The 53,946-nt window shown below is 63.0% G+C and carries 48 protein-coding genes and 1 tRNA gene; 11 read left to right on the forward strand and 38 right to left on the reverse strand.

What is annotated here, in order from left to right; genetic code table 11:
* The first annotated feature begins 33 nt into the window (after positions 1-33).
* Positions 34-110, forward strand: a tRNA-Met gene (locus HLH28_RS16565).
* Between the two features lie 94 nt (positions 111-204).
* On the opposite strand, the gene HLH28_RS16570 is transcribed toward HLH28_RS16565, so the two are convergent.
* Positions 205-861 (reverse strand): GntR family transcriptional regulator, encoded by a 657-nt coding sequence (locus HLH28_RS16570; protein ID WP_182961265.1) that lies wholly within the window; start codon positions 859-861, stop codon positions 205-207.
* A 157-nt stretch (positions 862-1,018) separates the two neighbouring features.
* Here HLH28_RS16570 and HLH28_RS16575 point away from each other — a divergent pair, with 157 nt between their 5' ends.
* The 3 genes from HLH28_RS16575 to HLH28_RS16585 are packed head-to-tail and all read left to right on the forward strand — an operon-like array spanning position 1,019 to position 4,141.
* On the forward strand, positions 1,019-2,083 hold the full coding sequence (locus HLH28_RS16575; RefSeq protein ID WP_182961267.1) for a phosphotransferase: 1,065 nt from the start codon (positions 1,019-1,021) through the stop codon (positions 2,081-2,083).
* On the forward strand, positions 2,080-3,348 hold the full coding sequence (locus HLH28_RS16580) for an aspartate aminotransferase family protein (RefSeq protein WP_182961358.1): 1,269 nt from the start codon (positions 2,080-2,082) through the stop codon (positions 3,346-3,348). The genes HLH28_RS16575 and HLH28_RS16580 overlap by 4 nt, the downstream gene beginning before the upstream one ends.
* Before the next feature lie 34 nt (positions 3,349-3,382).
* Positions 3,383-4,141: an SDR family NAD(P)-dependent oxidoreductase gene (locus HLH28_RS16585; protein ID WP_220790148.1), complete on the forward strand. Its 759-nt coding sequence runs from the start codon at positions 3,383-3,385 to the stop codon at positions 4,139-4,141.
* A gap of 26 nt (positions 4,142-4,167) precedes the next feature.
* Here HLH28_RS16585 and HLH28_RS16590 read toward each other — a convergent pair whose 3' ends face one another.
* From HLH28_RS16590 to HLH28_RS16605, 4 genes are read right to left on the reverse strand one after another with little or no spacing between them, the layout of a single operon-like run.
* Positions 4,168-5,202: a zinc-dependent alcohol dehydrogenase gene (locus tag HLH28_RS16590; RefSeq protein ID WP_182961269.1), complete on the reverse strand. Its 1,035-nt coding sequence runs from the start codon at positions 5,200-5,202 to the stop codon at positions 4,168-4,170.
* Between the two features lie 19 nt (positions 5,203-5,221).
* On the reverse strand, positions 5,222-6,148 hold the full coding sequence (locus HLH28_RS16595; RefSeq protein WP_220790149.1) for an ABC transporter permease: 927 nt from the start codon (positions 6,146-6,148) through the stop codon (positions 5,222-5,224).
* A 26-nt stretch (positions 6,149-6,174) separates the two neighbouring features.
* Positions 6,175-7,680, reverse strand: coding sequence for a sugar ABC transporter ATP-binding protein (locus HLH28_RS16600; protein ID WP_182961273.1), 1,506 nt, complete (start codon positions 7,678-7,680; stop codon positions 6,175-6,177).
* Between the two features lie 6 nt (positions 7,681-7,686).
* Positions 7,687-8,493: an ABC transporter permease gene (locus tag HLH28_RS16605; protein WP_338029758.1), complete on the reverse strand. Its 807-nt coding sequence runs from the start codon at positions 8,491-8,493 to the stop codon at positions 7,687-7,689.
* On the opposite strand from HLH28_RS16605, the gene HLH28_RS17915 reads away from it, so the two are divergent.
* On the forward strand, positions 8,483-8,647 hold the full coding sequence (locus tag HLH28_RS17915; protein WP_220790157.1) for a hypothetical protein: 165 nt from the start codon (positions 8,483-8,485) through the stop codon (positions 8,645-8,647). The two genes, HLH28_RS16605 and HLH28_RS17915, sit on opposite strands and share 11 nt — an antisense overlap.
* Positions 8,648-8,738: 91 nt before the next feature.
* Here HLH28_RS17915 and HLH28_RS16610 read toward each other — a convergent pair whose 3' ends face one another.
* The 5 genes from HLH28_RS16610 to HLH28_RS16630 form a co-directional block, all read right to left on the reverse strand.
* Positions 8,739-9,851 carry a sugar ABC transporter substrate-binding protein gene (locus HLH28_RS16610; protein ID WP_182961277.1) on the reverse strand — a complete coding sequence of 371 codons (1,113 nt, stop codon included), beginning with the start codon at positions 9,849-9,851 and terminating at the stop codon, positions 8,739-8,741.
* A gap of 263 nt (positions 9,852-10,114) precedes the next feature.
* Complete coding sequence (locus HLH28_RS16615) at positions 10,115-11,167, reverse strand: aldo/keto reductase (RefSeq protein ID WP_182961279.1); 1,053 nt, start codon at positions 11,165-11,167, stop codon at positions 10,115-10,117.
* Between the two features lie 408 nt (positions 11,168-11,575).
* Positions 11,576-12,433 (reverse strand): sugar phosphate isomerase/epimerase family protein, encoded by an 858-nt coding sequence (locus tag HLH28_RS16620; protein ID WP_182961281.1) that lies wholly within the window; start codon positions 12,431-12,433, stop codon positions 11,576-11,578.
* Between the two features lies 1 nt (position 12,434).
* Positions 12,435-13,583 (reverse strand): dihydrodipicolinate synthase family protein, encoded by a 1,149-nt coding sequence (locus HLH28_RS16625; protein WP_182961284.1) that lies wholly within the window; start codon positions 13,581-13,583, stop codon positions 12,435-12,437.
* Positions 13,584-13,591: 8 nt separating this feature from the next.
* Positions 13,592-14,359 (reverse strand): 3-ketoacyl-ACP reductase, encoded by a 768-nt coding sequence (locus HLH28_RS16630; protein ID WP_182961286.1) that lies wholly within the window; start codon positions 14,357-14,359, stop codon positions 13,592-13,594.
* A 1,123-nt stretch (positions 14,360-15,482) separates the two neighbouring features.
* Between HLH28_RS16630 and HLH28_RS16635 the strand changes: the two genes are divergently transcribed.
* The 3 genes from HLH28_RS16635 (at position 15,483) to HLH28_RS16645 (ending at position 20,452) form a co-directional block, all read left to right on the forward strand.
* A complete protein-coding gene (locus HLH28_RS16635; protein ID WP_182961288.1) occupies positions 15,483-16,982 on the forward strand; it encodes an aldehyde dehydrogenase family protein in 1,500 nt (499 codons plus the stop codon).
* The gene (locus tag HLH28_RS16640) at positions 16,979-18,574 is read left to right on the forward strand and encodes a GMC family oxidoreductase (RefSeq protein WP_182961290.1); all 1,596 of its coding nucleotides are present in this window, start codon (positions 16,979-16,981) and stop codon (positions 18,572-18,574) included. Before HLH28_RS16635 ends, HLH28_RS16640 begins: the two co-directional genes overlap by 4 nt.
* A gap of 333 nt (positions 18,575-18,907) precedes the next feature.
* Entirely contained in the window at positions 18,908-20,452 is a 1,545-nt protein-coding gene (locus HLH28_RS16645; RefSeq protein WP_246396323.1) for a carbohydrate porin, read from the forward strand.
* 46 nt (positions 20,453-20,498) lie between these two features.
* Here HLH28_RS16645 and HLH28_RS16650 read toward each other — a convergent pair whose 3' ends face one another.
* The 10 genes from HLH28_RS16650 to HLH28_RS16695 form a co-directional block, all read right to left on the reverse strand.
* Positions 20,499-21,743, reverse strand: a complete 1,245-nt coding sequence (locus HLH28_RS16650; RefSeq protein WP_182961292.1) for an alpha-hydroxy acid oxidase — start codon at positions 21,741-21,743, stop codon at positions 20,499-20,501.
* 30 nt (positions 21,744-21,773) lie between these two features.
* Positions 21,774-23,102, reverse strand: coding sequence for an MFS transporter (locus HLH28_RS16655; RefSeq protein WP_182961294.1), 1,329 nt, complete (start codon positions 23,100-23,102; stop codon positions 21,774-21,776).
* A gap of 45 nt (positions 23,103-23,147) precedes the next feature.
* Positions 23,148-23,963: a triose-phosphate isomerase gene (locus tag HLH28_RS16660; protein ID WP_182961296.1), complete on the reverse strand. Its 816-nt coding sequence runs from the start codon at positions 23,961-23,963 to the stop codon at positions 23,148-23,150.
* 5 nt (positions 23,964-23,968) lie between these two features.
* Positions 23,969-24,940, reverse strand: coding sequence for a 3-hydroxyacyl-CoA dehydrogenase family protein (locus HLH28_RS16665; protein WP_182961310.1), 972 nt, complete (start codon positions 24,938-24,940; stop codon positions 23,969-23,971).
* A 137-nt stretch (positions 24,941-25,077) separates the two neighbouring features.
* The gene (locus tag HLH28_RS16670) at positions 25,078-25,563 is read right to left on the reverse strand and encodes a ribose-5-phosphate isomerase (protein ID WP_182961312.1); all 486 of its coding nucleotides are present in this window, start codon (positions 25,561-25,563) and stop codon (positions 25,078-25,080) included.
* Positions 25,556-27,268, reverse strand: a complete 1,713-nt coding sequence (locus tag HLH28_RS16675) for a dihydroxyacetone kinase family protein (protein WP_182961314.1) — start codon at positions 27,266-27,268, stop codon at positions 25,556-25,558. Before HLH28_RS16675 ends, HLH28_RS16670 begins: the two co-directional genes overlap by 8 nt.
* Positions 27,269-27,304: 36 nt before the next feature.
* A complete protein-coding gene (locus tag HLH28_RS16680) occupies positions 27,305-28,243 on the reverse strand; it encodes a sugar phosphate isomerase/epimerase family protein (protein WP_220790151.1) in 939 nt (312 codons plus the stop codon).
* A gap of 41 nt (positions 28,244-28,284) precedes the next feature.
* The gene (locus HLH28_RS16685; RefSeq protein WP_182961316.1) at positions 28,285-29,733 is read right to left on the reverse strand and encodes an MFS transporter; all 1,449 of its coding nucleotides are present in this window, start codon (positions 29,731-29,733) and stop codon (positions 28,285-28,287) included.
* A 66-nt stretch (positions 29,734-29,799) separates the two neighbouring features.
* Positions 29,800-30,801, reverse strand: coding sequence for a D-erythronate dehydrogenase (gene denD / locus HLH28_RS16690; RefSeq protein WP_182961318.1), 1,002 nt, complete (start codon positions 30,799-30,801; stop codon positions 29,800-29,802).
* Positions 30,802-31,026: 225 nt separating this feature from the next.
* Positions 31,027-31,959: a LysR family transcriptional regulator gene (locus tag HLH28_RS16695; RefSeq protein WP_182961320.1), complete on the reverse strand. Its 933-nt coding sequence runs from the start codon at positions 31,957-31,959 to the stop codon at positions 31,027-31,029.
* Positions 31,960-32,412: 453 nt separating this feature from the next.
* Here HLH28_RS16695 and HLH28_RS16700 point away from each other — a divergent pair, with 453 nt between their 5' ends.
* Positions 32,413-33,756: an MFS transporter gene (locus HLH28_RS16700; protein WP_220790152.1), complete on the forward strand. Its 1,344-nt coding sequence runs from the start codon at positions 32,413-32,415 to the stop codon at positions 33,754-33,756.
* 100 nt (positions 33,757-33,856) lie between these two features.
* On the opposite strand, the gene HLH28_RS18420 is transcribed toward HLH28_RS16700, so the two are convergent.
* From HLH28_RS18420 to HLH28_RS16735, 7 genes are all read right to left on the reverse strand, one after another.
* On the reverse strand, positions 33,857-34,351 hold the full coding sequence (locus HLH28_RS18420; protein WP_338029759.1) for a DUF1272 domain-containing protein: 495 nt from the start codon (positions 34,349-34,351) through the stop codon (positions 33,857-33,859).
* On the reverse strand, positions 34,255-35,064 hold the full coding sequence (gene otnI / locus HLH28_RS16710) for a 2-oxo-tetronate isomerase (RefSeq protein ID WP_182961324.1): 810 nt from the start codon (positions 35,062-35,064) through the stop codon (positions 34,255-34,257). The genes HLH28_RS18420 and otnI overlap by 97 nt, the downstream gene beginning before the upstream one ends.
* Before the next feature lie 36 nt (positions 35,065-35,100).
* On the reverse strand, positions 35,101-35,727 hold the full coding sequence (gene otnC, locus HLH28_RS16715; protein WP_408869864.1) for a 3-oxo-tetronate 4-phosphate decarboxylase: 627 nt from the start codon (positions 35,725-35,727) through the stop codon (positions 35,101-35,103).
* 14 nt (positions 35,728-35,741) lie between these two features.
* Entirely contained in the window at positions 35,742-37,052 is a 1,311-nt protein-coding gene (gene otnK / locus HLH28_RS16720; protein WP_182961326.1) for a 3-oxo-tetronate kinase, read from the reverse strand.
* On the reverse strand, positions 37,049-38,002 hold the full coding sequence (ltnD, locus tag HLH28_RS18425) for an L-threonate dehydrogenase (protein ID WP_338029760.1): 954 nt from the start codon (positions 38,000-38,002) through the stop codon (positions 37,049-37,051). The genes otnK and ltnD overlap by 4 nt, the downstream gene beginning before the upstream one ends.
* Before the next feature lie 25 nt (positions 38,003-38,027).
* Positions 38,028-39,386 carry an MFS transporter gene (locus HLH28_RS16730; protein WP_182961330.1) on the reverse strand — a complete coding sequence of 453 codons (1,359 nt, stop codon included), beginning with the start codon at positions 39,384-39,386 and terminating at the stop codon, positions 38,028-38,030.
* A 153-nt stretch (positions 39,387-39,539) separates the two neighbouring features.
* Positions 39,540-40,484, reverse strand: a complete 945-nt coding sequence (locus HLH28_RS16735; RefSeq protein ID WP_182961332.1) for a 3-hydroxyacyl-CoA dehydrogenase — start codon at positions 40,482-40,484, stop codon at positions 39,540-39,542.
* A 153-nt stretch (positions 40,485-40,637) separates the two neighbouring features.
* Between HLH28_RS16735 and HLH28_RS16740 the strand changes: the two genes are divergently transcribed.
* A complete protein-coding gene (locus tag HLH28_RS16740; RefSeq protein ID WP_220790153.1) occupies positions 40,638-41,345 on the forward strand; it encodes a GntR family transcriptional regulator in 708 nt (235 codons plus the stop codon).
* A 132-nt stretch (positions 41,346-41,477) separates the two neighbouring features.
* Here HLH28_RS16740 and HLH28_RS16745 read toward each other — a convergent pair whose 3' ends face one another.
* Positions 41,478-42,269 carry a phosphate/phosphite/phosphonate ABC transporter substrate-binding protein gene (locus tag HLH28_RS16745; protein ID WP_220790154.1) on the reverse strand — a complete coding sequence of 264 codons (792 nt, stop codon included), beginning with the start codon at positions 42,267-42,269 and terminating at the stop codon, positions 41,478-41,480.
* Positions 42,263-43,240 carry a fatty acid desaturase gene (locus HLH28_RS16750; RefSeq protein WP_182961336.1) on the reverse strand — a complete coding sequence of 326 codons (978 nt, stop codon included), beginning with the start codon at positions 43,238-43,240 and terminating at the stop codon, positions 42,263-42,265. The genes HLH28_RS16745 and HLH28_RS16750 overlap by 7 nt, the downstream gene beginning before the upstream one ends.
* Positions 43,241-43,370: 130 nt before the next feature.
* On the opposite strand from HLH28_RS16750, the gene HLH28_RS16755 reads away from it, so the two are divergent.
* Entirely contained in the window at positions 43,371-44,273 is a 903-nt protein-coding gene (locus HLH28_RS16755; RefSeq protein WP_182961338.1) for a helix-turn-helix domain-containing protein, read from the forward strand.
* Positions 44,274-44,355: 82 nt separating this feature from the next.
* Here the strand turns inward: HLH28_RS16755 and HLH28_RS16760 are convergent, their stop codons facing one another.
* From HLH28_RS16760 to HLH28_RS16800, 9 genes are all read right to left on the reverse strand, one after another.
* Positions 44,356-45,888 carry a hypothetical protein gene (locus HLH28_RS16760; protein ID WP_182961340.1) on the reverse strand — a complete coding sequence of 511 codons (1,533 nt, stop codon included), beginning with the start codon at positions 45,886-45,888 and terminating at the stop codon, positions 44,356-44,358.
* Positions 45,889-46,076: 188 nt separating this feature from the next.
* The gene (locus HLH28_RS16765) at positions 46,077-47,534 is read right to left on the reverse strand and encodes a methyltransferase domain-containing protein (protein ID WP_182961342.1); all 1,458 of its coding nucleotides are present in this window, start codon (positions 47,532-47,534) and stop codon (positions 46,077-46,079) included.
* Positions 47,527-48,564 carry a glycosyltransferase family 2 protein gene (locus HLH28_RS16770; protein WP_182961344.1) on the reverse strand — a complete coding sequence of 346 codons (1,038 nt, stop codon included), beginning with the start codon at positions 48,562-48,564 and terminating at the stop codon, positions 47,527-47,529. Before HLH28_RS16770 ends, HLH28_RS16765 begins: the two co-directional genes overlap by 8 nt.
* A complete protein-coding gene (locus HLH28_RS16775; RefSeq protein ID WP_246396325.1) occupies positions 48,561-49,112 on the reverse strand; it encodes a hypothetical protein in 552 nt (183 codons plus the stop codon). Before HLH28_RS16775 ends, HLH28_RS16770 begins: the two co-directional genes overlap by 4 nt.
* 145 nt (positions 49,113-49,257) lie before the next feature.
* Entirely contained in the window at positions 49,258-50,751 is a 1,494-nt protein-coding gene (locus tag HLH28_RS16780) for a glycosyltransferase (RefSeq protein WP_182961348.1), read from the reverse strand.
* Between the two features lie 381 nt (positions 50,752-51,132).
* Positions 51,133-51,906 carry a glycosyltransferase family 2 protein gene (locus HLH28_RS16785; RefSeq protein WP_182961350.1) on the reverse strand — a complete coding sequence of 258 codons (774 nt, stop codon included), beginning with the start codon at positions 51,904-51,906 and terminating at the stop codon, positions 51,133-51,135.
* A complete protein-coding gene (locus HLH28_RS16790) occupies positions 51,906-53,216 on the reverse strand; it encodes a CgeB family protein (protein ID WP_182961352.1) in 1,311 nt (436 codons plus the stop codon). Before HLH28_RS16790 ends, HLH28_RS16785 begins: the two co-directional genes overlap by 1 nt.
* Positions 53,213-53,644, reverse strand: a complete 432-nt coding sequence (locus tag HLH28_RS16795; RefSeq protein WP_182961354.1) for a hypothetical protein — start codon at positions 53,642-53,644, stop codon at positions 53,213-53,215. Before HLH28_RS16795 ends, HLH28_RS16790 begins: the two co-directional genes overlap by 4 nt.
* Positions 53,645-53,804: 160 nt before the next feature.
* On the reverse strand, positions 53,805-53,946 hold a 142-nt coding region (locus HLH28_RS16800; protein ID WP_182961356.1), incomplete at its 5' end, for a sugar nucleotide-binding protein.

Raw genomic sequence — 53,946 nt, forward strand, 5'->3', positions numbered from 1 at the left:
GTCGCCGCCAGGTCTTCCAGTCCACCTAACCACCGCGGGGTGGAGCAGCCCGGTAGCTCGTCAGGCTCATAACCTGAAGGCCGCAGGTTCAAATCCTGCCCCCGCAACCATACGAATTAAGTCTTTGATAAGACAGGATAAAACCCGCCCCAACAGGCGGGTTTTCTGCGTTCCGGCGCCAATCCCCCAACAGATCGAACGCCCCTATCCCAGGCGCGCTATATAGGCTTCAATCTCGGCACCCCCAGTCAGAAGGTCGGCGACGATCGCCTCGCGGGCGGCAGGCCCGTCGTGCCGTTCAAGCGCGTCCAGCGCCGCGCGGTGGGAATCGAAGCCGCCATAATCGGGGCCGACAGTTTCGTGAAACAGCTTGAGGATCGGCCCCATGGACAGCCAGAGATTCTCAATCTGACGAACCAGCATCGGCAGACGCGATAGCTCGTACAGCCCGAAATGGAAGGCGCGGTTGAGGCGCGCCACGCCCTCATCGCGCGATCGGCTCCAAGCATCTTCATAAGCCCTTTGCGTCGCGCGAAGGCGGGCGATCTCGTCCTCCTGCGCGGTTGCGGCCGCGTGCTCGGCCGCGAGTCCTTCCAGGGCGATCCGGATGACGCGCAGTTCGCGATACCGTTCCAGTGTGACGTCGGGCACCACGACGAATCGACCGGCGCGAAGCTCGAGCCCATGTTCACTGGTCAGGCGCTGGCAGGCCTCGCGTACGGGGGTGATGCTGGTGCCCAGGCGTTCCGCCAGATCGCGCATCAGCAGCCGGGTCCCAGGCCGGAAACCGCCCGCGATCAGTTCCTCGCGCAGGGCGAGATACGCCTGGTTGGAAAGACTGCCCTGGTCGAGACGCCGCATGGGCCGTTCCTGCCTGTTTCCGTCGCGCCCGGCAAGCGCCGGGAAAAACCCGTTGCGATGATCAAATTATAATTTATAAGATGATCAAATTATAATTTATAAATTGTAACCCGTCACCCCGGATCCTGACGATCGCCAGAGAACGAGCCTCCCGCCCATGAATCGCGACGACGTATTTTCTATTGCCGTTGCACAACTGAACTCCGTGCCGCCCGCGGTCCCGCCGGACATCGTGCGGCGTGCCATTGCCGACCAGTATGGACTCGACGTCTCGCTCTCGCCCCTGCCGGGCGAGAGGGACCTGAATTTCCAAGCCACGACGCCGGATGGCACCCGCTTCGCGCTCAAGATCGTCAATGCGCACGAGACGGCGGAGGAAACCGCGCTCCTGACCGCGATCATGACGCATGTCGATACGGGGGATCTTCCGGTCGCGGTCGTGAAGCGTGACCGGAACGGGCACGCCGATACGGTGCTGGCGCATGCGGGCGCGACATGGCGAATGCGGCTGGTGGGATGGCTGGACGGCACGCCGCTGGCCGAAGCACCACCCGCCCTCGCCCTGTGCCGCGATACGGGTCGTCAGATCGCACGCGTGGCACTGCGTTTGCGCTCGCTCGACGCAGGCGCATCTGCGGCACGGCGTCGTATCCTGTGGGATTCAAGCCGTATCGACGAACTCGCCGATTTTGCCGCCCACATCGCCGATCCGCAGCGCAGAACCCATGTCCTGGCGTTCCTCGATCAGTTCACGTCCCTGCGCCGAACCACGATCGACGGGCTGCGCCGTCAGATCATCCATAACGACTACAATGCCTCCAACATAACGGTCATGACGACCGATCCCGCGCGCGTCGCGGGGCTGGTGGATTTCGGGGACGCCTGCGAAGCCCCTCTGGTCAACGAACTGGCCGTAGCGGCATCGTATCAGATGCGCGCACCTGAAGGACCAATCGCCTCGCTGGCCGCCATGACCGCCGCTTTTCACGCGGTCATTGCGTTGACGGAAACCGAGATCGAGATGCTGGTACCGCTTGTGCGGGCCCGGCTTGCGACCCGCATCATCCTCAGCGAATGGCGCGCGTCGCTGTTCCCTGGCAATGCCGTCTATATTCGGCGCAATCTCGACAAGGCGGTCGCCCTGTTCGATCACCTTCACACCTTGTCCGACGGCCCGGCGCAACTGCACGCGGCCCTGGCAACGGAGCACGCCCATCCATGACGTCCAACGCCACCCTCCTCGCCCGTCGTCGTCGCCTGCTCGGGGCCGCCTACCGCCTGTTCTATGAGGAGCCGGTGCATCTCGTTTCGGGCTCCGGCGTGTGGCTGCGCGACGCCGACGGCCGGGACTATCTCGACGCCTATAACAATGTCGCCTCGGTCGGGCATTGTCATCCGTTGGTGGTCGAGGCACTGTCGACGCAGGCGGCCACGCTGAACACTCACACACGCTACCTGCACGAAGCCGTCCTGATGTATGCGGAGCGTCTTCTGGAACTGATGCCGGATGCGTTGGGCAACGTGATGTTCACCTGCACCGGCAGCGAGGCGAACGACCTGGCGTTGCGGGCCGCAAAGGTCTTCACCGGCGGCACGGGCATCATCGTCACGAAACACGCCTATCACGGCGTCACCGAACTGACCGCCGGCCTGTCTCCCTCCCTCGGCGCGGGGGCTCCGCCGGCACGCGATGTGTATTACGTCGCCGCCCCCGATCCCCTGCATGACGGCAGCACCGACGGCACTATGTTCGCTGCGGACGTCCGTGCCGCGCTGGAACGGATGCGTGCCGACGATGTTGCGCCCTGTGCGCTGCTGGCCGACACCATTTTCTCTTCCGACGGCATCCAGCCCTTTCCGTTGGGGGCTCTGCGTCTGGCGGCTGAAGAAATCCGGGCCGCAGGTGGCCTGTTCATCGCCGACGAAGTGCAGGCTGGCGTCGGCCGCACGGGCACACATATGTGGGGTTTCGCCCGCCATGGCGTGGTCCCGGATCTTGTGACCATGGGCAAGCCTCTGGGAGACGGACACCCGATCGGCGCCGTTGCCGCGCGCCCGCCCATTTTTGATATGTTCGGGGAAAGAGCGCGTTATTTCAATACCTTCGGCGGCAACCCGGTTTCGGCGCGCGTGGGACTCGCGGTGCTGGACGTGATCCGGGACGAAGGACTGACGGCCAATGCGGCGCAGGTCGGCGCGGCCCTGGAGCAGGCGGTACGGGCCATCCAGTCGCGCACGGCCTGTATTGCCGATGTGCGGGCCGCCGGCCTCTATCTGGGCGCGGAAATCGTCGATCCGGCAACCGAAGCGCCCGACGCCGCCCGGGCTGCAGCGATCGTCAACACGATGCGCGCAAAAGGCGTTCTGATCAGCAACAGCGGGCCGGCGGGCAACGTCCTCAAGATCAGGCCGCCGCTTTGCTTCTCCCCGCAAAATGTCGATATGCTGGCATCGCGTCTTGAAGACAGCATTGCCGCGTCCGCCTGATCCCCGATTCACCGCCTGACCCGGAACCTGCATCATGTCTGATTCATCGTCTTCTGCGACGCATCGTCCCGTGATGCTGCTGACGGGTGCCAGCCGGGGCATCGGGCATGCCACCGTCAAGCGTTTCCAGGCCGAGGGCTGGCGGATCCTCACCGTCTCCCGGCAGCCCTTTTCTGAAGAATGCCGCTGGCCCGACGCGCGCGAAAGCCATCTTCAGGCCAACCTGGACGAGCCCGGGGACGTCGAACGGCTGATCGAAGAGGTCAAGCGGCGCCTGCCCGAGGGCAAGCTCCACGCATTGGTGAACAATGCGGGCATTTCTCCGAAACTTCCCGGTGGCGGCCGGATGGGCGTCCTGGACACGACACCCGAGACATGGCTCAGCGTGTTCAACGTCAATCTGTTCGCCATCGCTGCGCTGGGACGGGGACTTTTCCAGGAATTGAAGGCAGCACAGGGTACGATCGTGAATGTCACCTCGATCGTCGGCAGCCGCGTGCATCCTTTCGCCGGCCCGGCCTATGCCTGCTCAAAGGCGGCTCTGGCGGCACTCACCCGCGAAATGGCCCATGAATTCGGTGCCCACGGCGTGCGCGTCAACGCCATCGCGCCGGGTGAAATCGCAACCGCGATGCTTTCGCCCGGCACCGATGCCATCATCAACCAGCAGATCCCCATGCGCCGTCTCGGCCTGCCGGCCGAAGTGGGCGAGACGATCCTGTTCCTCTGCTCGCCGCAATCCTCCTACATCAACGGAGCGGAAATCCACATCAATGGCGGCCAGCATGTCTGAAAAATGTCACATCCGAGCGGGAAGCATCACGTAAACGGAGAGATCTGCACCTTCAGAACCCCAGGCTTATCCTTCAACGCATCAAATGCTAACTGGATGTTGTCGAGGGAAACGATACTGCGGGTAAATGGCTCGACCAGAAACCGATCGTGGGTCAGCAGCGTCAGCGCGTCATGCATGTCCTCTCCCATTCCTGCAACCGAGCCCTTGATCGAATTTTCCCTGAGGACCATGTCAAGTATCCGGAGCGGTATGCTGTCGTCGGGGCCGGTGATACCGAAGGCGGCGATGTGGCCGCCCGGCCGTATCAGATCGAACGCCTTGGCATAGAGGGCAGGCGCCCCGATGCTCTCGATGACGATGTCGGCCCCCCGGCCGCCTGTCCTGGCCCGCACGATGTCCAGAACCCGCGCGGGATCCGTGATGACGATGTCCGCGCCGGACCGGGCTGCCAGTTCCGCACGTTCGGGCGAGAGTTCAACCGCGATGATCGGCGCAGCGCCGACCAGGCGCATCATCTGGATGTGCAGGTTTCCGATCGGACCGGCGCCCAGAACGACAACGGACTGCCCGAAGCTGACACCGGCCTTGCGCGCTGCCCGAACCACGCAGGCCACGGGTTCGGTCAGCGCCAGCACCTCCGGCGCAACGTCCTCCGGCGCCGGGATGATCTGACGCGCCGGCACGGAAACATATTGAGCAAATGCGCCGTCCCGATGAATGCCAATCTGACGCATCTCGCGACAATTCAGGATTTCGTTCCTGCGGCAGAAATAGCAATGCCCACAGCCGATGTTGATGTCGGCCACGACTCTCTGCCCGACCGTCAGGCCACTTACCCTCTCACCCATTCGGTCCAGCGTTCCGGTGAACTCATGTCCCGGAATGAATGGCAGCCTGTCCGCCGCATAATGCCCGTGAAAGATATGGACGTCCGTTCCGCAAATCCCGCAACGATCCACCCTGACCAGCACGTCGTCCGGGTCGATCTGCGGTATCGGAACCTCCCTGACTTCAAAACGTCCGGGTTCGAGGAGTACGGCTGCCTGCATGGTCTCCATCTTCGTTCTCCCTGGTCGTTTATTTGACAATGCGCAGCTTTGAACGGTCGATTGTCGTCGCGATGGCGACGATCAGAACAAGGCCAAAGAAAATCTGCTGTCCTGTCGCAGGAATGTTCAGATAGAGCATGCTCGATCTGACGACGGCGACGATCATCGTTCCGATCAGCGTATTGGTCACCCCGCCGACACCGCCCGTCAGCGGCGTGCCGCCGACGAGGACGGCGACGATCGCCGGCAGCAGAAATCCTTCCGCCAGGGTGGGAGAGCCTCCGGACAGTCTGACGGAGAACATCAGCCCGGCAATGGCCGCAAACATGCCCGAGAGCGCGAAGGCGAGGATCTTGTACCGTTCCACGCGGATACCAGATGCGACGACCACCGGTTCCGCGGCGCCGATTGCCTTGAATGTCCGTCCGGCTGTCATCCGGTTCTGGATAAACCATGCCACTGCAACAATCGCGAGCGCCACGATCAATTCGTGCGGTATGCCTGCGGTCGTGCCCATTATCCATCCGAACGCGTGCTTTCTCTGTTCGGCATCCATGTGCAGCGCCTGCTGTCCCGAGGCGAACTGTCCCACCGACAGCGCAATCCCGCCCACAGCGAGTGTCGAGATGAAGGAAGGGACCTTGAGGCGTGCGGTGACCACTCCTGAAATCGCGCCGAACAGAAGACCGGCGGCGATGACAAGAAGTCCCGAACCGACGCCAAGCGCAGGAAGAGAAATCGTTGTCAGCACCGTCGCCATGTTGGCGATCGACTGGGAGGAAAGATCGATGCTACCGATATAGATTACGAGAGTCATTCCGACGGCCATGACAAGCAATGGAACGATGTCGGTGGCCAGGTTCAGGAGATTTTCAGGACTGAGAAAATTGATATCGGTCATTCCGACCAGCAGAAGCGCGCTGACGAGCGTGATCCACGGGAAATGACGCCTCATCCTTTCGGTGTAGGTCAGTCCGCCGTTCAAACCATGTGCTGGATGAGGTCGTAGAGGGAAGGCTTTGCGCCGGGCTGACAGTTGAACCATTTCCTGATCTCTCCGTCCTTGATGACAGCAATGGTGTGACTGAGGCCAATGGCCTCCTCCAGGGTATCTGCGACCAGAATGATCCCTACGCCGTCGACCGACATGTCCCGGACCATTTCGTAGACGTCTTCCTTCGCCCCGATGTCGAGGCCACGCGTCGGGTGATCGAGAAGGATGATCTCCGAACCGCCGCTCCGCCATTTTGCCAGTACGACTTTCTGCTGGTTGCCTCCCGAGAGGTTTCCACAATCGACATTCTCGGACGCGACCTTGATCGACAGGCGCCTGATCCAGTCGCGCGCCAGTTCGCGCTCGGCCGCGATGTCGAGCATTCCCCCTTTCGAATAGTTTTTCATCTGGGAAAGCGTCATGTTTTCAAAGACGTTCATGCCGCTTGCGATGCCTTCGATCTTGCGTTCCCGTGGAATATATCCCACGCCGTGCGATACACTCTGCGACGCGCTGAATGACCGGACAGTCATGCCCCGAATGCTGACGGTGCCTTTCTCGGGCTTCCGCATGCCGAAAATCGTGCGCAGGATGGGCTCCCTTCCCGACCCTTCGACACCGACAAGCGCCAAGACCTCCCCTGCGTGAAGTTTCAGGGAAACATCATTTTCCCGCCCGGCGACGGTGACATGGTCAAGTTCGAGAAGAACATCGTCTTTATTGTAGGGAATCTGCCTGTTTTCGCGATAATATTCCCGGTTTATCTCTCTTCCGACCATTTTCTTCTGTATGGTCTCGATCTGGGCCTCGTCGGCGCTGATGACGTCAACGACGGCACCGTCCTTGAGCACGTAAATGCGATCGGACAGATCGATGATTTCATCCAGACGGTGAGAGACAAAGATGAACGACGCGCGCCTGCGTAATTCCCTTACCAGACTGAAAAGCAGTTCGATCTCGTCTTTCGACAGAACGGAAGTGGGCTCGTCCAGCAGGATGACGAGCTTTCCGTCGACTCTCTCTTCCAGGGCCAGAACCTTGGCAAGCTCGACAAGCTGGCGTTGGGAAAAGGTCAGCCTGGATGTAATCGTCGCCGGATTTATATCAAGTTTCACCTTCCTGAGCTGCTTTCGCGCCGCCTCACTCATCCTTTTCCAGTTGATCGCGCCGAAGCGGATAAACGGTTTTTCAAATCCCAGAAAGATGTTTTCCATGACAGTCAGGTTGGAAATCAGCGACTGCTCCTGATACACCATGCCGACGCCCATCTGCATGGCGTCGCGCGGGGTGCGGAAGTGCACCGGCACCCCATCAACCAGCACATTGCCGGCGTCGTGCTGGACGGCGCCGTAAATGATTTTCATCAAAGTAGATTTTCCGGCACCGTTCTCACCGACAAGTCCGATGATTTCCCCGTCCCCGATTTTCAAATCCACGCCCTTGAGAACGTGAACGCCCGGATAGCGTTTTTCGACATTCTGCAATTCGAACATGGCACCCTACTTTACAAAAGAGAGAGACCGGCGATCGGTGGACAGATAGACGGCGGCAATAACGAGCAGGCCGAGGACACCGTCCTGAAAGTAATCAGGAAGACCGATGACCACCATTCCGTTGCCAATGACGTTTACAATCAGGACGCCCACAAGCGTGTTCCATACGCCGCCCGAGCCCCCGCGCAAGGCCGTTCCCCCCACGACGACGGACGTGACGGACACAAACATGAAGTTGCGTCCCGTTTCGGTCTCGGCGATGCCAAGCCGGGCGACGGCGAAAATCGCACCAAGCGCAAAGAATATGCCAGCCACGACAAAGCCTGTGATGCGCAATTTCCCGACATTTAGCCCGGACGACCGCGCGAGATCCTCGCCCCCACCGATGGCGTAGAAATTGCGTCCGATCGTCGTATTGTCCTGGATGAACCAGGCGATCAGAAGGGCGGCCAGTGCCGCATAGGACATCAGCGCGAAGCCCCCGATCCGCAGTGTCAGCAGGGAGCGGAAGATCGGGTCCTCGATCTGTATCCGATTGCCCCCGGTAATCAGAAGCGACAGGCCTATGCCGACAAATCCAAGGGAAAGGCTCGCCATGAACGACGGAATTTTGAGTTGCACATGGATAAGTCCGTTGATTGCGCCCAGGATCGCGCCGACGAAAAGCGTTCCCGGTATCGCCATCCATCCCCAACCGGCGATCGATCCGCCGAGCGCATTCAGCATGAGGGCGAAGAGGACGGCGCACACGGCGACGGTCCCCTCCATCGACAGGTCAATCGACCCCATCAGGATGACGAAGGTGACGCCCACCGCAACCATCAGGGCCGGCGAGGCCGAGATGGCGATTCGGGCGAAATTGCGAAATGACAGGAAATTCGGGTTGACCGCCGTGAAGAACAGCGCAAGCCCGATCAGCACCAGGAGGGGGATCCATTTCCTGAAGTTTTCCATGGCCAGAAACTGATTCATGATCCAGCCTCGTTATGAAAACGAAACGCAGGGAAGGCCTGACGATACGGGTTGTCCTTCAGGAAGAAATCCCGTACCCGCGAACGTTATGATCTGTACTTGATCTGCCCTTTGCCCAAGGACCAGAAGTCCTTCCAATCGTATGTCGGATTGGTATCTATGTATTTCGTTTTGAAAACCTGGGCGTCTTTTGTCGTGACCAGTGTCGTTGGACCGTAGAATTCACGATGTTCTTTCGGCTCGGCCGAAGGCTTGAAGAAGCCCGTTGCGGCATAATAGGCCAGCGCTGCGGTGATTCCGCCGGCCCAATGGGGATTGGTGAACACCGTCGCGAGTATTTTCCCCTTGGTGACCAGTTCAACCGCCTGCGGGTTGCCGTCATACGATACGATCGGCATGTCCTCTATGCCTTCGGCCCGTAATGCCTCGATCACGCCGTAGGCCATGGTGTCGCTGGCGCAATGTACGCCCTTGATCGCGTCCCCATAGCGCGTCAGAAAGCCCGACATGACCTGGTTGGCCTTCTGCGTGTCCCAGTCGGCCGCCTGGACCGCAAGGAATTCTATGTTCGGATAGGCCTTCAGGGCGTTCTTGAAGCCTTCCAGGCGTTCGATCGCCGGGTTGTTCGAGGCGATGCCGCCGAGATGTACGACCCCACCTTTCCCACCCATGGCGTCAAACAGCAGGCGCGCCGTCTGCTCGGATGGCCCGACATCGGACCATGTCATGTGCGAGACGTAATTGTCACCGAAATCCCATGGATGAAGGTCGTCGGTCTTGTTCCAGATTGTGGAGACATAAGCGCCAGCCCTGCTGACGGCCTCGACTACGGGACGGCAATTGGGCATATCGTTCGGATCGGCGGCCAGCGCGACCTCGCTGCCATAGCGGGAGAGCAGGGACTTGATGTCGGAGAGCGATTTCTCGCTGGAGCCCTCATTGATCAGGTTGATCAAATCGCTGGTGCTCTTCCCGAGACTCCGGACGAAGGCCTCGCCTCCGGAAACGATCGAGTTCCAATATGGGTTTGTCCGGTCCCGATAACTCCATGCGATCTTCGGATTCTGTGCGGCCGCGCGCGCGACGCCCGATCCGAGAGTCGCGGCCGTCGTCATCCCGCAGAGACCGTAGGCCGAGAGTAAAAGCAGGCTACGACGATTGAGCGTCTGCTGCTCGATATAATTTTTGATGAACGACATGTCTGTCTCCGGGACGCCTGTTGTGTGGAATGTCGTGATATTCCGGTTTTCCTTGCGACATTCCCGGCGCTCTTATTATTGAACTGGATAGTTACTATACTGTGTCTGAAAAGTCAATGATGGAGCAAGTGGCTTCGCCGAGAACTCCAGTTGCCCCAGGATGGATCAGGCCCCCATCAGAAAGGCGTATCGCGCCCGATACAGCCTGTTCCCCCTGCCGGGTCAGCCCTTTCTCGGCCTCGTCTTCGACGTGATGCCCATGCCTATGCGGGGAGAGATTGCGGGCAAGCCTGTCTGGCCTGGCCTGGAACGGGCGCGTTTTTCCGCAGCAGTCCGCGATCCTTCAGGTCATGCCAGAATTCAGCAGGAATGGGATGACTGAACCATCTCAGGTTCTGTTCAAGCTGTTCAACGTTTCGCGTTCCGGCGCAGAATGCGGGTATTGCCGGATGAGCGACGACGAACTGAAGGGCCGCTGCCGGAAGCGGGACGTCGTGCGCGCGGCAGACCGCTTCGATTCGGGCCACGCGTTCCATGACTCCGTCAGGGGCAGGAGAATAATTATACTTGGCACCCGGGATGGCGCCGGTCGCCAGGATGCCGGAATTGAAGCCGCCACCGACGACCACCGCCGCGCCGCGTTCCTCGCAAAGCGGCAGGAACGTGTCCAGCGCGTCCTGCTCCAGCAATGTATAGCGTCCGGCCAGAAGGAAGCAGTCGAAGTCCCTCTGCCTGAGGGCTTCATAACAGACTTCCCATTCATTGACGCCGACGCCGATCGCTTTCACGACCCCTTCGGATCGCAATCTTTCCAAGGCACGCCAGCACCCATCCATTGCTTGCCGGAAGATTTCAGGCTGATTTTCGCCTTGCGTAAATCTGTCGATGTCGTGGATGAAAAGAATATCGATCCTCTCGAGCGCTAGGCGCTGCAGGGAGTCCTCGAAAGCGCGCAGCGTTCCGTCGAAGCTGTAGTCAAAATCCATCACGTTGGGGGCGGCATTATTCCAAGGCGAGAAATCGATGTCCTCCCGCCTGCCGGCGCGTAGGACGCGTCCGACTTTTGAGGCAATCACGAATTCGTCGCGGTTTTTCCAGCGAAGCGACTGGCCGAGGCGGAGTTCCGCAAGGCCATGACCATACATGGGCGCGGTGTCGTAAAATCGGATACCGGCATTCCACGCATGCTGGATCATGTCGTCGGCCGTTTTTTCGTCGACTTCCCGAAGAAAATTTCCAAGCGGGGCAGTTCCAAAGGCAAATGCGGTCACATCGAGACCGCTTCGGCCGAACTTACGTTTTTCGTCGGGGGTCATAGCCTGTCATCCTTTTCTTCCTGCCAGGTCATGTTTGTGCGCTGGCTTGTTTTTCCGGACGGCCGTCATTCCCGAATGAGTCCCTGTTCGATTTTTTGCCGTCTTGCACATCGGCCGGCTATCGGGGAGGGGCGCTTGTCCTGTGCGTTTTCGCTCTTTCAGGATATTTCAATTGATAGGCTTCGCATAATTTCTCTGTCAGTTCTGGAGCAACTGAAAGAAGGTTTCGGGCCTGCAGGACACGCGCAGGCATCAAAATGTCTCCTGTCCCTTCGATCCGTTTTGAACGTTGTCTCGGATCGACCGTTCAGTGGCGCTTTGACATCGGCCTCCCGTTTTCCAGTTCCGCGAGGGTGCGCGGCGCTGCCCCCAATAGTCGAACAGCGCTTTCCCGTGCGCTGATCGGGTTCAGCACACCGAACGGAAGCGTTCCGTCATCACGTCGAGGACTTCGCCGGGGTCACGCTTCCACCAGTTATTGGCCGAAAAGATTTCCACTTCGCAGAAGCCGGCATATCCCGCATCTTCCACGGCTGAACGGAGTGCCCGGAGATCGGCAACGCCGTCGCCCATCATGCCGCGGTCGAGCAGGACATCCGACGTGCGCGCAAGCCAGTCGCACAGGTGAAACCCGAAGATGCGGTTGCCGGCGCGGCCCAGCTGACGCGGAAGGTCCGTGTCCCACCAGACATGATAGACGTCGATTGCGACGCCCAGATTATCCGCGTCGATCAGGTCGCACAGGTCCAGCGCGTCCCGCGTCGTGGTCAGGCAGGACCGATCACCACCGTATACCGGGTGCAACGGCTCCAACGCCAGCCTGACGTCGACCGCCGCCGCAAAGGGGACGGCGTTCGCCACATATTCCGCGACGATTTTCAGGCTGTCCTTGACCCCTTTCGTGCCGGGTTGAACGCCGCCGGTGACGATCGTCAGAACGTCGGCCCCGAGTTCGGCCGTCTGGTCGATCGCCCGGCGAAAATCGTCGGCGATGTCGTCATGCCGTTGCGGCGCAAGCGGGCCGACCAGGAACGGCGATCGGCATAAGCCGACGACGCTGAGCCCGGCTGCCCGTGCACGGGCGCCGATGGCGCATGCCCGCCCTTCAATTTCCCGCCGCCAGAAGACGATGCCTGTAATTCCGCGTTCTGCGCACGCATCAATGGTCCGTTCGGGCGACCATCCGGCGCCCGCCCCTGGAACATTGTGGCCAAGCGTCGCGGTGTTCAGGGCCAGGGCCGAATGATCGTGGCGAAAATCACGCATCTCATGCCCCGTAGAGCGCGAGGAGGATATTCATGCGACTGACGGCCAGGTCCGGGTCCCGCAGCAGTCCGCAGCCGTCGGCCAGCCGGAATATTCCGGTGAAATAGGGCAGCGGGCGCATGGCCTGCGCGCCGTTCAGCATAACGAAATGGTCCTGGAAGCCGTTCAGCCATGCCAGGAACACCACGCCTGTCTTGTAATACTGGGTGGGGGCCCTGAAGATCAGGCGGGCCAGGGGAACCGTGGGGTCGAGCGTGGCACGGAACGCAGCGACGTCTCCTTCGCCGAGCTTGTTGACCGCGTGCGCGGCGGCAACCGCCAGCGGATCGAAAATCCCGAGGAGCGCGTGGCTGAATCCCCTGTCGTCACCCTGGATAAGCTCGGGATAATTGAAATCGTCACCGGTATACATCCGTACGCCTGCCGGCAGGCGGCGACGCAGGACGATCTCCTTGTCCTTGTCCAGGAGGGAGATCTTGATGCCATCGATTTTGGACAGGTTTTCCTCAATGATCGCCAGGACGGTCTCCAGGGCGGCATCGAAATCCCTGCTCCCCCAATAACCGGCCAGCGCGGGGTCGAACATCTCGCCCAGCCAGTGCAGAATGACCGGCTGGTCGCAACGCGACAGAACGGTCCGGTAGACTTTGCGGTATTCCCCGGGTGTTTTTGCGACCTGGACAAGGGCGCGGCTGGCCATGAGAATGAGCCGTCCGCCAACAGCCTGGATGGCCTCGGCCTGCTCGAGATAGGCGCCGGTGACCTGATCGATCGAACTGGCGTCGCGCGGGTCGAGCTGGTCCGTCCCGCAGCCGTTGCCGATCAGCGCATCGGGCAATTCGGCCCGGGTCCTTCGGATCAGCTCGAGGGACCGGGGCCAGTCGAGCCCCATGCCACGCTGCGCCGTGTCCATGGCCTCGGCAATTCCCAGCCCAAGCCCTGCCAGATACCGGCGAAACGCAAGTGTCCTGTCCCAGTCAACGGCAGCCTGGCCGGACGGGTCCGTCGCGGTGAACGGGTCCGCGACGACATGTGCCGCGGAATAGACGACGCGCGCGGGATTGGGGGGAAGAACCGTCAGGGGAAGCGGGATTCCGGTCAGAAGGTAATCCACCTTCCGTCCTGTCTGGTCGGGCAGCTTGATTTTCATGGCTGTTCTCAGAAACGGGGGACCAGCATCCCGGCGTCGGCCGAGATAACCTGTCCCGTCGTGTAGGGCAGTTTTCCAGATGCGAGTGTCGCGATGATGTTGCCCATGTCATCAGGTTCCCCGACGCGGGGTATCAGGGTCAAACCCTCGGCGGCACGCTGGCGATACATTTCGATCACCGGCGCCGTCATGTCCGTGGCGATGAGGCCGGGCTGCACGTCATAGACGGCGATATTCTCGGGACCGAGGCGCACGGCGAGGGCTTTTGACACCATGGCGGCGGCCGCCTTGGACGCGCAATATTCCGCGCGCTGGACAGCCACGGCAACCGCGTTCGAGGAGGTGACGTTCACGATGGAATGAAACAGGCCGGCCGGGCGTTCCCTGGCCAGAAGGCAGCGCGCAAAGGCCTGGGACAGAAAGAACAGCGCCCGGGCATTGATGGCCAGGCAGCGATCCCAGCTTGCCTCCGTGACCTCCAGAAGGTCGCCTCGCTGCAGGACACCCACGCCGGCATTGTTGACCAGCGTCGTCAGCGGCCCAAGCGTGTCCTCGATCCGGGCCAGGACCGTGGAATGCAGGCGGACATCGCCGACATCGAAGGGCACGGCCGTGACGGCCCCCCCCAGTGCCTCCACGCGCCGAACGGCGCCGCGGAGCTCTTCATCCTCGACGGGTCCGTTGATCGCCACAGCGAACCCCGCCCGCGCAAGAGCTTCCGCAGTCGCAAGACCGATCCCACGGGAGGAGCCGGTAATGAGCGCGACCTGCTTCATGTCCAGGTGCCTTTTTCATAAGAACCCGCACGACGATCATGTGCTGGATCTGGGTTTTATTTGTCGGATTCGCATAGTTCGACGTCTTGCCGCGGCCACTCGACCTCGAATTCACGAATATGAGCCGAATTATGGCGGACTTGCCGCCGTGTCTGCCGTCCGCGGCAAACCTCAACTGCCGCAGAATGCACCCGCGGTTGCGCGACATGGACGTCCTTCGCCCTGTCCGCCCGAGGCGCGGCGATCCCGATACGGGGCTTGTCCGGCACGCGCTTTCTTATGTTGAAGCGATGTCCGGTTTCCCGGGACGCGACCGTCACCATCCTTGTCGCGGGTCGGAACCTCGGTTTCGGGATGGATGACCTTGCTGCTGAAAGCCCGGGCGGTGTCCCGCGCGGGTTCCCGTGCCTCATTCAGATACATGCCGGCAGTTCCTGCTCTCGTATGCACTAACTGGTTACATATATTTTTCGTCAGGCGCGATCAAGGACAAAGAGAGCCTTTTTTGAAGCGCGGCGGGTGTTTCGGAAATTGTGATCAAAGGCGGGCGTGCGCGTGACCCGACTTCCGCAGGGCGCGTCGTCATCGGCTTCAGCGGAACGGGTTATCCGTTGATATGAAAATCTATTATCGGATTGCCGCGAGATGCGGGCGATCAGGCAGTCTTTGCCGCAGGTCCGGATATATCACGGGAACGTGTATTACCGCCCCCGGTGGGACGCTCTATGAAATAGGTAACCAGATGGTGCGTCTGGAGATGTCGCTCTAAAAGCAAGTGCCGTCAAAAAAGACAAACAAGGCACAAATCAAAAATGCAAGGCATCGACATATGGAAAAATTTCAAGGCTTGCGACAGGCGATGCGTGTACGACGGCGCATCGGTGCCTCTGTCCTGCAATCGGGGAACCGCGTGGTGAAGCCGCAGGCACAAGTCGGTATTCGCGCCTGACCAGGCGCACGCCATTCGTTGCATCCCACGTGAAATTCCACGAAATGACCGCCTGTTCATTCGTTTTCCGAGTGCGGATGCCAGAGCATTTGCATCGACCACGTCGATTCAATCACCTGATCACATATTCCCCACGTGGGTAACGCGCGGGTAGAAATCACGGAGAAGCTGCCAATGGACGAGATGGCACATGGTGTAGCGTTACCGGAAACCCCTCGCGAATTCGGGTTTTTTATCGATGGGGAGTGGCGCAAGGGCCGGGACATGTTCGAACGGAACTCTCCCAGCCACGACGTGACGGTCACGCGAACGGCCCGTTGCACGCCGGACGATCTCGATCAGGCCGTCGCGGCGGCTCGCCGTGCCTTTGACGATCGTCGCTGGGCGGGCCTGCCCGGCGCGGAGCGGGCGGGTGTCCTGCTGCGAACCGCCGAGGGATTGCGGTGGCATCGGGAAGAGATCGCCCGTTGGGAAGTTCTTGAAAACGGCAAGCCGATTTCCCAGGCAAGGGGAGAAATCGATCATTGCATCGCATGTTTCGAAACGGCCGCCGGTGCCGCCAGACTTCTTCATGGCGACAGCTTCAACAATCTGGGCGACGGCCTGTTCGGCATGACGCTGCGCGAACCCGTCGGCGTCGTCGGCCTGATCACGCCGTGGAATTTTCCGTTCCTCATTCTCTGTGAACGGGTCCCTTTCATTCTGGCGTCCGGTTGCACCCTGGTGGTCAAACCGGCGGAAGTGACAAGCGCAACAACGCTGATCCTTGCGGACATTCTCGCGGAGGCAGGCCTGCCGGCGGGTGTCTATAACGTCGTGACAGGATCCGGGCGCAGCATCGGTCAGGCGCTGACGGAGCATGCTGGCATCGACATGCTGTCATTCACCGGATCGACGGCGGTCGGGCGTTCATGCGTTCACGCGTCAGCCGACAGTAATCTGAAGAAGCTCGGTCTTGAACTGGGTGGCAAGAATCCGATCATTGTCTTCGCAGATGCCGATCTCGAAGACGCAGCTGATGGCGCGGCGTTCGGCATCAGCTTCAACACGGGGCAATGTTGCGTTTCATCAAGCCGCCTGATTGTCGAACGATCGGTCGCCGCCGAATTCGAGCGCATTCTTGCCGAAAAGATGAAGAAAATCCGTGTTGGCGACCCCTTTGACCCGGAAACCCAGGTCGGTGCGATCACCACGGCATCGCAGAACGAGACCATTCTGGGCTATATCGCCAAGGGAAAGGCCGAAGGTGCCACGCTCCTGGTCGGTGGCGAGCCCCTGGAAAGCGATTGCGGGCGATATATCCAGCCGACGCTGTTCTCGGGCGTGACGCCCTCCATGTCCATCGCGCGCGAGGAAATCTTCGGACCTGTCCTGTCGTCGTTCCACTTCGATACGCAGGACGAGGCGATCGTGCTGGCCAATGACACGGTCTACGGGCTGGCGGCTTCCGTCTGGTCAAAGAATATCGACAAGGCCCTGACCGTCACACGCCGTGTCCAGGCCGGTCGCTTCTGGGTCAACACCATCATGGCAGGGGGGCCGGAAACCCCGACGGGTGGCTTCAGGCAGTCCGGCTGGGGAAGGGAAACGGGCCTCCTCGGGGTGGAGGAATACACGCAGGTGAAATCCGTCCATATCGAAATCGGCAGACGTTCGCATTGGATCTCGTCATGAAGGCGGCCTTCGACTATATCATCGTCGGCGGTGGCTCGGCCGGCTGCGTCCTGGCGGCCCATCTGTCCGAGAACCCGTCTGCGCGCGTCTGCCTGATCGAGGCCGGCAGGCGCGACACCAACCCCCTTATCCACATGCCGATCGGCTTTGCCAAGATGACGACCGGTCCGTTGACATGGGGGTTGACGACCACGCCACAGAAGCATGCCAACAACCGGCAGATTCCCTACGTCCAGGCCAAGGTCCTCGGCGGAGGATCCTCGATCAACGCAGAGGTTTTCACCCGCGGTCACCCGTCCGACTACGACCGCTGGGCCGAGGAAGGCGCCGAGGGCTGGAGTTTCCAGGAAGTTCAGAAATACATGCTGCGTTCGGAGGGAAACACCATTCTTTCCGGGGCCTGGCACGGGACCGATGGACCGCTGGGCGTGTCCAGCCTTTGCGCGCCCAATGCCGTCACCCGCGCATTCGTGCAGAGCTGCCAGGAACTCGGGATGCCGTACAACCCCGACTTCAATGGCGCTTCCCAGGAGGGCACGGGTATCTACCAGATGACCATCAGGGACAACCGTCGCTGCTCCGCCGCCGTTGCCTATCTACGTCCTGCCCTGAAGCGCAGCAACCTTCATGTCATCACGGGCGCGCAGGTTCTGCGGATCGTATTTAACGGCTCCCGCGCCACCGGTGTGGAATATGCCGCCCGGGGTTCCGTGCAGACCGCCCGTGCGGGTCAGGAAATCATCGTCAGCTCGGGCGCCATCGGCACACCGAAGCTGCTCATGCTGTCCGGCGTCGGTCCCGCCGCCCATCTCCGGCAGCATGATATTCCCGTTGTGCGGGACCTGCCGGGTGTAGGACAGAATCTGCAGGACCATTTCGGCGTCGACATCGTAGCGGAACTGAAGAGCCATGACAGTTTCGATAAATATAACAAGATGCATTGGATGTTCTGGGCCGGGCTTCAGTATGCCATGTTCAAGACGGGGCCCGTGACTTCCAACGTGGTTGAAGGCGGCGCGTTCTGGCATGCTGACAAGCGGACGTCGCGCCCCGACCTGCAATTCCATTTTCTCGCCGGGGCCGGGGCCGAGGCCGGCGTCGCCTCCGTCCCCCGCGGAGTGTCCGGCGTGACGTTGAACAGCTATACCCTGCGTCCCAGGTCACGGGGATCGGTGACCTTGCAGTCGTCCGATCCGCGCAAGGCGCCTCTTGTGGACCCGAATTTTCTGGCGGACCCCGACGACCTCCGGACTTCTGCCGATGGCGTCAAGATCAGTCTCGATATATTCACTCAGCATTCTCTGAGCAAATATATAAGGAAAATCAACTTTTTTGACGGTAGTGCCCCGACTTCTGCGACGTTCGAGGCCTATGCGCGGCAACATGGTCGGACATCGTATCATCCGACCTGCACCTGCAAGATGGGACAGGACACAATGTCCGTGGTCGATCCGCAATTGCGCGTCTACGGTCTGGACGGCATACGCATCTGCGACAGTTCCGTGATGCCGTCGATTATCGGATCCAATACGAATGCGCCCACCATCATGATCGCGGAGCGTGCAGCCGATCTCATTCGGGGCAACGCATGAACGTGGAAAGAAGATCTCGCGGATTCGCGAAAAAGTCAGGAAAAAAAGACTTTGTCGAAAGATAAGGAAAGTCGGTTATTTGCGTTCCTAATGACCATCTTGCTGGTATGTAAATGCGAAGCCGAATCGATGTTGTATTCTTTCCGGCGAACATGCCTGACCGTTTGATGCGCAGGTTGTATTTATAATAGTTCTCGTCTTTCCCTCCGATTTCATTGAGCCTGGGATTGATGCATTGTCCCAGAAGAGGGATGTTTTTTATAAATATTTACCCTCCGGATTTTTCTCCGCTTGGTCTCATACTTATAAAAATAATAATTTGTGGAGACTCAGATGGTACATGAGATGCGCCAGATTTACGAGGAGCGCGAACCGGGTTTTATTTTTCACATAATATACAAATCTGTAGTAACATTCATGCTTTTAATGAAATTAATATTCCCTAATTACGCATATGCAAGCGTGGCGGGCCCTCCGGAGCAGAGTTCTCCGCAATCTCGCCCTTCCGGCGGCCGTGCCGCTCTCGGCGCCATTCGCCAGCCCGAGAAAAAATCCCCGCCTCCAGAATTCTATGTCGCGGAACCGACGGGGGGATCCTTTTTTCCGTCAAGCTTCGCGGAATGGAACAAGCAGGATTCCATGATCGGCGGTCTGGGCGGACTGCGAAAGCGGCTTGAGGCGCAGGGCGTTGTCCTCAAAGGACGTTATCTTGAAGATACTTCGGGTAATCCGATCGGGGGTAAATCCCAGGGCGTGCGATATGCACATGAATTTGCGCTTGGAACCGATATAAATTTTCTGAAACTGACCGGTCATGACATAGGTACTCTTCATTTCCTGGTGACGGAGCGCGCCGGCCTGAGCCTGGCGACGTCGATTCTGCCGGCCATCAGTTCCGTGCAGGAGATATTCGGCTCCGGTGAAACGGTGCGTCTGACGCGTCTTACCCTTGAACATCATTTCGGCCGCTACGCGACCATGGAGGCAGGCTGGTTCAGCACCGAAAATGACTTCGCCGAATCCAGTATCCACTGGAACCTGTATGTTTATTGCGAATTCCAGAGCAATGCCATTTGCGGCATGCCGCAGTCCCTGGCCTTCAACTCGGGCTATGGCTGGTACCCGACCGCCCATCCCGGCAGCTACCTGAAACTATATCCATTCGGAAACAGGAACTTCCTGATTTCCGGTGGACTCTACAATGTGGATAATACCATTTCAAATACCCATAACGGGTGGAAGCTTGGCTTGAACAACACCACCGGTTCCTATCTTCCCTTCCAGTTGGGATGGATTCACGGAGGGACGGATGAAAATGGTACACTGCCCGGCAACGTGAGGATCGGCGGTTACTGGGATACATCGCAGGTCAAAATCGTCACGACCCAGATCGCCCAGTTCGAGCCCTCTTCGGTCCGTCTCATCGACCTGCCTCAGGATTCCGTTCGCGGGCGTTATGGTGGCTGGGTGGAAGTCGACCAGATGTTGCAGCGTGATCATGAGGGAAGCCCCAGAGGTACCCTTCTCTTCGTCAGTTTCATATGGGGGGATCCGCGTACGGCCTTTTCGCCCTATTTCGCGACATGGGGCCTTATACGCAAAGGCACGTTTCCCGGCAGGCCGAATGACACGGTCAATTTTGGCGGAAAGATACTCGTGCTCAACCCGAAGCTGACGCATTATGCGGAATATCTTCAGTCGCTCGGTGAAAAAGCCTACAGGCCGACCGAAGAGAATTCCTTCGAGCTGAATTACGGCTGGCGTCCCAATCCATGGGCGACGGTCCGGCCTGGCCTGCAATATCTCTGGCACCCGGGGGGCACAAGCCGCTATCCGAACGCTCTGATCCTGGACTTCGAAGTCGGCTTCACGTTCTAACGGCCTTCCTGGTCGGGAGCCGGCGCGCCTGTCGCGGCCAAAGGATTTATTGCATCGTGGCGCGCTCCAGCAGGCAGTCGGGACCGATCTCTTCCAGCGAAGCGAGACCGAGCTGGGCCATGTCCAGATCGATCTCGCGGCGCAGCAGCGCCGCCGCATGGCGCAGGCCGGGTTCGCCGGCCAGGGCGGCGGCATACAGGAACGGACGGCCGATCAGCACGAAGTCCGCCCCCAGCGCGAGGGCTTTCAGGATATCGCCGCCGCGACGGAAGCCGCTGTCGACCAGAACCGCCATGTCGCCGCTTTCGTCGCGGATCGCGCCCAGAACGTCCATCGGCGACGCGGCGCCGTCCAGCTGGCGGCCGCCATGGTTCGAAACGACGATGCCGTCCACGCCATGCTGCCGTGCGAGGCGGGCGTCCGCTGGCGAGAGAATCCCCTTCAGGACCAGCGTTCCCTGCCATGACCGCCGGATCTGCCGCACGTGATCCCAGGTGAAGGCACCATCCCCGCCGATGAAGCTGACCTGGCGCGAGAACAGGCCCGGCCCGCCGCGCGGCTGGATGTTGGAGATGACCGGCACCCCCTGGCGCGCCACGGTGCGGGCCGCGGTACCCAGCAGCCAGTGGGGGTGCGTGATTCCGTCGGCGATCAAGCGCGGGGTCAGGCGTATGGGCATCGTGTAGCCATTCCGCCGCTCGGCCTCGCGGTTCGATCCCGCGGGGACGTCGGCGGTCACCACCAGCACCCTGACGCCGGCGGCGGCAACACGGGCCAGCATGCCTTCGATATGGGCCGGATCGGGCGGCAGGTAGGCGGCGAACCAGATATCGGGATTCACCGCCGTCACGGCTTCCATCGGCGTGATGGAATTCGCGCTGAGCACGAACGGCAGGTTGGCTGCCCGTGCGGCCCGCGCCATCCGCAGATCGGCGTCGAAGGCCGCCACCGCCGAGGCGCCCATGGGCGCGATCCCGAACGGCACGTCATAGCGATGGCCGAACAGGGTGCGGGCCGGCGTGCGCGACGCCACGTCGCGCAGGATCCGCGTGACGAAATGCCAGCGGCCGAAGACGTCGCGATTGCTGCGGATCGCCCCGCCATCCGCCGCGCCGCCGCTGGCATAGCCGTAGATGGCGTGGGGCAGGCGACGGCGGGCGGCGGCCTCGAAATCGTCAAGGTTGAGGTAACGCCCCCACAGGCGCGGGATCGGCGCGGACGCCGGCACGGGCGATACCGCGGGCGAGGAAGTGTCCGTAGGACGTGTCGGCACGATGGACAGGGCGGTCATTCTGTTTATCCACAATCGGGGTCCAGGGCCTCAGGCCCGGGTGGGTTCGGGCAAGGCCCGATCCGTCATCGGGTTCCGCGGGTTCCTCGGGGCCAGCGGCGGCAGCGGGGCGATCGGTCCCACGACGAACAGATAGGTCAGGGCTCCCAGCACGCAGAACCCGCCGGTGACGCACAGCGGCGCGATGAACGAGCCGCCGGTGAGCTTCAGGATGACGCCGGTCATCGTCGCGGTCAGGATGCCCGACAGGTTCGCCGCCCCGTTCTGAATGCCGCTGAGCGAGGCGACATGCGCCGCGCTGGGCGCCACGTCGGCGGGCAGCGACCAGATATTGGCGCCGGCGAAGGCGATGCCTGCGTAGGCCGTGGTGAAGAATGTCAGGCACAGCGCGTCGCTGCGCGTGAAGGCCGACAGCGTGATGATCGACGACAGCAGCATGCCGCCGACCAGGCAGGTCTTGCGCGCGGCGGTCAGGCTCCAGCCCGCGCGGTACAGCCGGTCCGACGTCCAGCCCCCGATCCAGGCGGATGGAACCGCCGCCAGGCCCGGCAGCATGCCCAGAACGCCCAGTTGATGCAGCGAGAAATTGCGTGCCTGCACCAGGTAGGTCGGAAACCAGGTGGTATAGAAATAGAAGACGAAATTCAGGCAGAAGAAGCCGATCATCATCCCCCAGACCGTCCTGTAGCGGAACAGGGCGCGGAACGGCACCGTCCCCTTTGCCCCGGCCCCCGACGTCTGCACCGCGGGCTGTGCCGCCCGCAATGCGGCCAGTTCCGCCGGGGTGACGCCGGAATGGCGATCCGGATCGCGATAGAGCAGCAGCCATGCCGCCACCCACACGACCCCCACCAGCCCCGTGACGACGAAGGCGAGGCGCCAGCCGGTAAAGCTGATCAGCAGTGCGATCAGCGGCATCGACAGCGCCGAACCGGCGCGCGACCCGCTGTCGAAGATGCCCGAGGCCAGGCCGCGCTCACGGGTGGGGAACCATTGGGCCGCGACCTTGGTGTTGCAGGGATAGCTGCCGGCCTCGCCGATGCCCAGCGCGAAGCGGCAGCCGAACAGCAGCGCCGCGCTGTTGACGATCGACGTGATGGCCGTGAAGAACGACCACCATAATACGGCGACGGTGTAGGTCAGGCGCGGGCCCAGCCGGTCGACCACCAGGCCCGCCGGCACCTGCATGAACGCATAGGTCCAGAAAAATCCGCTGAGCACCACGCCCAGCACGGCGGGGCCCAGATGCAGATCGCGCGCGATGAAGGGGGCCGCGACCGACACGGTCGCCCGGTCGATATAATTGATCGTCGTAGCTGCGAAGCACAGGATGACCATGATCCATCGTAACCGTGGCATGGTACGATACTCCGAACGGAGAGGGGGAGGGGCGCCGGCTGGTGCCTATGGCTCCGGACGTGGCGCGGCCAGGGTACGGGAAGCAGTGCGCGCCAGGGTGGCGTACCCCTCGGCGGTCCAGGCGGCGCGGCCCACGAACAGGCCGTCGATGTCGGCCAGCGCGGCATAGGGCGCCGCGTTTTCCAGGTTCACGCTGCCGCCGTACAGCAGCGGCGGGGACACGCCCGGGGCGCCGGCGGCGCGGTCGAGTTCCTGCCGGATGCCGGCAGCCGCCTGCGCCACCAGTTCGGGCGGAGCGGGGCGTCCGGCCTCGCCGATCGCCCAGACGGGTTCGTAGGCGAACATCACGCGGCCGGCCTGCGCCGCCGTCAGTCCATGCAGTGCCAGGCGCACCTGGCGGGCCAGGATCAGGTCGGCGACGTTTCCGTCCCGTTCGGCCTGCGTCTCGCCGATGCAGACCAGCGGGGTCAGCCCATGGCGCAACGCGGCATGGATTTTCCAATTGACGGTTTCGTCGGTCTCGCCGAAATGCCGGCGTCGCTCGGAATGGCCCAGCTCGACCATCGTCGCGCCGCACTGGCGCAGCATCGGCGCCGAGATCTCGCCGGTCCAGGATCCGGACTCGTCCCAATGCATGTTCTGCCCGCCGACCTGCACCGCGCTGCCGTGCAGCAGGCGCGCGACATCAGCCAGGACGGTGAAGGGCGGCATGACGAAGGGACGGATGCCATGCCAGTCGTCCACCGCCGCGATGCGTTCGGCATAGCGCCGGGCGTCGTCCGGCAGGCCGTTCATCTTCCAGCTGGTGCCCACCCAGAAGGGCCGGCCGGGCTTGGGGTTGGATGTCGCGGATGCGGACATGGCGCCTAGTCCTTCCGCTGGAGGGGGGAGGGGCCGAGTTCCTGCAGAAGCTGGCCCATCCGCGCATAGGCCTTGTTGCGATAGGCGATCAGCGCGTCAGTCTGCGTCTTGTCGAAGCTGCCGGAATAGCCGGCGCCCGATTTGGTGCCGAACTTGCCTTCGGCCACCAGGGCGGTCAGCGAGGCCGGGGTGGCCAGGCGGGAGCCGAACGCGTCCTCGAACGTGCGGAAGCAATTGGCGTAGACGTCCAGCCCCGCCATGTCGGCAATGGCGAACGGGCCGAAGAACGGCAGCCGGAACCCGAAGGTGGTGCTGACCAGCGTATCCACGTCCTCGGGCGTGGCGACGCCTTCCTCGACGATCAGGGTCGCCTCCTTCAGCAGGACATACTGCAACCGGTTAAGCACGAAGCCCGGCGTGTCGGCGACCTGCGCGCAGCGCCGCCCGGCGCGGGCCAGCAGGTCGCGGATCGCCGGCACGATCGCGGGATCGGTATCCCTGCCGCAGACCAGCTCGACGCCGGGGATGAATGGTGCCGGGTTGCTGAAATGCACCGTCAGGAAGCGGCGGGGATGGCGCACGGCGTCGGCCAGCGTGTGGACCGGCAAGGTCGAGGTGTTGGTCGCGATGATCGCATCGGGTCGCGCCGCGTCCGAGATCTGGCCCAGCACGTCGCGCTTCAGCGCCGGGATCTCGGGCACTGCCTCCTCGATGAAATCGGCGTCGGCCACCGCCTCGGCGATCGAATCGGCAGCGCGGAGATTGTCGGCGATCAAGGCCGCCGCGCCAGCCGGAAACAGACCCTGGCGCTCGAAGGCCAGGGCCTCGTCGTGCAGGCGGCGCAGCGCCGCTGTCGTGGCGTCGGGCGAGGCATCCGCCAGCGTGACCCTGACCCCCGCCAGGGCCAGCGACTGGGCGATACCGCCCCCCATGTATCCCGCGCCGATGACGGCGACAGTTCTGATCTGGATCGTCATGTCGTGTTCCTGCTTTCGTCTGGCGGCGGTCGCCTCCGGCCTGCCCTGAAACCCGCCGAACTGGTGATTCATGATCGGGGTCCAGGACCTCGGGCCCTGACGGGTTCGGACAAGGCCGATTTGTCCGCCGGTTGGTCTTACAGCGCGTGGGCGGGGGCCGGTTCGTAGCTGCAGATGGCGGCCACCTTCGCCGCCGACGCGGATTGCCGGTCGAAGCGATAGCCCAGCCATTCCCGGACCAGCATCCGCGCCAGTTCCAGCCCGATCACCCGTTCGCCCATGCACAGGATCTGCGCGTCGTTGCTCAGGACGCCGCGCTGGACCGAATAGGAATCATGGGCGGTGACGGCGCGGATGCCCGGGACCTTGTTGGCGCTGATCGCCACCCCCAGCCCGGTCCCGCAGATCAGCAGGCCCCGGTCCGCCCGGCCGTCGGCGATCATGCGGGCGGCCCGGACGGCGACGTGGGGATAATCGGTATGTTCGTCGTCGCCGACGCCGATATCGATGACTTCGGCGACCCGTGGATCCTGCCGCAGGTCGCGGGCCAGGGCGGCGCGATAGTGCAGGCCGGCATCGTCACTGCCGATGACGATCCGCAATGTGCGCGGGGTGTCAGACATTTTCATGCTCCATCATCTTCAGGATCGTGCGGGCGCACAGCGCCAGCGACACCGCGCCGGCGTCGGGATGGCCCTTGCTGCGCGCCGCCAGCGGGCGGGCGCGTCCGATGCGCGGCAGCAGGTCGGCCGTGCGGTCGGCGGCAGTGGTGGCCACCTGGACGGCCGCGTGCCAGGCCCGGGCCAGCGTGGCGCCGTTCGCGCTTTCGCGCTCCAGCGTCTCGACGAACGGCAGCAGCGCGTCGACCAGCGTCTTGTCACCCGGGCGGGCGCCCCCCAGGCGCATGACGGCATCCAGGGCGGTGCGCGCGGCGTGGGCTACATCGACGGCCGAGGGATCGCCCTGGTTACCGATCGCCCGGCCGGCGCTCTGCAGCCCCAGGCCCCACAACGCCCCCGACGTGCCGCCCGCCCGGTGGGCCCAGGCATCGGCCGCCGCCGTCAGCACGTCGCCGGCCCCGGCCCCGCCCGTCGCGGCGTCCCGGGCCGCGCGGGCGCCGGCCGCCGACCCGCAGGCCATTCCCCGGCCGTGATCGCCGTCGCCGGCGCGTGCGTCGATCCGGCCGAGCTCCGCCTCGGCCCCGTCCAGCGTCGCCGCCAGCAGGCTCATCGCCTCGGCCACCGCGCGTCCGGCGGAGCGCGACGCGGGGGATGACGGCGCCCAGGCGGCGGCCTGGTCGGCGGCTTCCTCGACCCGAGGGGCCGGCGTGGTCGGAATGGTCGGACCGCGCGTCAGGGCGGCGCTCTCGCATGGCGCGGTCCAGAGCGGTTCCAGCGTGTCATCCAGCCAGGTCAGCGACAGCGAACATCCTTCCATGTCCAGGCTGGTGATGAATTCGCCCACCTCGGGCCGGATAGATTCCAGGCCGGCATTGCGCAGGCCGGCCGCGACGGACGTCCACAGCACGAACAATTCTTCCTGCTTGGTGCCGCCCAGCCCGTTCAGGACCGCCGCGACATGCGTGCCCGCGCCGGCCGGCATGTCGTCCAGCAGCCGGCCGACCAGCAGGGTCGCCAGGTCGCCGGCCCGCAGGATCGCGACCTCGTCGATGCCGGGCTCGCCATGGATGCCCAGGCCCAGCGCCATATGACCCGCCGGAACCGAGAACAGGGGGGCCTCGGCGCCCGGCAGGGTGCAGCCGCCGAACGCGACACCGAACGAGCGCGTACGGTCGTTGGCGTGGCGGGCGATCCGCGCGACCTCGTCCAGCGGCTGGCCGGCTTCGGCCGCGGCCGCCGCCAGCTTCAGCACCAGCAGGTCGCCCGCGATGCCTCGACGCCTGGCCGGTTCGCGCGCACTGGCGATGTCGTCGGTGATCGCCACGATGCGCGTGTCGATCCCTTCGCGGCGCAGGCGCTCGGCGGCGATGTTGAAGTTCAGCACGTCGCCGGCATAATTGCCGAACATCAGCAGCACGCCGCCGCCGCGATCCGCCCGTTTGCAGACATCGTAGACGGCCTTGGCCGAGGGCGACGCGAAGACGTCGCCGGCCACGGCCGCATCGGCCAGGCCAGGCCCGACATAGCCGGCGAAGGCCGGGTAATGGCCGCTGCCGCCACCGATGACGACGGCGACCTTGCCGTCCGGCGTGGCGGTGGCCCGCATCACCCCGCTGCGGATGCGCTGCACAAGGTGGGCGTGAACGTCGCAGAACCCGTCGAGCGCCGTCGCCGCGAAGCCGTCCGCCCCGTTATGGATATGCGTCATGTCGAGTGTACTCCTGGCGTTTTCCGTGATGCGTCTTCAGCGCGGCAGGATGCGGCGCAGGTATTCGCGGTTGGTGGCGCTGACGCTCAGCCCGTCGCCGCCGTAATGTTCGACCAGGAAGGCGCTGCGAAACCCGTGCTCCAGCGCCTTGCGGATCGCGGCCCGATAGCTGATGACGCCGAATTCCAGCGGCGCCGGCGCGGTGACGATCAGCCCCGTGGTCTCGTCCTCGGTGCGGAAATAATTCTTCACGTGCCAGTAGCGGGCGAAGGGCGCGACCTTCTCCATCATGGCCTGCCAATGTTCGACGGGGCGGTGCAGGCGCACCAGATTTCCCAGATCGGCATTCAGGCCCACGTTCGGCAGGTCGATGTCGGTGACGAAGCGTACCGCGCTGTCGGCGGTGCCCAGATACGTGTCCTCGTACATCTCCAGCGACAGTTCGATACCGGCATCGGCGGCGTGGCGGCCCAGTTCGCGCAGGCGGCGGACGGCCAGGTCCCATGTCGCCCGGTCATCGGGGTCGCGGTAGCCATCGATCGTCCAGAACCACAGCGCGCGCTTCTGTTCGGGCGTCAGGGCCTGGAACAGGCCGAAGGACACGGCCCCGGCGCCGATTTCCGCCGCCACGTCGATCAGGCGGTGGGAATATTCCAGATATTCCTCGCCATGCTGCGCGTCGATCACGCTGCGCCGCGCGGTCGAGATGGCAGGGATCGTCAGGCCGGCGTCGCGTACCACGCCCATGAATTCATTCAGTCGGCTGCGGCCAAGATCGGCGATCCGCAGCCAGGAATCGGTGGGATCAAGGTCGGTGAAGCCCGCGTCCGCGACATCGGCCAGGGTCGCGGCCCAGTTTTCGGCCGGTAGGTCCTGCACGCACCGCCCGTCGGGCAGGATGTTCGGATACTGGATCATCGCGGCCGCGATCGGCCAGTTATGGCGATTCCAGGATGGGGAGGCGATTCCGGTCATCGTATGATTCTCCTGCGTGGAAAACATGGTTTCAGGAATGGTCAGGGGACGGAGGCACGTGCCCCCAGGGGCACGGAGCGGGTACCGTCCGGAGGACCGGCCGCCGGGATGCTGTCGGCCGGCGGAAGATCCGTCGCCGCGATCACCCGGCGTCCCCGGGCAGGCAGCAGCATTGCCAGCCCGATTCCCAGCAATGCCGCGATGCTGAGCGCATGCAGGCCGGCGGTGGGGGAAAGAAAGATGCGGTCGGCCGCCGCCCGCAGGTTCGGGGCGACGAACCCGCCGAGATTGCCCAGCGAATTGATCACCGCGATCGAACCCGCGGCCGCCGTGCCGCCGAAGCGGTCGGTCGGAAAGGTCCAGAAGATAGCCTGGGCCGAGATGATGCCGGCCGCAGCCAGGCACAGCATGATGATGGCGACCTGCGGCGGCGCATGGGCCGACACCAGGATCCCGCCTGCAATGCACAGCAGGGTGACGATGAAGAAGGCACGCGGCCGGTTGACGCGCGAGGCCAGGGGCGGCCAGAAGGCGGTGAAGAACACGGCGCACAGCCACGGCAGGGCGGACACCAGGCTGACCTTCAGCCCGATCGCCACGCCCAGAAGCTGGCTGACCTGGTCGGGCAGGTAGAACGCGACGCCGTAGCTGCCGATCTGCATCAGGAAATAGATGGTGGTGAACAGAAGCAGCCACGGATCGCGCAGCGCATGCAGGAAGCTCGAGGCGCCCTCGGCCTCTTTCTGCCGGGTCTCGCGGGCCAGCACCGTCGACAGGGCCAGCTTTTCCTCGTCGTTCAGCCACGTGACATCGGCCGGCCGGTCGGGCAGCACGAACAGCGTGACGATGCCCACCACCGAGGCCATCAGCCCTTCGATCAGGAACATCCATTGCCAGCCGGCCAGGCCGCCGATCCGGTCCATCCCCAGCAGCAGGCCCGACAACGGCGTGCCCAGCACCAGCGCCAGAGCATAGCCGAAATAGAAACGGCCGATGACGCGTCCGCGTTCTTCCGGCGGGAACCAGTAGGTCAGATACAGGATCACGCCCGGAAAGAACCCGGCCTCGGCGATGCCCAGCACGAAGCGCAGGGCGACGAACGACGTGCCGCCCTGGACGAACATGGTGCAGGCGGCGACTAGCCCCCAGGTGACCATGATGCGCGCCATCCAGCGCCGTGCGCCGACGCGGTGGAGGATCAGGTTGCTGGGGACCTCGCACAGCGCATAGCCGATGAAGAAGATGCCGGCCCCCAGTGCGAACGCGGCGGGCGACAGGCCGATGGCGCCGGCCAGCGCCTGCTTGGCCATGCCGACATTGGCGCGGTCCAGGAATGCCAGCATGTACATCAGGATCAGAAAGGGGACGAGGCGGACGCGCGCCTTGCGGATGGCGTTCTGCAGCGGCGTCGGGATCGGCGCGGCGGGCCGCGACGCGACGCCCGGCGCCCGGCCGGCCCCGAGGCCGGCCCTGGAGAGGATGATGCTCATGTCAGACTGTCTCCGGCCCCTTTCCGGGGCAAGACGGGTTGAATCCCGTTCTGTGGTCGGAAAGCGTCAGGAGGCGCGGCGCAGGCCCGGTTGTTCGCCGCCCAGTTCGTCATCGATATGGGCCTGGATGATGTCCTCGAACGCTGCCTCGGCGACGAAGCCCAGGGCCCGTGCGCGCGCCGGGTCGAAGGCCCGCGCCCAGCCCGTGACGATGCGCTGGATCAGCGGGTCGGGTTCGCGGCGGATCAACGCCACCGCCCGTGGGCCGGCGATCTTGCGCAGGGCCTCGATCTGTTCGCCGACGGTGACCGACAGGCCGGGCATCGTCAGGTTCGGGCGACCGCCCAGCGCGGCGGGGTCCAGCGTCGCCGCATGCAGGAAGAAGGACACCGCCGAACGCGGGCTGGTCATCCAGTGGCGCACGTCCTCGCCGACCGGCAGGATCGCCTCCTGCCCCACCAGCGGTTCGCGAATGATGTTCGAGAAGAATCCGGACGCCGCCAGGTTGGGCTTGCCCGGCCGCACGCAGATCGTCGGCAGGCGCAGGCCGATGCCGTCCAGCAGGCCCCGGCGGGTATAGTCCGCCAGCAGCAGTTCGCACATCGCCTTCTGCGTGCCGTAGCTGGTCTGCGGGGTCAGCAGGTAATCGTCACCGATCACATCAGGCATGTCGCCGCCGAACACCGCGTTGGTGGACGCGAAGATCACCTTTGGCCGGGCACCGTCCGCCCCGTTCAGCCGCAGCGCGTCGAACAGCGCGCGCGTGCCGTCCAGATTGATGCGGTAGCCCTTTTCCAGATTGGCCTCGGCATCGCCCGAGACGATGGCCGCCAGATGGAAGACCACGTCGGGCCGCAATGCCGCCATGCGCGCGGCCTCGCCGGGCTGGCCCAGGTCGGCGATGAGGCAGTCGGTGCGGTCTTCCAGCCCCGGCGGGGCGGCGGGCAGGACGACGTCGGCCAGGGTCAGGCGGGTGATGCCATGCGACCCGACGACGGGCGTCCGGCCGAGGGCTTCGGCCAGCTTGCGCCCGATCATGCCGGCCGCGCCAAGAATCAGCACATGCATAGGATGCTTTCCCCTGCCTGTCGGGCGACTGAAGTCGGCTGTCGCATCCGCAGGCTTTGTTGTTGCTGTTGGGGTTATCCTTTCGCGGGGCGCGGACGATTACAAATCGAGTTTTGGGAAGGGCCGATTACGAAATCCGATCACGCGAACCCATGCGCGCAATCGGGCGTTGCTCCTTGGCGGGTTTCAGGTCGGCGCCCCGAGGCGTGACGCTTAAAATTCGCTTCAGTCGCCCGTTTCGTCCCCGGCCGCGCCGGCGCGCAGCAGGGCCATCATGCGGGTCAGTGCGTTGCCTGCCGGACGATTGCGCAAGGTCACCAGCGCGTAGGGGCGCAGGATGCGCGGCAGCTGGACCGGCAGTTCCGCGATGGCGCCATGACGAACGAAGAACGCGCTGATCCTGTGCGGCAGCACCGCGATCAGCGATGTTTCCGCCAGCATGCAGATCGTCGCGGTCACCGAAGCGGATTCGACCGGATGCGGCGGAAACGACAGGCGTTCGACGGTGAACGCCGCCTCGATCGCCCGCCGCATCGGGCTGGTGCCCGGCTGCAGCAGCCAGCGTTCGCCCACCAGGTCCCGCAGGCTCAGGTCCTGGCGCGCCAGCAGCGGATGACCCGGACTCACGACGATTCGCAGATCCTCGTCCTCCAGCGTTTCGACGTTCAAATCCTCGTTCTCGACAATGCTGATCGGTCGTCCGACCATCAAATCGATCCGGCCGTTCTGCAATTCCACCAGCAGGACGTCGCTGTTGTCCGTCGTCAGCGAAATCGACACCCGCGGATTTTCGCCGATGATCCGGCCGACGGCGGGGGCGACCAGGTCCGGCATGGCGGCGACCACCGTGCCGATGCGCACCACGCCGGAAATGCCGGTCCGCAATTCGTCAATGTCCTGCTGAAGCCGTCCGATGTCGCTGAGCATCAGGCGGGCATGGCGTGCCACCAGCGAACCGAAGGGTGTCGGTATCATCCCCTTGGGCCGGCGCTCGAACAGCGGCACGCCCAGCGTATGCTCGATTTCCTGCAGCAATTTCGTCGCCGTCGGCTGCGACATGTTCAGAAGTTCCGACGTGCGGTGCAGGTTGCAGCTTTCCTCCAGGCTGAGGACAAGCGTCAGGTGACGAAATTTCAATCGCGTGAGCAGATGCCGCATCTGTCTTCTGTGCCTCGCAGTCACTAACCCATATTGTGAAATGTGACGACTTGGAATGGGGAATCGTCCTGGTCTGCCTCAGGGGGCTGCCCCGAAACCCGCCGGTTGCCTTTGGAAACCCGTTTGTCGATCCATGATCGGGGGCCAGGACCCCAGGCCTGGCGGGTTCGGGCAAAGCCCGATCATTTCTGTAAATGTTGCATTGCATGCATCGTTTTGCATGAATCGAACGGATCTCATGCATCCGTTCTGTTGGCAATGCGTTGCGATCCGGGATGTGACGTCATCGCACCGTAACGTCGACGGGTGGCGTCAGATCCCCCATAAGCCGGCGACACGTCCGGCAGGCAAGGAAGAACGGTCATGAAAAGCCGCCCGCCTCCCGCTGCACACGCAGGGGATCCTCACGATATTGTTCGGGGCGATGCCATGCCCCCGCCACCGGGAATGGGGGTGCGAACGCCCCGCATCGCACGGACCGGACGCCTCGCGCTGGTCCTGCTGGTGGCCAGTGGCGCGTTGAATTATGTGGACCGTGCCACCCTGGCTGTCGCGAATCCGCTGATCCGTCACGATCTGGGCATTTCGGTTGCGGGAATGGGGGCCTTGCTGTCGGCCTTCCTGTGGGCCTATGCCCTGGCGCAATTGCCCGCCGGTCTGCTGGTGGACCGGCTGGGGCCGCGGCGGGTGCTGTCGGTGGGCCTCGCGATCTGGTCGATGGCGCAATGCCTGGGCGGCCTGGTGACCAGTTTCGGGGCGATGTTCGCCACGCGGCTGTTGCTGGGCGCGGGGGAATCGCCGCAATCCCCCGCCAGTGCGCGGGTGGTGCGGGACTGGTTCGCCGTTCCGGCGCGCGGCACGGCGACGGGGATCTGGAATTCGGCGTCGACGCTGGGTTCGGCGATCTCGGTGCCGCTTCTGACGATATTGATGCTGTCGTTCGGCTGGCGCTGGATGTTCGGAATCATGGGGGTGGCGGGGCTGGTCTTTTCCGGACTGTTCTGGCTGCTGCATCGCGATCCGGCGGACATCGCCCTGACGGCCAACGAACGCGATTATCTGCGCGACGACATGAACGCGGGCACGCGCGGCCCGGTCAGCCTGCGCGAATGGCGCCGGCTGTTCGCCTTCCGGACGACCTGGGGCATGATGGCCGGGTATTTCGGCTGCATCTATGTCCTGTGGATCTATAACGCATGGCTGCCGGGCTATCTGGAAATGGACCGGCACATGAGTGTCGCGCGCACCGGATGGATCGCGGCCATTCCCTTCCTGTTCGGGATCGCGGGCAGCCTGTGCGGCGGCCGGCTGGTCGATATGCTGGTCAGGCATGGCGTCTCGCCGGTCGGCAGCCGGAAATATCCGATGATCGCGGCATTGCTGGGCACCGCCCTGGCTACGGTCCTGGCGGCCGAGGTCACCAGCAACGCGGTCGCCGTCGGCTGCATCAGCATGGCGATGTTCCTGCTGTATGTCTGCACCGCGACGGCCTGGGCGATGGCGCCCGTCGCGGCGCCGGGGCGGTGCACGGCATCGATCGGGGCGATGCAGAATTGCGGCGGCTATATCGGTGGCGCCTTCGCCCCCTTTGTGACCGGTCTGCTGGGCCAGGCCACCGGATCGTTCCGGACCGCGCTGTGGGCTGGGGCCGGCGTCGCGATCCTGGCTGCATTGGCTTATGGATTCCTCATCGGCGATCCGATCGACGAAGCCGCGCTGGCAACCGAAACGTCAGGCCATCCCCGCATGCAGACGGGGGACGAGAAGGCATGGAACCCTAGCATATCGGGCGCCTGAAGCGTTGCAGGCCTGCGTCGCAGGCAAGGACAAGCGGTGTCATCGCGCACATCTCCAGGGGGAGGCTTGCCTCCCCCTGGAGTTTTGGAAATCGACGATTTCAGCCGGATGACGCCGCGCATCCTTCCGGTTTCAGGACACGCACCGTCGATGCAGGTAATTTTTCCAGGAAACGAGCGGCGCGGGTCGGTCTTGTGACCAGGTTTCCCCCGCAATTGGGGCAGCGTCCACCCAACCTGTCTTCCGCGCATTTGACGCAAAAGGTGCATTCGAAAGAGCAGATCCGTGCAGCTGTATCCGAAGGGGGCAGGTCCCTGTCGCAACATTCGCAGTTCGGCCGCATCTCCAGCATCTCGTTTCCCTCCCGCGAGCGCAGGGAGGAACACTGGCAGTGATCCGGATGTTCGTAAATGCTGTTGCGTGTCGGCGACAGGCCCCTGGCTGGTTCGGGCCGAAGCCCGAGCCATGCTGCCAAAATGCGTCTGTGGATAATGGGCACTACTGATCGCCGGTCGTTTCCGGGGCGCTTTGTCCCCGCCAGGGCTCGATCCAGCCCAGGCCCGCGCGCATCGTTCCACGGGGACGGTATTCGCATCCTACCCACCCGGCATAGCCAAGCGTGTCCAGCAGGCGGAACAGATACGGGTAGGCCAGTTCTCCGTCATCGGGTTCGTGGCGGTCGGGCACGCCGGCCGCCTGGATATGGCCGATCACCGGCATCAGCGCGCGCAGGCGGGTGGTGACGTCGCCCTGCATGATCTGGGCGTGATAGAGGTCGAACTGGACCCGGACATTATCCGCGCCGACAGCGGCGCAGACCCCCGCGGCGTCTTCCTGCCGGGTCAGGAAATATCCGGGCATATCGCGGGTGTTGATCGCTTCCAGTACGATCGTCACGCCGGCGTCGCGCGCCTGGCGGGCGGCATAGGCGATGTTGTTCACATAGACGTCGTGATACCGGTTGCGCGCATCCGGATCGGGGCAGAGGCCGGCCATCACATGCAGGCGCCGGTTGCCCAGGACGCCGGCATAGGCCAGCGCGGTCTCGATCGTACGGCGGAACTCGTCCTCGCGCCCCGGCAGGGCGGCCAGACCGCGTTCGCCGGCCGCCCAGTCCCCCGGCGGGGCATTGAACAGCGCCAGTGTCAGGTCGTTGTCGCGCAGGCGGGCCTGGATGTCGGAAGCAGGATGCGCGTAGGGAAAGAGGAACTCGACACCGCGAAACCCGTCCGCCGCCGCGGCGGCGAAACGGTCCAGGAAATCGCATTCGACGTAATTCATTGTCAGGTTGGCGGCGAAGGCAGGCATGGCAGGGGATATCCTTGCTGTCGGCACACGGAATGATCAGGGCCAGGTCACGCCGAAGGTCCGGCACAGGTCCGCAACCTGTTCCGGCTCCAGCGGGGCGGGGCGCGGGGCGGTCATCAGCCACAGGCGCGCCGTTTCCTCCAGTTCTTCCAGCGCGTCCGCCGCCTGGGTGACGCTGGCCCCCCACATGACCGGCCCCAGGCGTTCCAGCATCACGCCGCGGACCTGCTTCGCGATCGCCCCGACCTGCTCGGCCACCGCAGGCGCCCCGGGCCGGTCGTAGGCGATCAGCGGAATCCGCCCGACTTTCATCACCTGATAGGGCGTGATCGGCGGCAGGATCGCGTCGGGCGCGTGCACGCCCGCCAGCGTCAGCGCCACCAGATGGGTGGAGTGGGTGTGGATCACGCCGTGGCAGTCGGGACGATTTTCGTAGATTCGCCTATGCAGCGCCAGCGTCTTGGACGGGCGGTCGCCGGAAATCCAGTCCCCATTGGACGAAATCCGCGCGATCGCGGCCGGATCGAGCCGCCCGAGGCAGGCATCGGTCGGCGTCATCAGCCAGCCGTCTTCGAGGCGTACGCTGATATTGCCGGAACTGCCGGCCGTATAGCCACGCCGGTACAGGTTCCACCCGATCAGGCAGATCTCCTCGCGCCGCATGCTTTCCACGCTCATCATTCCGCCCCCGTCGCGGCCGCTTTTTCCGATCCTGCCAGCGCCGCCACGGCCTCGGCAAAGAAATCCGGACCGCCGAAATTGCCCGATTTCAGGGCAAAGCCCATCCGGTCCGTCCCCAGGCTGACGGTGGCCGGTACGCCCGGCGCGATCGGCGCCCCGATCTGCAGCATGTCCACCCCCAGCGCCAGGACCACGGCGCCCGAGGTCTCGCCGCCGGCGACCACGAAATGCCGTACACCCTGTTCGCGCAGTCCCCGGGCCAGGTCGCCCATCGCCTCCTCGATCATCGCGCCGGCGGCCTGCACCCCCAGGCGGCGCTGCACCGCGGCGACGTCGTCGGCCGGGCCCGTGGCGTAGATCAGGGGCGTGCCGATGCTGCGTTGCGCGAAGGCCAGGGCGCGGGCCACGACCGGTTCGCCCGCCGCCAGCAGCATCGGATCGATCCGGAAGGCCGGCCGGCCGTCCTGGATCCAGCGCGCGACCTGCCGGTTCGTCATCTCGGACGCGCTGCCGGCCAGCACGGCGCAACGGCCCGCGATGCGGGGCAGCACCGTGGCGTCCTGCGCCGGCAGCAGGCCCTGCCGGCGGAAATTGGCGGGCAGGCCCATCGCCATGCCCGACCCGCCGGTCACCAGCGGGTGGTCGGCGCAGGCCTCGCCCAGCACCAGCAGTTCCTCGTCGTCCAGCGCGTCGGCGATGGCCATGCCGATGCCCTCGGCCCGTAATTGCGCGATGCGCGCCCGCACGGCATCGGCACCCCGCGCCACCACCTGGTGCGCGATCAGCCCCACCGCCGCATCGGTCTGGGCCTGCAGCACCCGCACCAGGCTGGGGTCGCGCATTGGCGTCAGGGGATGGTTGCGCATGCCGCTCTCGCTCAGCAGGACGTCCCCCACGAACAGATAACCCTTGTAGACCGTGCGCTGATTGGCGGGAAAGGCCGGGCAGGCGATGGCCAACGGCGTCTCCGTGGCCGCCATCAGGGCCTGGGTCACCGGGCCGATGTTCCCATCCGGTGTCGAATCGAACGTCGAGCAATATTTGAAGAAGATTTGCCCGCATCCCCGGGCGCGCAGCCAGGCATGGGCGGCCAGCGATTGTTCGACGGCCTCGCGCGCCGGAACGGTCCGGGTCTTGAGCGCCACGACGATCGCATCGGCCGCGATATCGGCCAGCTTCGCATCGTCCTGTACCCCGATCGTCTGCACCGTGCGCATCCCGCCCGCCACCAGCGTGCTGGCCAGATCGGTGGCGCCGGTGAAATCGTCGGCGATGCAGCCCAGAAGGGGCCCCTGTGCCTGCGTCATGACGCCGCTCCCCCCGTGCTGTCGTTCCCGGCCGGTCGGTTCATGCCCGGAAGCGTTATTCCCGGAAAGATCTTGATGACGGCGGAATCGTCCTCGCGCCCCAGCCCGGCGGCGGCGGCCTGAAGGAACATCTGATGCGCGGCCGAGGCCAGCGGCAGGGGAAAGCGCGCGGCCCGCGCGGTGTCCAGCACCAGGCCCAGATCCTTGACGAAGATGTCGACCGCCGACAGCGGCGTATAATCCCCCGCCAGCACATGGGCCATGCGGTTCTCGAACATCCAGGAATTGCCGGCACTGTTGGTGATGATGTCGTACACGGTGTTCGGGTCGGCCCCTTCGCGCAGGCCCAGCGCCATGGCCTCGGCCGCCGCGGCGATGTGTACCCCCGCCAGCAACTGGTTGATGATCTTGATCCGCGTGCCCAGCCCCACCCGGTCGCCGACGCGATAGACGCGGCCGGCGATCGCCGGCAGCACGTCCCGCGCCCTGTCGTAGGCCTCCGGCGGTCCGGAGGTCATCAGCGTCATCTCGCCGGTCGCGGCCTTCGCCGCCCCGCCCGACATCGGTGCGTCCAGCAGCCAGATGTCCCCGGCCCGCAGGCGCGTTTCCAGCGCCTCGATCGCGGCGGGGGCGACGGTCGCGCAGGCGATGACCAGGCCGCCCGGCCGCATGGCGGGGAATGCGCCGCCGGGGCCGAACAGCACGGCGTCGGTCTGCGCGGCGTTCACCACCAGGATGACGATGATGTCGCATGCCTCGGCCACATCGGCGGGGGTGGCGCTGGCCGTTCCCCCTTGGGCGGCGAAGGCCTCCAGCACCTCGGGCCGGATGTCGTAGGCATGCACGGCATATCCCGCGCGCAGCAGCGAACGCGCGACGCCCAGCCCCATGGCGCCCAGGCCGATGACCCCGATGGAGGGTTTCATGATGTGGTGTCCTTCCTGTTTCACGATGGGCCTGCCTTGCGACCGGCGTCTACATCGTGGCCTTGCTGCGATCCGTCATCAGGCTCAGCGCCACCGCCGCGACGATCCCGCCGAAGACCAGATACCCCGCGACCGCGTAGCCGCTGCCCGACCAGGCCAGCAGGGCCGCCGCGACCAGCGGCGCGGGGCCGCCCGCGACCAGAGAGGACATCTGGTAGCCCAGGCCCGCACCCGAATATCGGATGTTGACTGGAAATTGCTCGGAAATCAGGGACGCCTGCGCCCCGTACTGCAGCGCATGCGGCAGCAGCGACAGCGCGATGGCGATGAAGATCAGCGTGGTATTGCCGGAATTCAGGACCCAGAAATAGGGAAAGGCCATCAGCACCAGCACGGCGCAGCCGATGTAGTACATCCGGCGCCGGCCGACGCGATCGGCGGCGACGGCGCAGACCGGCAGCAGGATCATGTCGATTACCGCCGCCACCAGCGTCGCCGACAGCACGAAGGTGCGGGTGACATGCGCGGTGGTGGTCGCATAATCGAAGATAAAGGCAGTGAAGATATAAAACGGCATCTGCTCGGACATGCGCAGGAACGCGATCATGATGATTTCGCGCCAGTACCCGCGCAGCACCGTGCCCACCGGGCTGTCCTCGATCCGTTTCTCCTGCAAGGCCTGGGCGAATGACGGTGTCTCACGGATCGACAGCCGCACCAGCAGGCCGATGATGACGAGGATCCCCGACAGCAGGAACGGAATGCGCCACCCGCCCACCAGGAAATCGGGGCCGGTCAGCATGCTGGCGCCCATCACCGCCGATGTGGACAGGATCAACCCGATCGAAGTGCCGACCTGCGGCCAGGCCCCGGCGGCCCCGCGCCGGTTCTGCTCGCCCCATTCCAGCGACATCAGCGCAGCCCCGCCCCATTCCCCGCCGACGCCGAAGCCCTGGACGATCCGCAGCATTACCAGCAGCCCCGGCGCCCACAGGCCGATCCGGTCGTAGGACGGCAGGACACCGATCAGGAAGGTCGCCAACCCACTGAGGGTCAGGGTGACGATCAGGGTCGTCTTGCGGCCCACCCGGTCGCCGAAATGCCCGAAGACCGCGGCGCCGATCGGACGGATGACGAACGCGACGCCGAACGAGGCGAAGGACAGCATCAGCGATACCAGCCGGTTGTGGCTGGGAAAGAACAGATGCGGGAACACCAGGGCCGCCGTGGCGCCATAGATGTAATATTCATACCATTCGATGGTGGTGCCGATCAGGCTTCCGATCGATGCCCGGCGCCGTTGCTGCCGGGCATCGGGCGCCTGCGCCATGCGCTGGATATCCGCGCCGGAATCGGAAACGGGTGGGGCGCCAATGCCGGCGCCGGGTGACATCGTCAAATCGGTCATGTTCAGATTCCTTCGACAATTTTTTTGTACCGTGGGAGGCGGCTTGTTTTTATCTGTCGTCGGCGCGGGCCATCGGCCCTTGGGAATAGTCTATCGAATAGGATCCGGGGCATCAGGCCCGGATGGGTTCGGGCAAGGCCCGACGAAGGGGGATCACTCCTGATCCTGCACGATCTCCTTCTTCGCGCGCACCAGCCGGGCCAGGCACCGGTCCCGCCAGGCCTTGCGGGCATCCAGATCCGAGGCCGGCGTTCTGGCGCGGCGCGCGTCCTCGACGCGGGCAATCAATGCCTCGCCCCAGGGACGCGGATCGGCCTGTTCCCGCGCCAGATCGTAGTACATCGGACCCAGCTTGCGGCAATAATCGGCGATCCCGCCCTGGGCGTTCAGGTCGATGGTCTCGAACGGGCCCATGAAGAACCAGCGCAGTCCCAGCCCGTCCGACATCGCCGCATCCACGTCATTGGGCGAGCAGATCCCGTCCTCGACCAGGCGAAAGGCCTCGGCCAGGACGGCGCTTTGCAGGCGGTTGACCACGAAGCCGGGGATTTCGCGGCTCAGCTGGATGGGGACCTGGCCCACCGCCTGCATCAGGGCATGGGTGCGCGCCACGACCGATGGATCGGTCCAGGGGGCGGGAATGATTTCGACCAGAGGGATCAGGTGGGGCGGGTTGATCGGATGCGCGACGACGCAGCGCGCCCGGCCCGGGATCTCCGCCGTGAAGGCGGATGCCGGCAGCCCCGAGGTGGAACTGGCGATCACCGCGTCGGGTCCCGCCGCCACGGCCAGGTCGCGATAGAGCTCCTGCTTCACCGCCAGGCGTTCGGGCGCGCTTTCCTGGATATAGTCGGCATTCCTCACCGCCTCGGCCAGTGACGGGGCGGCGTGCAGGCGCGCCAGCACGTCCTCGACACGCTCGGCGTGCAGCAGGTCCTGCCGGGCCAGCGTTTCCGCGGCATCGCGCGCCACGTCCAGTGCGGTCTGCACGGCGGCGGGGGAGGGATCGTACAATGTGACGTCGAAGCCGGCCCGACTGAAGACCAGGGCCCATGAGCCCCCGACCAGGCCGCATCCGACAAGTGCGATGTTCTTCATGTGGTGCTTCCCGAATTCGATGACTCGATAGTGGCGCGACCATTCTTTTTTATTTTAGCAGATCCGATCCGATCGGATATACGATGTGGGGACGTTGCTGATGACAGAGGGGCATGTCAAGAAATGTTTGCGAGACCACCGCGACGTGATCCGTTGTCGTCCTTGGCCCCGCAGGGTGGACAGGATGCCGCGGCCCTGCCGGCCGGCCCTGTGGCGCGCCCGGTCCGCCTGGCCGGCGAGGTCTACGAGATCCTGCTGAAACGCCTGATGGCGCTGGAGATCGAACCGGGGGAACGCATCGGCGTCGATGCCCTGGTCCGTGAACTGGAAGTATCGCAGACACCGATCCGCGAGGCGCTGGGCCGGCTGGAAACCCAGGGCCTGGTCGTCAAGGTGCATCTGTCGGGATATCGGGCGGCCCCGCAACTGACGCGCAAGCAGTTCAGCGACCTGTCGGAACTGCGCCTGGTGATCGAGCCCGCCGCCGCCGCCAAGGCCGCCCTGCTGATGTCCGACGACGAACGCGATGCGATCGCCGCGATCGCCGACAGCATGGGCCAGCGTTTCAGCACGGACACGCAGGTGGCCTATAACCGGTTCGCCGAGGAAGACACCCGTTTCCACGCCGCGATCGCGAAGGCCAGCCAGAACGAATTGTACTATGACATCCTGGTGCAGCAGGCGGTCCATGTGCGCCTGTTCCGCCTGCGGCTGTCCGCGCGGGTCACGACGGATGCATTGGTGGAACACGCATGCATCATGGAGGCTTTCCATGCCCGTGACCCGGATGCCGTGGCGGCGGCGATGCGGACGCATTTGGAAAACGCCTATGCCCGTTTCGTGGGGATCTACGATTCGTGATGGTAAAGCCAAGGGGGTGCCCTTGACCCACCAAGGGCATAGCCCCCTCTGGAAACCCCAGACGTTATAAAACGAATGGGATGCAAGGGCCGAGGCCCTTGCCGGGTTCGGGCGGAGCCCGAGACCTACCTTTCAGTGCTGGGCCATGACGTGGCCCAGCCGCGCTGCGGTGGCCGGGTCCAGGGCGGCGGCGCGGATATAGGGAATGCCGGGGCTGCGTGCCGTCCAGCCGACGACATGCAGGTCCTGTGCGGCGGGTTCGTGCTGGCGGGCCAGGAACCAGCTGCGGCAATCGATCGCGGCGAAATCCGCCTGACCCTCCGCGACCGCGCGGATCGAGGCGCGGTGCGCCCCGGTCGCCCGATGCCCGCCGAACAGATCCATCCCCGGGCCTTCGGCCGTCAGGTCGCGACGCAGGCCCATATAGCCGGACATGGAATGGGGCTCGTTAAAGGCCAGGACCCGGCCCCGGAACAGTTCCAGCGGCAGGACCGCCCGGCCGTCGGCGGACGGGGCGGCGGCCAGGCCGTCCGCGCGCCGCGCCACGATGGCGCTGCAGTAATCCGGGCCGGCCCCGCCCTCGAACGGGCCGTAATCGCTCTGACCCACGACCGTGACGTGCGGGGCCAGGCCGTGCGCCAGCGGGCCCCAGCAGGTCTCGGCGAACAGCAGCGCGGGATGGCGCCACAGGACCGCCAGATCGAACCCGTCAGGCGGCAGGCTGGCCGGATCCGGCGCCAGGATGGTGCCGTCGGCGGCCCGGATGCCGCCGGGCACGGCGGGCATGTCGGCGTTCCGCCGAACCAGCGCGTCGGGGGCGGCGATGCCCGCCGATCGCATCCGGTCGCGCAGGACGGCCCAGCGCCGGTCGACCTGCGCGCGCTCCTCGGGCCAGTCGTACATCGGCAGGGCGGCGATCAGCATGATCCGTTTTCCATCGGCTGGGCCGCATGGGGCGGCCGGGGGACGGGCACCAGCGGCAGGTGCGGCGCGGGATGGGGCAGGGGCTCCTTGCGGCGCAGCAGATAGCGCCAGGCGATCTCCCAATAGCCGCGATAGACATACCCGCCGTTCAGGGCATGCCAGTATGCGCGGTCCGCCCGGTAGGTGCGCGGCAGGCGGTACCAGGGAATGCCCGGCCGGCTGTGATGCACGATATGCAGATTGTTATACAGGAACAGGAACGACAGGACCGAATGCTGGACCAGGATCGTCCGGCAGGACGGCTGCTCGGCCCAGCGATGCTCGCAATAGGACCGGATGCCGATCAGCGCCGTGCCGGCGTAGGCGGGCCCGAACAGATAGAGCCAGAAGGGCATGCCGAACACCCGCGTGACCACCCAGACGACCGGTACAAGGGACAGGGCATGGATGACCCAGGCCACCAGGATCACCCGGTCGCCTGCCGCGATCCGCCGCATGTCCGACAGGAAGAAGCTGACGGAACCGATGAGGGGGCCGAGAATCACGCGGCCGAGGAACGTGTTGTTCGCCTCCAGCAGCCAGCGTCGGGCGCGCGGCAGGCGGGCCCAGCGTGCCGGGTGGTGGTAATAGGTCTCCGGATCCTCGTCGGGATCGGTCAGCAATTCGTCGCGATGGTGGTCGAGATGCGTGGTCCGGTAGCGGCGGAACGGGTAGAAGAGCCCGACCGGCAGGCCGACCAGGATTTCGTTCAACCGGTCCGACGATGTCGGATGACGGTGCAACGCCTCGTGCTGCAGCGAGGAATGAAAGGCGACGACCAGCGCCAGGACGGCAAGGCTGAGCAGATGGCTTGTGCCATACAGAAATGTTCCCGCCAGGATCCACACCCCATAGCAGGATGCGATGGCAAGAAAAGTCGGCCATTCGACCTCGCGCTGTCGCGCGGAATGTCCAGCAGGTGCCGGCGACATCGACTGCTCTCTCCCTAATAATATCGTAATTTACAATATACTTAAGTAGAAACAACGTTTCTTCAGGAAAGTGTTGTTGACAATTGTCACCAATCGCAGAACATATTTGTGGTTGTAAACAGGCTGTTCCATGGACAAACGCACCGTTGCCCGCATCTTCCGCTCCCGGCTGCTGACGCTGATCGCACGCTCGCGGCAGAACCGTTCCAGTTTCGCCATGGAGGTGGGAATCGATCGCTCCGCGTTGTCGCAGCTTCTGTCCGAGGATGCCGTCCGCCTGCCGCGCGCGGATACGCTGGTGCAGATCGCGCGGCATCACGGCGTTTCGGTGGACTGGCTGCTGGGTATGTCCGAGGGGGGGGAGGCGGAGCGTCCGGACGCCGCGCCGGATGTTCCGGGGCTGGAGATCGCCGAAAGCGGCACCTACCATAACGTGCCCCTGCTGACGCACTGGCATGCCGAAGCCACGGGCACCAAGATCCGCTATGTTCCCCACCGTCTGCCTGACATGCTGCGCACGCCCGAGATCGTCGCCTATGAATTGCGGGATGCCGAGGACGGCGCGGCCCAGGCCGCCGGGGAGATTGCCCGCAACCTCGATTTCAAGCGCCGTCCGGGAACGGACATGGAGGTCTGCATGTCCGTGCAGGCGCTGGACGCGCTGGTCACGGGCGCCTTTCCGTGGGACGGCCTGTCCCGTTCGGTCCGGCAGGTGCAGATCCGGCACATGGCCCGCCTGGTCGAGGATCTGTATCCGTCATTCCGGATCTTCCTGTTCGACGAACGGGCGCGGCATTCCGTGCCTTATACGATCTTCGGCAGTCAGCGCGTCGCGATCTATGCCGGCAGCATGTACCTCGTGCTCAACGCGCCGGAAACCATCATGCGGATGCAGCGCCATTTCGAACAGCTGATTCGGCATGCGACGGTTCATCCCCATGATGTGGCCGCCTATTTCCGCCGGCAGGAACGGCGATTGGACATTGCTCTGGACACAGGCCAGATCATCGTACCGCCTGGTTGCGTGTCGTAGGGGACAGGAATTCATGCTGAGGGTGCAGCCTCACCGGATGGATCCGGGGATGGATGTCTTGGAGGTCGTTTGAGAAAGGCAGCTATAGCGCTGCCGTGATACGCTCCGATACGTATCGCGCCATCGCGCGCAGCCTGTGTTTCCCGAGTGCAGCCCCGGAGAGAGGCGGGGCATTTTTTTCAAGGCGGTCGATAACGAAGGCCGTTGCTGCAGCCAGATCAGAAAATCTGTAAGCATCGAACAGGCGCGAAAAAAATTCCGGATCTGATGAAGTGTCGGTGTCGGGGATTGCGAGATCTTCGATCAAATATTCCGGAAAATATTCGGGTATCGATTCAAGGCCGGCCTGCAAGGCGACCCATGGTCCCGGACGGGTCTTGATGGTTCTTGTATTGGAATGAATAATGCCGGGCGTGTCTGTCAGCCATCCGATCTTATGTTGTACCGTGCCGTGATGGCATATGTAAAAATTGACATGATGGGAAATAAATATCGAATCGATTATATCAAACCCGCACGCATTGATAATTCTTCCGTTCGTCGGGATGGAATTGGCAGCTTGCAACCTTTCCATAAGATCGTTGAAGACGCCGGCATCGCGTTTGGCATTTTCCTCGATCCCTATGCCGGCGTAATTAATATTCCCTGCCAAGTCGTGCGGGAGAGATGTCCCATCGATAATGATGACGGCCCGCCTGTGAAGTGAAAATATGGATGTGCAGATCGAATCCAGAAAATCCAACTGGTTGTGCGCCGTCCGATTGACGCTGCGGATACTTATCCAGACAACAGGATATCCATGGGCGCAGGCACGACCCGCCACCCATCCTCTGGAAGAAGTCGATTTCAGCGAATAATCATAAATTCTTTTCTTTATTGATTCCCGTACGACCATCCCGCCCGGCGCGACAATGACTTTGCGGGGATTGTTCAGGTGCTCCGGAATCGTCGTTGAAACCCACCGTATGGGCCAGTTTGCGAAACCTGGAATTAATTTGTCCAGAGAACCCAGAGGTTGATGTGAGACATAAATAGGAACTGGTCTGCGCGAACCGCGAAGTTCGCAGGCGGCTTCCAATGCTCCGAGTTGGTTCCATGCGTGATGAGCAAAATTCGAATCGCCGGTGAGGATTTCGACCTCATCCGTGGGGCACGGCGTTTTCCACGCAGGCGTATCAAGTATGGCAAGAACATGCTGGATATGTTGATTGGCGATTCCCCAAATGCGTTCTTCCATTTTTATGAAAACGCCAAGATCAACAAGGATTACGGCAACAATGGGGTATCCGCGGCCAAGATTGGAAGAGGCGAGCAGCAACCGTGGTTCTTCGGGAAACCGGAAGAAAATTTCCCGCGTGGGCATAATGATTGACGCGCCCGAACGCAGCAGTTCGCCGGTGTAGGGCGAAGGTACGACAAAGGAGCCGGCAGTGATGATATCGGCCTGGAACCAACGAAGGATAGCTTCGCGCGTAGGCTTGCCGGCAGCGTCGGTAACAATCTGCTTTTGATGAATATAGGCGATGGTACTGCGAAGATGGGGGGCTTTGGAACACGTTCCGCTATATCGATCAGAATCGAGGTCGTCTTCAAATATGTCTTCAAAATGCCTCATCGGTGTTCCTGACAGGTATCGCGGGAGAACAATCCTGTTCCGGTTTTACGAAAAGGACCGTTTGGATTGAGATGGTTATCGATCCTTTCGTGGTCCGGCCGAAGCATGGGGGAGGTCTGAACGGGACTGGTCCCCGGAAGAAAGGCTCATCCAGGATCTCTCCGCTGTTCAATTGTGTCCAAAATTTCTTATGTCGGGAACAGTCGTCTCACGGCACGCAAAGGTCTCGTCATGCGCCACGAGGTCGAGTGCAAAAGCGACCGAATTTCAAGCTGGGCAGAGGCGTAGGCGTCTTTGAGCGTTCGGACGGCTGCGTTGGTCGCGTCAAGTTCGACACGAAGGGTGGAAAGACGCGTTTCCAAGGCCACGATACGATCTTGCCCAGTGCAAATCTGGTTTCGGAGGCCCGGAAGTTGAGCCAGCTCCGACACGTGGCGACTGACTTGGCTCCGCAGGGTGGCATTGGCAGCAGTCAATCTGGCGGATTCGGCTTCTTTATGCGCGACCTGTGCCCTTGTCTTTTCCAGTTCGTCTCTTTCGTTCGAAAGTTGCTGACGTACCCTCTTCAGGGCCTCTTGTTGCGATTGATATTCGCGCCTCAGGCGGAGGATAAGATTGCCATCCGTCATTTTCTCGGGTTGAGGAGGTTGGGTACCATCATCTATGGGCAGTAGTTCGACCACGTTGCTACGTAGGGAAAAGAGGGCCCCCCGGACCTCGTCCAGTTCATTTTTTCTGTTCGCCAGGGAGTCATCCTGTTGGGCAATTTTCGCTTCGGGGTCATCGATCAGGAGTCTGTTGTTCGGGAATGCGTCGGCTGCCGAGAACAGACTTGCGCGGCCGTGTTCCACGGTTTTCAGGCGCGGAAGATCCGTACCGCCCGTAATCCATCTTTCGGCTATTGTGGCGAGATCGGCCTCTTCGAGGCCTCGTGCCGACGCACGGTGGGGACGCCAGTGGTTCAGGATCGCAGAGAGCCAGGCCGCAGGGTGAATTTTTGCCAGCGGGCCGTCCATCGCATTGACCGGAAACCGATCATAGACGGCGCTTTCCTCTCGCACGAAGACAAGAGCATTTTGAGCGTACCACCAATCGACCTGGGGACAAGACCACATCGGCTGCCTCAGTATGTCGAAGCACTTGAAACCCCGATTGCGGAATAAAAGCGCCCAGAATTCGGGCCATTGTTCGTTGATATGCCCCGTTCCGTATTGATATGGAACAGCTGCGGAAAACAGGACAACGTCTCCAAGTCGCGTGAGGTCATCCACGAAACTTTCGGAACGATCGAAGGGAAGATGTTCCGCAACTTCCAGACTGATAACAAGTCCAAAGCGGCCGTCGGTTTTGCTGGAAATGGTTGTAAAGAGATCTGGCTGAGAGAGATCCGCAGGACAAAATTGATCCGGTGAGATCAACAGTTGCTCCCGGCGAACGTAATCGCCATCGACTCCAAGACCCCGTGGCACGCCGAGTTCCAGGGCGGTGCGAAGCCATGGGCCAACCCCACATCCAACATCGATGACAGAGTCCGGCCGATAGTAACGGAATAACTCAGGCAATACATGGCGAGCGGATTCGAGGCTGGCCTCTGCCTGGGCCGCATAAAACGCCTGATCATAGAGAGTGATGGACGGATCAGCCATTTTTGCGCGCCATTGTCTGCAGCCCGTATTCCGTGAGTGCCCCCGACCTTGGCGGCCGGGCGGGGCGACCATCGGACGCAAGCGAATCTATGACGCCCTTTGCTCTGGAGAGAAAAAATGACTTTTTGTAGGCGAAATCGAGGCGTTCCTGCAATTCCCGATGGACCGGTTGGCCGGTGGCCTGGCGCGCGATGGTTAAGGTTTCCAGTTTTCGCGTCCATTGGAGAAGTCGCGCGTAATGCGACCATTCAGATTGCCAGGCTTCCTCTGCTTTGTCGATTTCGCAATATTCGCGAATGATCAAGTCCGTATGGAGTTTGGAGAAAAGATATTGCGAACGCCCTTGACGATAGGAGCGGTTGCAAAACTGATCGAAAGTGACATTCCGGATCATTTTTGCGCAGGCATCGGGTTCATATATCACCCGGAGACCTTGACGGGACAGGCGCCAGCCCAGCTCGATATCCTCACATCCGAAGCGGAAATCGGGATGGAACACGCCATGGCGGACGAGCAGGGACCTCTTGCAGGAACTGCGTCCGCCCCAGAATTCGCGAAATCCCAGTACCTGATGCGGCTTGATCCATTTATAAGAGAACAGCTGGCCTCCGACCTCCGTCACGTGCCGCATGAGCGGAAATTCCGCGATTTCCGGCGCGAGGACGGTCCTGCTCAGTACCGCGGTTGCAATGTCTGGCTGGGCGAGATGCACAGCAAGGTGCGTCGTCAGAAAACCGGGCAGGACGACATCGTCGTCGTCCAGGAAAACGATCACGGGCGCCTTTGCGACAAATACCCCCAGGTTCTTTGCTGCCGCAAGACCGGCCGCGCGCTGCTTGAAGACGCGCATGGGCAGGCGGTTGGACCACGCTGTCAGAACATTCTGGGTATCGTCGCTGGATCCGTCATCAACAACGACGATCTCGAAACGCTCCGGATCGAGATGCTGCTGCCGCAATCCTTCCAGCACGTGGGGAAGGAGCGCGGCACGATTATGGGTTATGAGTATGGCCGAGATCTGAAGGGTCATTCTGGGTAAATTTCGAGAATCGTGAATGCTTCTTCCTGCGTCAAATACGGCCGGGTAGCCAGCATCCGATACATATCGAGATGAGCAGCCGCATGGCTGTAATGCTCGGCCGGCCTTCTGATGCGATGCGCCATTGTCACGCCGTCGATGATGCCCATGCGCAAGCCGAATTTTTCCATGACGACCGGCCAGACAAAATCAAGCCCCCATCCCATCCTGCATTGCTCGCCGAATGGCAAAAGCAGTTCCGCGGCATCGCGCCGTATGCAAATGAACGGGCCGATTTCCACGAAGCGTGTACGACGCGCCGTCAAACCAGGCAAAACCTGGACCAGAGGATGGTCGGTGAAGCTGTCCAGCGTGCGTGCAGGCTGACACAATGCAAAATCGCAACTCTTCGCCAGGCAGAGCAGCCGGTCGATCGCACCTTCTTCGAATTCGATATCATCGTCGCTGATAATGATCCAGTCGAAGTCCTGAGCGTCTGCCAGAAGGCGATCGAGAAGGGGGAATTTGGGCTCGGGGGTGGAGATGACCATGCTGGTCATGGGATGAGAGTAATCACCTCTGCCATTGGGGGCTATGGCGATCCATCTTTGCGTAATATCGTATTTTCGAGCTGACGCCAGGCAAAGGCTTACATGTGCCACCGTACTCGGTCGGTCGGCCATGTAAATTCCAACGGCAAGCACCCTATCCATTAAATATGTCCATGAGTGCGTTTTTGACGACAGGGCGAGACAGTGTGTGTTCGATATGCACGCGGCCAGACCGTGAGAGTGTCGTCCACAATTCATCGTCGCGTAGCAGCTGGATCACGGCGTCCGCAAACGCTTGTGGTTCATCTGCGACGAGAATGTTCGTTCCGTTGGTAAGGTCCATCCCTTCAGCGCCGACCGTCGTCGCGACGACGGGAAGGCCGCAGGCGAGACTTTGCCCAACTTTTCCTTTCATGCCAGCGCCGTAGCGGAGGGGTGCGACGAAAACCCGATGCCGGTCGAGCACGGGGCCGACTTCGGGAACGTAGCCGACGACCTCGATCCCGGGCACTGCGCCAAGAGCCAGAATGTCGTTTCCCATGTTGCTTCCCGCGATCGTGAACGTAGCCTCTGGAGCATCCTTCCTTATGAGCGGCCAGACATGTTCCACGAACCATAGGACACCGTCCCCGTTGGGGGCATGCCAAAAGCCTCCGATGAAAAACAAGCCTGTGCGATTAAGGAGGTCTGGCGGAGAGCGGTCGGGAATATCGAAGACATTGGGAAGTACCTTCACGCATGCGAGGGGAGCATGGGTAAGCAGCTTGTCTCTTTCCTCACCCGTAACGGCCAAGGTGACATCCGCCGCGCATGCCAGGCCAACCTCAAGATCGCGCATGCGGCTGGCTTCGGCGAGTTTGACGGGATCGTCCTGAAGCAGCGCCTCACGTTCCTGGCGAAGTCCATGGAAGTCGACCATATCGAAGGCGACAAGGGCGTTGGGGAAACGTGCCCGCACCAATGGCATGATTGCGTTGGCAACAGCAGGAAAAGACAGAAATGCACCGTCGATTCGCGTTTCGGTTTCGTTAAGAAACTGATCGATCTCGGTCATTCCATACAGAATGCGCTCGACGCCATGCTTGTGCAGGGCTTCCTCGTAACGGAGCTTGCCCTTTGCGGACGTGACGGAATCCGGGAGGTCCTGCCATGGCGAGAATGATCCGAAGTTGATCGACCAACCCGATTCGGCCAGCATGCCGATCAAGGTGAGAAGGCGGAGGCCGCCACTGTGCTGGTCGTAGAGCGGCGGCATGTCGGCGGCTACGAACAGGCTGCGCCGTCCCGTTGGCAGGGGGGCGGCAATCATGCACGCTTCGGATAGTACTGTGGTGGGCATAGGAAGAGGCAACGGCAGGGGCAATGGTGCGGGAACGGGCGGCGCCGGGGCGGGGGCGCCGCGCAGGAGTATGCTTAACGTGCGTACCGGCCCGGTTAATTTCCAGGATCGTGACGTGTAAAGTGCGGCGATATGGGCACGAAGGGCGGAAATTTCGTCTTGTTGGCGTTGCGTCCGTTCCTCTGCTGCTTCCGTCTTCTGGCTCAAGGTCTGGATCAGCGCGAGTTGCTCGTCATTCAGGTTTTCCAGGACGCGATTGCGCGCTTCGTAATTGGTCGCCTGGGCCCGGAGGCTGTCCCGCTCACGCATGAGTCGCGCAATTTCGTGACGAAGAATTGCCTCTCGTGGCGTTATTCCGTTGGTACAATCCGATTTTCCCGGGCTGGAAGCTTGATCGGATAGATTAAGATGGTTCACGTTCTGTTCCATCAAGGTGATTTTAGATTCAGGGGCCTTGGTAAACTGATCTTTGCGTAAAAAGTTGCGTCTGGCAAACGTTGAAAACCATATGCGCGCATTACATCCTATGTCTTGAATAAATAAACCCTTGCTGCAACGGATCTGGTTCGTTTCGCGTTTCGGATTGAGGAGCGTGGGGAATTATTGTGGGATTGGATTCAGTAATCCATACCATTTAAAAATAAACGAAAATTCTATTTTCATGGAAGAGTGATGGTCTCGGCCATGTCGTTATATCCTCAGCCATGGATGCCGCATGATCATCTGCGTGCGGATCTGCTCCTCGGATATGGTGCTTTCTGTGCGCATCATCGACGTTCCATGGACGCGGTAGCGGCAGAGCATTTCGGGCACATAGGCCCCGGTCATGCCGGCCTCGACGAATTTGCACCAGAAATCGTAATCCTCCCAACCGCCCTGGATGTGGCTGTATCCCCCGACTTCGGCCCATGAGGCGCGCGAGACCAGGGCCATGGCATCGACATAATTGCCGTAACGGAAAATCTCCTTGTCCCACACGTCGGCGTAGCCCGGCCGCCGCGCCTCGCCGAACAGTTCCAATTGCGTATAGGCGACGTCGTAGTCCCGATGGGCGACGAATTCGTGCAGGCGTGCCAGGGCGCGTGGATAGATCAAATTATCGGCATCCATCACGAAGACCGGGTCCGTGCGGGCATGCAGGAAGGCGGTATTGCGGGTTTCCGCCAGCCCCTGGTTGCGGCGGTGGCGCAGCAGGGTCGCCCTGGCGAAGCGGCGGTGATGCGTCTTCATCCAGTCGGTGGTGACCGTGACGGCGGCATCGGCCGTGGAATGGTCGTCGACCACGATCAGGTCGAGGGCCTGGTGAGTCTGCTCCGCGATCGACGACAGGCATTCCGGGATAAAGGCGGCGTAATTGTAAAGGCTGACCGCGACCGTGATCGTGTCAGGTGGCGGCAGGGGGGCCGCACATGCCTCGAACAGGGTGTCGCAGACGATGTTGCGGGGTGTCGTCCGCTGGAACATCAGCCCTCCTCGTGCAGATGCGACAGCATGAAATTCACCGCCCTGCCGGCGGCGGCGCGGCGCGGGGCCGGACTGCAGGCCGCGTCCCGGCCGTTGCGCGCGACCTGGGCCGCCTGCCGCCGCCCTTCCGGATCGCGCAGAAGCCAGTCCACCAGGTTCGGGATGTGTCTGGCATCGTCCTGGAAATAATGGACGCCCGGCTGGAATCGCGGATGCGGCAGGCAGGGGTCGGTCACGACGACCGCCCCCATGGCCATGCCCTGGCAGACCATGCGATGCCATTCGAAATAGCAGAATTCGTCGCGATGGATGTTCAGGCTGATTTTCGCCTGCTGCGTGATATAGCGGGACAGGCGGGTCAGGGACCGTTCCTCGAATCGTGTGCCGACGGGTCCCAACGCCTGCCTGCGATAATGGATGCAGGTCTGGTACGACGAAAGCGGCGCGGCCAGATACGCCAGGATGTCGTCCCGACGGGGGCTGTTTGTTCCGAAGAAACACAAATCGATCGGCCGCTCCTGCCATCGGGCATGGTCTCGCCCGTCGCGCGCACCCGGCGGCAAGGTCCTGAACAGCGGATGCATGCGGTCGAATTCGTCCGGGGCAGGGGGCTGGCCGTCCAGTCCCGGTTCCCAATGCATGGCGGGGATGCCCGCCTGCGCGAACAGACAGGCGGGTTGATAGGCGATGTCGAAAATCCCCCGTGCCAGCATGAGCATGGGAAGGGCGCTGGTGAACCAGGGGCTGGGAATCTGTTCGGTATTGTACATGAATCCGTTGCGGACAGTACGATCCCGCAACCATGCCCGGCCTTGCCCCATCGAGAAGAATTCATGCGGCGCGACATAGATCGCAATGGCGTCGGTATCCTCGGGATCCGATGTCTCGTCGAGAATGCGGGTGGGAATGCCCAGTTCGCTGATATTCATGGCGAGATCGCTGGCGATTTCGGTCATGAATACATTGCCCAGGGAACTGGCGTAGATCGTGATGCCCCGCGCCGACAGCCGGTTCAGTTCGTCGTCGGCGAGCAGCGGCGGATACGCCCTGTCCGTCGGGGTCGTCGAGACCAGGGCGCGGGCGATCCTGTCCTTCCGGAAGAGCTTCCGACCTTCGCCCACGCCCCATAGCAACGCATGTTCCGCGGCATTGTGGACGATGTCCTTGTGCAGGCCGTAATAATCCTCGTCCGAGAAATAGGCGAGTTTTTCCAGCCTGGAGACGGCGCGCGCCAGAAGGTCGGTCTGGATGTGGGGAAAGAAGGGATTCGTCAGCGTCCCGTGCGCGGGATCGGTGCCGCCTGACGTCATGACGGCCTGTTCCGACGGAAGGCGTCTGGTGCCGCGGGCCGAAGGACGCGGACGAGGCGGCGGAGCGGTCCCGTCACGCGCCAGGAGGTCGAGGACCGGAGGTCGCCGATCTCCTGTTCCAGGAGGGAGATCCTGCGTTCCAGCGCGGAGATCTGATTGGCACGGCCGATCAGGTCCTGCTCCAGAGCCGGTATCCGCTCTTTGCGGGTTGCCGCGTCCTGCTGCAACTGGTGTATTTCGGTGCGGGCGCTGGAAAGCGCGTCGCGCAGGGTTTCCCGCTCGGTGGCGAAGCGCTGGTCCAGCAACGTCCTGCGTTCCAGTTCCTCCGAGAATACCTGGCGTTGCAGCTCCATCTGGCGATTGAGTTGAATGCGCCGTTGCGTTTCCCGCTCCAGTGCCGTCCGCACGTCGGCCAGCGCCTGTTCCATCTGGGCTGGATCGTCAGGTTGCGACGCGGTGGATGTGGAGAGCATCGACGTTTCTCTTTGCGAAAAAATCAGGACCATCGTTTCTGGCAAGGCGCGATGGATCCGGACTCTGGTTCCTCGGGACGCGGGGCGAAAGTGTGGCCTGCCCTGAATGGTGGCGTTAGCTGATTGCCTCCTGGGCTAGAATTGTAGCGACCGTCCTTGCGACGCTGTTCTGCCAGTGTGGCAGTCGGATGCCGAAGACCTGTTCCAGCCTGGCGCAGTCCAGGCGGGAATCCTGCGGGCGGGGGGCGGGGGTGGGC

This window comes from Gluconacetobacter tumulisoli (assembly GCF_014174155.1).
GTDB lineage: Bacteria > Pseudomonadota > Alphaproteobacteria > Acetobacterales > Acetobacteraceae > Gluconacetobacter > Gluconacetobacter tumulisoli.

Bases quoted from the DNA above. Each gene is read 5' to 3' on its own strand.
- HLH28_RS16645 (WP_246396323.1), top strand. From the start codon at position 18,908: ATGGTACATGAGATGCGCCAGATTTACGAGGAGCGCGAACCGGGTTTT.
- HLH28_RS16635 (WP_182961288.1), top strand. From the start codon at position 15,483: ATGGACGAGATGGCACATGGTGTAGCGTTACCGGAAACCCCTCGCGAA.
- HLH28_RS16745 (WP_220790154.1), bottom strand. From the start codon at position 42,269: ATGCTGATCGCCGCCCTGCCGATGTACGACTGGCCCGAGGAGCGCGCG.
- HLH28_RS16595 (WP_220790149.1), bottom strand. From the start codon at position 6,148: ATGAGGCGTCATTTCCCGTGGATCACGCTCGTCAGCGCGCTTCTGCTG.
- HLH28_RS16660 (WP_182961296.1), bottom strand. From the start codon at position 23,963: ATGTCCGCATCCGCGACATCCAACCCCAAGCCCGGCCGGCCCTTCTGG.
- HLH28_RS16625 (WP_182961284.1), bottom strand. From the start codon at position 13,583: ATGAAAATCAAGCTGCCCGACCAGACAGGACGGAAGGTGGATTACCTT.
- HLH28_RS16790 (WP_182961352.1), bottom strand. From the start codon at position 53,216: ATGACGTCAGGCGGCACCGATCCCGCGCACGGGACGCTGACGAATCCC.
- HLH28_RS16570 (WP_182961265.1), bottom strand. From the start codon at position 861: ATGCGGCGTCTCGACCAGGGCAGTCTTTCCAACCAGGCGTATCTCGCC.
- HLH28_RS16665 (WP_182961310.1), bottom strand. From the start codon at position 24,940: ATGACGATCCAGATCAGAACTGTCGCCGTCATCGGCGCGGGATACATG.
- HLH28_RS16615 (WP_182961279.1), bottom strand. From the start codon at position 11,167: ATGACCCCCGACGAAAAACGTAAGTTCGGCCGAAGCGGTCTCGATGTG.
- HLH28_RS16680 (WP_220790151.1), bottom strand. From the start codon at position 28,243: ATGACCGGAATCGCCTCCCCATCCTGGAATCGCCATAACTGGCCGATC.
- HLH28_RS16580 (WP_182961358.1), top strand. From the start codon at position 2,080: ATGACGTCCAACGCCACCCTCCTCGCCCGTCGTCGTCGCCTGCTCGGG.
- HLH28_RS16585 (WP_220790148.1), top strand. From the start codon at position 3,383: ATGTCTGATTCATCGTCTTCTGCGACGCATCGTCCCGTGATGCTGCTG.
- HLH28_RS16750 (WP_182961336.1), bottom strand. From the start codon at position 43,240: ATGTCGCCGGCACCTGCTGGACATTCCGCGCGACAGCGCGAGGTCGAA.
- HLH28_RS16695 (WP_182961320.1), bottom strand. From the start codon at position 31,959: ATGCGGCATCTGCTCACGCGATTGAAATTTCGTCACCTGACGCTTGTC.
- HLH28_RS16785 (WP_182961350.1), bottom strand. From the start codon at position 51,906: ATGTTCCAGCGGACGACACCCCGCAACATCGTCTGCGACACCCTGTTC.
- HLH28_RS16670 (WP_182961312.1), bottom strand. From the start codon at position 25,563: ATGTCTGACACCCCGCGCACATTGCGGATCGTCATCGGCAGTGACGAT.
- HLH28_RS16735 (WP_182961332.1), bottom strand. From the start codon at position 40,484: ATGAAGAACATCGCACTTGTCGGATGCGGCCTGGTCGGGGGCTCATGG.
- HLH28_RS16650 (WP_182961292.1), bottom strand. From the start codon at position 21,743: ATGACCGCCCTGTCCATCGTGCCGACACGTCCTACGGACACTTCCTCG.
- otnI (WP_182961324.1), bottom strand. From the start codon at position 35,064: ATGCCTGCCTTCGCCGCCAACCTGACAATGAATTACGTCGAATGCGAT.
- HLH28_RS16730 (WP_182961330.1), bottom strand. From the start codon at position 39,386: ATGACCGATTTGACGATGTCACCCGGCGCCGGCATTGGCGCCCCACCC.
- otnC (WP_408869864.1), bottom strand. From the start codon at position 35,727: ATGCGGCGCGAGGAGATCTGCCTGATCGGGTGGAACCTGTACCGGCGT.
- HLH28_RS16795 (WP_182961354.1), bottom strand. From the start codon at position 53,644: ATGGAACAGGCGCTGGCCGACGTGCGGACGGCACTGGAGCGGGAAACG.
- HLH28_RS16675 (WP_182961314.1), bottom strand. From the start codon at position 27,268: ATGACGCATATCCATAACGGGGCGGACGGCTTCGCGGCGACGGCGCTC.
- HLH28_RS16590 (WP_182961269.1), bottom strand. From the start codon at position 5,202: ATGGAGACCATGCAGGCAGCCGTACTCCTCGAACCCGGACGTTTTGAA.
- HLH28_RS16760 (WP_182961340.1), bottom strand. From the start codon at position 45,888: ATGAGGCATTTTGAAGACATATTTGAAGACGACCTCGATTCTGATCGA.
- HLH28_RS16770 (WP_182961344.1), bottom strand. From the start codon at position 48,564: ATGACCCTTCAGATCTCGGCCATACTCATAACCCATAATCGTGCCGCG.
- HLH28_RS16610 (WP_182961277.1), bottom strand. From the start codon at position 9,851: ATGTCGTTCATCAAAAATTATATCGAGCAGCAGACGCTCAATCGTCGT.
- otnK (WP_182961326.1), bottom strand. From the start codon at position 37,052: ATGACGCAGGCACAGGGGCCCCTTCTGGGCTGCATCGCCGACGATTTC.
- HLH28_RS16640 (WP_182961290.1), top strand. From the start codon at position 16,979: ATGAAGGCGGCCTTCGACTATATCATCGTCGGCGGTGGCTCGGCCGGC.
- HLH28_RS16655 (WP_182961294.1), bottom strand. From the start codon at position 23,102: ATGCCACGGTTACGATGGATCATGGTCATCCTGTGCTTCGCAGCTACG.
- HLH28_RS16775 (WP_246396325.1), bottom strand. From the start codon at position 49,112: ATGACCAGCATGGTCATCTCCACCCCCGAGCCCAAATTCCCCCTTCTC.
- HLH28_RS16575 (WP_182961267.1), top strand. From the start codon at position 1,019: ATGAATCGCGACGACGTATTTTCTATTGCCGTTGCACAACTGAACTCC.
- HLH28_RS16755 (WP_182961338.1), top strand. From the start codon at position 43,371: ATGGACAAACGCACCGTTGCCCGCATCTTCCGCTCCCGGCTGCTGACG.
- HLH28_RS18420 (WP_338029759.1), bottom strand. From the start codon at position 34,351: ATGCGAATACCGTCCCCGTGGAACGATGCGCGCGGGCCTGGGCTGGAT.
- HLH28_RS16620 (WP_182961281.1), bottom strand. From the start codon at position 12,433: ATGCGTGATTTTCGCCACGATCATTCGGCCCTGGCCCTGAACACCGCG.
- HLH28_RS16765 (WP_182961342.1), bottom strand. From the start codon at position 47,534: ATGGCTGATCCGTCCATCACTCTCTATGATCAGGCGTTTTATGCGGCC.
- HLH28_RS16780 (WP_182961348.1), bottom strand. From the start codon at position 50,751: ATGCGTGAGCGGGACAGCCTCCGGGCCCAGGCGACCAATTACGAAGCG.
- denD (WP_182961318.1), bottom strand. From the start codon at position 30,801: ATGCATGTGCTGATTCTTGGCGCGGCCGGCATGATCGGGCGCAAGCTG.
- HLH28_RS16630 (WP_182961286.1), bottom strand. From the start codon at position 14,359: ATGAAGCAGGTCGCGCTCATTACCGGCTCCTCCCGTGGGATCGGTCTT.
- HLH28_RS16600 (WP_182961273.1), bottom strand. From the start codon at position 7,680: ATGTTCGAATTGCAGAATGTCGAAAAACGCTATCCGGGCGTTCACGTT.
- HLH28_RS16685 (WP_182961316.1), bottom strand. From the start codon at position 29,733: ATGAGCATCATCCTCTCCAGGGCCGGCCTCGGGGCCGGCCGGGCGCCG.